The organism is Microcoleus sp. CAWBG640, assembly GCF_020883015.1.
In the GTDB taxonomy this organism is placed as follows: domain Bacteria; phylum Cyanobacteriota; class Cyanobacteriia; order Cyanobacteriales; family Microcoleaceae; genus Microcoleus; species Microcoleus anatoxicus.
This window is the reverse complement of record NZ_JAHRFC010000029.1, coordinates 1-57,671: the sequence shown is the minus strand read 5'-3', so window position 1 is coordinate 57,671 and position 57,671 is coordinate 1. Positions and strand designations below refer to the sequence as shown.

General features: G+C 44.0%; 53 protein-coding genes and 1 other RNA gene (1 of these 54 running past the window's edge). 34 read left to right on the top strand and 20 right to left on the bottom strand.

Annotated features, from left to right (window positions below; translation table 11 throughout):
* Together AAFP11_RS16080 and AAFP11_RS16075 are read left to right on the top strand one after the other, a co-directional pair.
* Window positions 1–426, top strand: the end of a protein-coding gene (locus tag AAFP11_RS16080; protein WP_341737979.1) for an HhoA/HhoB/HtrA family serine endopeptidase. The gene continues 867 nt to the left of window position 1, outside the view; only the last 426 of its 1,293 coding nucleotides appear in the window; the start codon falls outside the window, past its left edge; it ends in the stop codon at window positions 424–426.
* 217 nt (window positions 427–643) lie between these two features.
* Complete coding sequence (locus AAFP11_RS16075) at window positions 644–1,516, top strand: MBL fold metallo-hydrolase (RefSeq protein ID WP_341737978.1); 873 nt, start codon at window positions 644–646, stop codon at window positions 1,514–1,516.
* A gap of 134 nt (window positions 1,517–1,650) precedes the next feature.
* Here the strand turns inward: AAFP11_RS16075 and rlmD are convergent, their stop codons facing one another.
* Window positions 1,651–3,060 carry a 23S rRNA (uracil(1939)-C(5))-methyltransferase RlmD gene (rlmD, locus tag AAFP11_RS16070; protein ID WP_341737977.1) on the bottom strand — a complete coding sequence of 470 codons (1,410 nt, stop codon included), beginning with the start codon at window positions 3,058–3,060 and terminating at the stop codon, window positions 1,651–1,653.
* Between the two features lie 202 nt (window positions 3,061–3,262).
* Window positions 3,263–3,385: a hypothetical protein gene (locus AAFP11_RS16065; RefSeq protein WP_096830678.1), complete on the bottom strand. Its 123-nt coding sequence runs from the start codon at window positions 3,383–3,385 to the stop codon at window positions 3,263–3,265.
* Between the two features lie 20 nt (window positions 3,386–3,405).
* On the opposite strand from AAFP11_RS16065, the gene AAFP11_RS16060 reads away from it, so the two are divergent.
* The 4 genes from AAFP11_RS16060 (at window position 3,406) to AAFP11_RS16045 (ending at window position 5,739) form a co-directional block, all read left to right on the top strand.
* Window positions 3,406–3,729: a DNA-3-methyladenine glycosylase gene (locus AAFP11_RS16060; RefSeq protein ID WP_341737976.1), complete on the top strand. Its 324-nt coding sequence runs from the start codon at window positions 3,406–3,408 to the stop codon at window positions 3,727–3,729.
* A 63-nt stretch (window positions 3,730–3,792) separates the two neighbouring features.
* Window positions 3,793–4,977: a transposase gene (locus AAFP11_RS16055; protein WP_341737975.1), complete on the top strand. Its 1,185-nt coding sequence runs from the start codon at window positions 3,793–3,795 to the stop codon at window positions 4,975–4,977.
* A gap of 51 nt (window positions 4,978–5,028) precedes the next feature.
* A complete protein-coding gene (locus tag AAFP11_RS16050) occupies window positions 5,029–5,391 on the top strand; it encodes a DNA-3-methyladenine glycosylase (protein WP_341737974.1) in 363 nt (120 codons plus the stop codon).
* Window positions 5,392–5,439: 48 nt separating this feature from the next.
* Window positions 5,440–5,739 (top strand): hypothetical protein, encoded by a 300-nt coding sequence (locus AAFP11_RS16045; protein ID WP_340525708.1) that lies wholly within the window; start codon window positions 5,440–5,442, stop codon window positions 5,737–5,739.
* Between the two features lie 102 nt (window positions 5,740–5,841).
* Here AAFP11_RS16045 and AAFP11_RS16040 read toward each other — a convergent pair whose 3' ends face one another.
* The gene (locus tag AAFP11_RS16040; RefSeq protein ID WP_341737973.1) at window positions 5,842–7,182 is read right to left on the bottom strand and encodes a hypothetical protein; all 1,341 of its coding nucleotides are present in this window, start codon (window positions 7,180–7,182) and stop codon (window positions 5,842–5,844) included.
* Between the two features lie 117 nt (window positions 7,183–7,299).
* Between AAFP11_RS16040 and AAFP11_RS16035 the strand changes: the two genes are divergently transcribed.
* On the top strand, window positions 7,300–7,521 hold the full coding sequence (locus AAFP11_RS16035; RefSeq protein ID WP_333142643.1) for a hypothetical protein: 222 nt from the start codon (window positions 7,300–7,302) through the stop codon (window positions 7,519–7,521).
* A gap of 149 nt (window positions 7,522–7,670) precedes the next feature.
* Here AAFP11_RS16035 and AAFP11_RS16030 read toward each other — a convergent pair whose 3' ends face one another.
* Complete coding sequence (locus AAFP11_RS16030; protein WP_341737972.1) at window positions 7,671–9,167, bottom strand: glycosyl hydrolase family 57; 1,497 nt, start codon at window positions 9,165–9,167, stop codon at window positions 7,671–7,673.
* Between the two features lie 259 nt (window positions 9,168–9,426).
* On the opposite strand from AAFP11_RS16030, the gene AAFP11_RS16025 reads away from it, so the two are divergent.
* Both AAFP11_RS16025 and AAFP11_RS16020 read left to right on the top strand, forming a co-directional pair.
* The gene (locus AAFP11_RS16025) at window positions 9,427–9,762 is read left to right on the top strand and encodes a XisI protein (protein WP_341737971.1); all 336 of its coding nucleotides are present in this window, start codon (window positions 9,427–9,429) and stop codon (window positions 9,760–9,762) included.
* A gap of 28 nt (window positions 9,763–9,790) precedes the next feature.
* Entirely contained in the window at window positions 9,791–10,669 is an 879-nt protein-coding gene (locus tag AAFP11_RS16020; protein WP_341737970.1) for a CPBP family glutamic-type intramembrane protease, read from the top strand.
* A gap of 148 nt (window positions 10,670–10,817) precedes the next feature.
* Here the strand turns inward: AAFP11_RS16020 and cbiE are convergent, their stop codons facing one another.
* Entirely contained in the window at window positions 10,818–12,125 is a 1,308-nt protein-coding gene (gene cbiE, locus AAFP11_RS16015; protein ID WP_341737969.1) for a precorrin-6y C5,15-methyltransferase (decarboxylating) subunit CbiE, read from the bottom strand.
* 162 nt (window positions 12,126–12,287) lie between these two features.
* On the bottom strand, window positions 12,288–13,073 hold the full coding sequence (locus AAFP11_RS16010) for a DUF1868 domain-containing protein (protein ID WP_341737968.1): 786 nt from the start codon (window positions 13,071–13,073) through the stop codon (window positions 12,288–12,290).
* Window positions 13,074–13,341: 268 nt separating this feature from the next.
* Between AAFP11_RS16010 and holA the strand changes: the two genes are divergently transcribed.
* The 20 genes from holA (at window position 13,342) to AAFP11_RS15910 (ending at window position 37,757) form a co-directional block, all read left to right on the top strand.
* Window positions 13,342–14,319 (top strand): DNA polymerase III subunit delta, encoded by a 978-nt coding sequence (gene holA / locus AAFP11_RS16005; protein ID WP_341737991.1) that lies wholly within the window; start codon window positions 13,342–13,344, stop codon window positions 14,317–14,319.
* 180 nt (window positions 14,320–14,499) lie between these two features.
* Window positions 14,500–15,720 carry a hypothetical protein gene (locus tag AAFP11_RS16000; RefSeq protein ID WP_341737967.1) on the top strand — a complete coding sequence of 407 codons (1,221 nt, stop codon included), beginning with the start codon at window positions 14,500–14,502 and terminating at the stop codon, window positions 15,718–15,720.
* A gap of 233 nt (window positions 15,721–15,953) precedes the next feature.
* Complete coding sequence (locus AAFP11_RS15995; protein WP_341737966.1) at window positions 15,954–17,147, top strand: transposase; 1,194 nt, start codon at window positions 15,954–15,956, stop codon at window positions 17,145–17,147.
* Between the two features lie 138 nt (window positions 17,148–17,285).
* Entirely contained in the window at window positions 17,286–18,365 is a 1,080-nt protein-coding gene (locus AAFP11_RS15990; RefSeq protein ID WP_341737965.1) for a phage tail sheath C-terminal domain-containing protein, read from the top strand.
* A 67-nt stretch (window positions 18,366–18,432) separates the two neighbouring features.
* Window positions 18,433–18,939, top strand: coding sequence for a hypothetical protein (locus AAFP11_RS15985; protein WP_341737964.1), 507 nt, complete (start codon window positions 18,433–18,435; stop codon window positions 18,937–18,939).
* Window positions 18,940–19,142: 203 nt separating this feature from the next.
* Complete coding sequence (locus tag AAFP11_RS15980; RefSeq protein WP_340520148.1) at window positions 19,143–19,484, top strand: hypothetical protein; 342 nt, start codon at window positions 19,143–19,145, stop codon at window positions 19,482–19,484.
* A 561-nt stretch (window positions 19,485–20,045) separates the two neighbouring features.
* On the top strand, window positions 20,046–21,206 hold the full coding sequence (locus AAFP11_RS15975; protein ID WP_341737963.1) for a hypothetical protein: 1,161 nt from the start codon (window positions 20,046–20,048) through the stop codon (window positions 21,204–21,206).
* A 2-nt stretch (window positions 21,207–21,208) separates the two neighbouring features.
* The gene (locus tag AAFP11_RS15970; protein WP_341737962.1) at window positions 21,209–21,793 is read left to right on the top strand and encodes a DNA circularization N-terminal domain-containing protein; all 585 of its coding nucleotides are present in this window, start codon (window positions 21,209–21,211) and stop codon (window positions 21,791–21,793) included.
* 124 nt (window positions 21,794–21,917) lie between these two features.
* Window positions 21,918–25,481 carry a hypothetical protein gene (locus tag AAFP11_RS15965; protein WP_341737961.1) on the top strand — a complete coding sequence of 1,188 codons (3,564 nt, stop codon included), beginning with the start codon at window positions 21,918–21,920 and terminating at the stop codon, window positions 25,479–25,481.
* Between the two features lie 334 nt (window positions 25,482–25,815).
* The gene (locus tag AAFP11_RS15960; RefSeq protein ID WP_341737960.1) at window positions 25,816–26,784 is read left to right on the top strand and encodes a hypothetical protein; all 969 of its coding nucleotides are present in this window, start codon (window positions 25,816–25,818) and stop codon (window positions 26,782–26,784) included.
* A complete protein-coding gene (locus AAFP11_RS15955; RefSeq protein WP_341737959.1) occupies window positions 26,784–27,635 on the top strand; it encodes a phage baseplate assembly protein V in 852 nt (283 codons plus the stop codon). Before AAFP11_RS15960 ends, AAFP11_RS15955 begins: the two co-directional genes overlap by 1 nt.
* 153 nt (window positions 27,636–27,788) lie before the next feature.
* Window positions 27,789–28,313 (top strand): hypothetical protein, encoded by a 525-nt coding sequence (locus AAFP11_RS15950; RefSeq protein WP_341737958.1) that lies wholly within the window; start codon window positions 27,789–27,791, stop codon window positions 28,311–28,313.
* 6 nt (window positions 28,314–28,319) lie between these two features.
* Window positions 28,320–28,784 carry a DUF2634 domain-containing protein gene (locus AAFP11_RS15945; protein ID WP_340520163.1) on the top strand — a complete coding sequence of 155 codons (465 nt, stop codon included), beginning with the start codon at window positions 28,320–28,322 and terminating at the stop codon, window positions 28,782–28,784.
* Between the two features lie 11 nt (window positions 28,785–28,795).
* Complete coding sequence (locus tag AAFP11_RS15940; RefSeq protein ID WP_341737957.1) at window positions 28,796–31,297, top strand: baseplate J/gp47 family protein; 2,502 nt, start codon at window positions 28,796–28,798, stop codon at window positions 31,295–31,297.
* A gap of 5 nt (window positions 31,298–31,302) precedes the next feature.
* Complete coding sequence (locus AAFP11_RS15935) at window positions 31,303–33,339, top strand: hypothetical protein (protein ID WP_341737956.1); 2,037 nt, start codon at window positions 31,303–31,305, stop codon at window positions 33,337–33,339.
* A gap of 24 nt (window positions 33,340–33,363) precedes the next feature.
* A complete protein-coding gene (locus AAFP11_RS15930) occupies window positions 33,364–33,879 on the top strand; it encodes a hypothetical protein (protein WP_340520170.1) in 516 nt (171 codons plus the stop codon).
* A 35-nt stretch (window positions 33,880–33,914) separates the two neighbouring features.
* Window positions 33,915–34,892 carry a hypothetical protein gene (locus AAFP11_RS15925; protein ID WP_341737955.1) on the top strand — a complete coding sequence of 326 codons (978 nt, stop codon included), beginning with the start codon at window positions 33,915–33,917 and terminating at the stop codon, window positions 34,890–34,892.
* Between the two features lie 51 nt (window positions 34,893–34,943).
* On the top strand, window positions 34,944–36,878 hold the full coding sequence (locus tag AAFP11_RS15920) for a hypothetical protein (RefSeq protein ID WP_341737954.1): 1,935 nt from the start codon (window positions 34,944–34,946) through the stop codon (window positions 36,876–36,878).
* A gap of 30 nt (window positions 36,879–36,908) precedes the next feature.
* A complete protein-coding gene (locus AAFP11_RS15915) occupies window positions 36,909–37,166 on the top strand; it encodes a hypothetical protein (RefSeq protein WP_341737953.1) in 258 nt (85 codons plus the stop codon).
* A gap of 12 nt (window positions 37,167–37,178) precedes the next feature.
* Window positions 37,179–37,757: a hypothetical protein gene (locus tag AAFP11_RS15910; RefSeq protein WP_341737952.1), complete on the top strand. Its 579-nt coding sequence runs from the start codon at window positions 37,179–37,181 to the stop codon at window positions 37,755–37,757.
* Window positions 37,758–37,939: 182 nt separating this feature from the next.
* On the opposite strand, the gene AAFP11_RS15905 is transcribed toward AAFP11_RS15910, so the two are convergent.
* The 6 genes from AAFP11_RS15905 to rpmI all read right to left on the bottom strand — a co-directional run bounded on the left by AAFP11_RS15905 (window position 37,940) and on the right by rpmI (window position 43,210).
* Entirely contained in the window at window positions 37,940–40,135 is a 2,196-nt protein-coding gene (locus AAFP11_RS15905) for a diguanylate cyclase (RefSeq protein ID WP_341737951.1), read from the bottom strand.
* Window positions 40,132–40,740 (bottom strand): chemotaxis protein CheC, encoded by a 609-nt coding sequence (locus AAFP11_RS15900; protein WP_340520180.1) that lies wholly within the window; start codon window positions 40,738–40,740, stop codon window positions 40,132–40,134. Before AAFP11_RS15900 ends, AAFP11_RS15905 begins: the two co-directional genes overlap by 4 nt.
* Entirely contained in the window at window positions 40,737–41,114 is a 378-nt protein-coding gene (locus AAFP11_RS15895; RefSeq protein ID WP_341737950.1) for a response regulator, read from the bottom strand. The genes AAFP11_RS15900 and AAFP11_RS15895 overlap by 4 nt, the downstream gene beginning before the upstream one ends.
* A gap of 719 nt (window positions 41,115–41,833) precedes the next feature.
* Entirely contained in the window at window positions 41,834–42,364 is a 531-nt protein-coding gene (locus AAFP11_RS15890) for a tetratricopeptide repeat protein (protein ID WP_341737949.1), read from the bottom strand.
* 272 nt (window positions 42,365–42,636) lie between these two features.
* A complete protein-coding gene (rplT, locus tag AAFP11_RS15885; RefSeq protein WP_340520188.1) occupies window positions 42,637–42,993 on the bottom strand; it encodes a 50S ribosomal protein L20 in 357 nt (118 codons plus the stop codon).
* A 19-nt stretch (window positions 42,994–43,012) separates the two neighbouring features.
* Window positions 43,013–43,210, bottom strand: a complete 198-nt coding sequence (rpmI, locus tag AAFP11_RS15880; RefSeq protein ID WP_293245916.1) for a 50S ribosomal protein L35 — start codon at window positions 43,208–43,210, stop codon at window positions 43,013–43,015.
* A 414-nt stretch (window positions 43,211–43,624) separates the two neighbouring features.
* Here rpmI and AAFP11_RS15875 point away from each other — a divergent pair, with 414 nt between their 5' ends.
* Both AAFP11_RS15875 and AAFP11_RS15870 read left to right on the top strand, forming a co-directional pair.
* On the top strand, window positions 43,625–44,014 hold the full coding sequence (locus tag AAFP11_RS15875) for a DUF433 domain-containing protein (RefSeq protein ID WP_340550273.1): 390 nt from the start codon (window positions 43,625–43,627) through the stop codon (window positions 44,012–44,014).
* Window positions 44,011–44,406, top strand: coding sequence for an ACP S-malonyltransferase (locus AAFP11_RS15870; protein WP_340550274.1), 396 nt, complete (start codon window positions 44,011–44,013; stop codon window positions 44,404–44,406). The genes AAFP11_RS15875 and AAFP11_RS15870 overlap by 4 nt, the downstream gene beginning before the upstream one ends.
* A gap of 9 nt (window positions 44,407–44,415) precedes the next feature.
* Here the strand turns inward: AAFP11_RS15870 and AAFP11_RS15865 are convergent, their stop codons facing one another.
* The 5 genes from AAFP11_RS15865 to AAFP11_RS15845 form a co-directional block, all read right to left on the bottom strand.
* The gene (locus tag AAFP11_RS15865) at window positions 44,416–45,195 is read right to left on the bottom strand and encodes a glutathione S-transferase family protein (RefSeq protein ID WP_341737948.1); all 780 of its coding nucleotides are present in this window, start codon (window positions 45,193–45,195) and stop codon (window positions 44,416–44,418) included.
* 173 nt (window positions 45,196–45,368) lie between these two features.
* A complete protein-coding gene (locus AAFP11_RS15860; RefSeq protein WP_341737947.1) occupies window positions 45,369–45,956 on the bottom strand; it encodes a TetR/AcrR family transcriptional regulator in 588 nt (195 codons plus the stop codon).
* 191 nt (window positions 45,957–46,147) lie between these two features.
* A non-coding RNA gene (gene ssrS / locus AAFP11_RS15855) (6S RNA) lies at window positions 46,148–46,334 on the bottom strand.
* Window positions 46,335–46,385: 51 nt separating this feature from the next.
* A complete protein-coding gene (locus AAFP11_RS15850) occupies window positions 46,386–47,558 on the bottom strand; it encodes a 5-(carboxyamino)imidazole ribonucleotide synthase (protein WP_341737946.1) in 1,173 nt (390 codons plus the stop codon).
* Window positions 47,559–47,736: 178 nt separating this feature from the next.
* Complete coding sequence (locus tag AAFP11_RS15845) at window positions 47,737–47,931, bottom strand: hypothetical protein (protein ID WP_341737945.1); 195 nt, start codon at window positions 47,929–47,931, stop codon at window positions 47,737–47,739.
* Between the two features lie 22 nt (window positions 47,932–47,953).
* Here AAFP11_RS15845 and purD point away from each other — a divergent pair, with 22 nt between their 5' ends.
* Window positions 47,954–49,237 carry a phosphoribosylamine--glycine ligase gene (gene purD / locus AAFP11_RS15840; protein WP_341737944.1) on the top strand — a complete coding sequence of 428 codons (1,284 nt, stop codon included), beginning with the start codon at window positions 47,954–47,956 and terminating at the stop codon, window positions 49,235–49,237.
* 166 nt (window positions 49,238–49,403) lie between these two features.
* The gene (locus tag AAFP11_RS15835) at window positions 49,404–51,569 is read left to right on the top strand and encodes an ATP-binding protein (RefSeq protein WP_341737943.1); all 2,166 of its coding nucleotides are present in this window, start codon (window positions 49,404–49,406) and stop codon (window positions 51,567–51,569) included.
* A 250-nt stretch (window positions 51,570–51,819) separates the two neighbouring features.
* Here the strand turns inward: AAFP11_RS15835 and AAFP11_RS15830 are convergent, their stop codons facing one another.
* The 3 genes from AAFP11_RS15830 to AAFP11_RS15820 all read right to left on the bottom strand — a co-directional run bounded on the left by AAFP11_RS15830 (window position 51,820) and on the right by AAFP11_RS15820 (window position 56,203).
* Window positions 51,820–52,719 (bottom strand): S1 RNA-binding domain-containing protein, encoded by a 900-nt coding sequence (locus AAFP11_RS15830; protein WP_341737942.1) that lies wholly within the window; start codon window positions 52,717–52,719, stop codon window positions 51,820–51,822.
* Window positions 52,720–52,828: 109 nt separating this feature from the next.
* The gene (locus AAFP11_RS15825) at window positions 52,829–53,575 is read right to left on the bottom strand and encodes a dienelactone hydrolase family protein (protein ID WP_341737941.1); all 747 of its coding nucleotides are present in this window, start codon (window positions 53,573–53,575) and stop codon (window positions 52,829–52,831) included.
* 159 nt (window positions 53,576–53,734) lie between these two features.
* Window positions 53,735–56,203 carry an ATP-dependent helicase gene (locus AAFP11_RS15820; RefSeq protein WP_341737940.1) on the bottom strand — a complete coding sequence of 823 codons (2,469 nt, stop codon included), beginning with the start codon at window positions 56,201–56,203 and terminating at the stop codon, window positions 53,735–53,737.
* Between the two features lie 154 nt (window positions 56,204–56,357).
* On the opposite strand from AAFP11_RS15820, the gene AAFP11_RS15815 reads away from it, so the two are divergent.
* Window positions 56,358–57,353 carry a DUF4349 domain-containing protein gene (locus AAFP11_RS15815; protein WP_341737939.1) on the top strand — a complete coding sequence of 332 codons (996 nt, stop codon included), beginning with the start codon at window positions 56,358–56,360 and terminating at the stop codon, window positions 57,351–57,353.
* Window positions 57,354–57,671: the final 318 nt, after the last annotated feature.

Here is a 57,671-nt window from a genome sequence, read left to right as displayed (position 1 = left end):
ATTCAAGGTGCTCAGGGATTGGGTTTTGCTATTCCGATCGATCGAGCACAACAAATTGCCGAGGAGTTAGCAACAACAGGTAAAGCCGAACATCCTTATCTGGGCGTTCGGATGTTGAGTATTACTCCCGAAGTCAAGGCCGAATTTAATAAAAATCCCAACACTAAATTGAGGCTGACGGAAGATAAAGGTGTGTTAGTTTTGGGAATTGTGAAAGATTCTCCGGCGGCACAAGCTGGTGTTCGCGTTGCTGATGTGATCAAAAAAATTAATGGTCAAGAAGTCAGCGATGCTGGTAGCGTACAGCAAATTGTGGAGAAAAGTAAGGTTGGTAGCGATATGCAGCTTGAGTTGAGTCGTGGCGGACAAGCTGTGACTGTGGCTGTTAAATCTGGTGCTTTTCCAGCGAATCAGAAGCAGCAGTAGCATCTAAAAAATAGGACACCCAGAACCCCGACTTCTTGAAGAAGTCGGGGATCTAATCGTTCCACCCGTGCGTAAGTCTTCAAAGAAACCGGGTTTTTTACCACATCTGCGCGCCACAACGAAGTATTCTCAAAAAAACCCGGTTTCTGAACCCCCATGCGTAAGTCCTATTGGTATAATTGACAAGTATTTATATTTGTTATTAAGAGGTAGAAACATGGCTCATATTAATCGGCGGCGTCCTGAGAATATTAGTGGTAATTTTTATGTAGACAGTACCTGCATTAGCTGCGATACTTGTCGGTGGATGGCCCCGGAAGTATTTGTGGAAGTGGGAGAACAATCGGCGGTTTACCATCAGCCAACTAACGAGACTGAAGAAAGGCGATCGCTCGCAGCTCTTTTGTCTTGTCCCACAAGTTCGATCGGCACTGTTGACAAACCAAAAAATATCAAGGAAGTTCAGCAACATTTGCCAGCACTCGTAGCAGAAAATATCTACCACTGTGGCTACCATTCCGAGAAATCCTACGGTGCTGCTAGCTATTTAATTGTCCGCCCAGAGGGCAATATTTTGGTCGATTCTCCTCGTTTTGTGCCGCCGCTAGTTAAAAATATCGAAGCAATGGGGGGGATTCGCTATCTGTACTTGACTCACCGGGATGATGTGGCAGATCATCAACAATACCGAGACCATTTTGGGTGCGATCGCATTTTGCATAGTGACGAAGTTAATGCGGGTACTCGCAGTGTAGAAATTCAATTGTCTGGGAACGAACCGCATCAAATAGCAGATGATTTGTTGATTATTGCAGTACCTGGTCACACGAAAGGTCACACAGTTTTACTTTATAATAACAAGTTTTTGTTTAGTGGCGATCATCTCGCTTGGTCAGAAAGTTTGCAGCATTTGATTGGATTTCGCCAAGTCTGTTGGTATTCTTGGGAAGCACAAATCAAATCCATGCAGAATTTGGCTAATTATGACTTTGAATGGGTGTTACCTGGGCACGGTCGCAGGTATCATGCTGAGGTGGAAACTATGCGAGAGCAAATGCAGCAGTGTATTGCTTGGATGCTCGATGCTTGACAGGAGAAAGAATACATCATGACTAAACCTGACACACTAAGATCGAGTTGTAGAGTGCGTCAGGTGAATTTCGGGAAGTCTATTTCGCGACTGATTTTAGCCGATCGCCCAAACGGGATTTTTGGGTCCACATTTTAAGCTACTAAAAAAGCCGCACACTCCACATGAGAAGTCTGAGGAAAGAAATCAGCCGGCTGCACCCGCACCAATTTATAATCCCCATTTTCACACAAAATTTTCAAGTCGCGAGCCAAAGTAGCCGGCTTGCAGCTAATATAAACAATCCGACTCGGTTTAATTTGCTTAATAGTTTCTAAAACCGAGCGATCGCACCCCTTACGCGGCGGATCTAACAACACAATATCCGGCACAACATCCAACTGTGGCAGTAACTTTTCCACAGTTCCCACCTTAAATGTCACATTTGTCAAGCCATTTAATTCAGCATTTAAATCTGCTTGGGCGATCGCCTCAGCTTGCACTTCCAAACCTACAGCTTTTTGCACTTGTTTCGCCAGCGGCAAGGTAAAAGTACCAATCCCGCAATAAGCATCAACCAAAACCTCATTTCCCTGCAAATTTAATTCCGCTACAATCGCCTGCAACAAACCCTCAGCCGCCTCTGTATTCACCTGAAAAAAAGTATCCGCCCTTAACTGAAACTCCAAACCAGCAAACTCTTCTCGCAGATAAGCACGACCGGCAATACAGCGAGTTTCCGCACCAAAAATCACATTAGTTTTAGCAGAATTGATATTCAAACAAACACCAGTAAGTTCAGGATAGCGCTTCAACCAATCAGAGGCTTGGGCTTCCAATCCGGGCAAATCTCCTGTCCGAACGATTAAAGTTAGTAGCATCTCGCCGGTGCGTCGTCCAATTCGCAAAGATAAGTGACGCAATTCTCCTGTATGCTGCTTTTCATCATACACAGGCCAATCTCGCCAGTGTATGTCTTCTTTCACGTCTTTTAATAAAGGATTTAGCCTGGGGTCTTGGACTGGACACTGATTCAAATTAACTAATTTGTGAGTGTTTTTTTGATAGTAACCCGCTTGAACTTGACCTGTGACAGATATGCCTAAAGGATAGGTTGCTTTGTTGCGGTATCCCAAAAATTGGGGGAAATTATCTATTTTTCCGGCTAAAATTTCATCTACTCGCAAATCGCTAAAGCCGCCAATGCGTTCTAAAGCTTGAATGACTTGATTTTGTTTAGCTGTAAGCTGATAATCATAATCTACGTGCTGCCACTGACAGCCACCGCACTTGTCTGCGACAATACAGTTGGGTCGGATGCGGTGTTCCGATGCTTCCAGAAGCGTGTCCAGCTTACCTGTAGCATAGGTGGATTTGACTTGCATGAGGCGGACAAGAACTCGATCGCCCGGAACAGTGTCAGCCACAAACACCACAAGCTGACCAAAACGGCCAACTCCGTCGCCGGTATCTGCCAAGTCAGTAATCTCTATTTCAATCAGTTGACCTTGCTGGCAAGGGTTTACCGATTTCGATTTGGGTATGGGGAATTTAGATTGGTTCATTAATATTGTTCTGAATGCTTTAAGGTTGAAGCATTTTAAATCTATTATCCCATCAAAATAGGACTTAGGCAAAAAAAAGTTTTTGAGTAATAGGTAATAGGTAATTGGCAATTGGTAATTGATAATAAATATCTCCCATAATTAAAGCGCAACCTTTCAGTCAGGTTGCGCTTTTTTTTAAGAAACTAATAGTCCCCTCTAATTAGTGAGCAGAACCGTTACCATGATACTTGTCGCTGTCGTAGAATCCGTTTTTTGTGCCGAAGAATAAACAGCACACGGTGAAAACGGCTGTCAAGACTGCTAAAACTAACTTAACGTCCATAATTTACCTTCTTTGGTTCAGTGAGTGGAAATACTCAAATTGTAGAGTCTTTTTGGCTAGCGCGACCATCTACTAGGGTAGCGCCAGATTTACTTGGCTGTAGTCTGGTGCGAAAGTTTCCTGACGGGGAGACGATTCGGGCCATGATTGTGGAAACGGAAGCCTATGGGCCATTCGATCCTGCTTGTCACGCTTACACGGGCCGAACTCCTCGCAACGAGGCGATGTTCGGCCCTGCGGGGAGGATTTATGTTTACCGAAAAAAGGGGTCTAAAGCCCCGTCACTTCGGCGAAGCTCACTTCGGCGAAGCTCAGTGCATCGCCTTCGCTTGACGGCTTTGTAAAGCTTTGCAAACCTCAAGGAAATATTATATCAATTGAAGCAATATAAGTTAGGAGGTAAAACCATGCTAGTTTTTGAGTTTAAAGCCTACGGGAAATCCGATCAGTTCTCTGCGGTAGATGAAGCAATTCGGACAGCGCAATTTGTCCGAAATAGCTGTATTCGGCTGTGGATGGATAATCAAAAGATTGGGCAATACGACTTGCAGAAATACTGTGCCGTACTGGCTCATGAATTCCCGTTTGCATCAGAACTCAACTCAATGGCCAGACAAGCTAGTGCCGAAAGGGCATGGTCTGCCATCTCTCGATTTTACGACAACTGTAAAAAGAAAACTCCCGGCAAAAAAGGGTATCCGCAGTTTCAAAAAGACTGTCGTTCTGTCGAGTATAAAACTAGCGGATGGAAACTCGCTGAAAATAGAAAGTCTATCACCTTTAGCGACAAAAAAGGGATAGGCAAGCTTAGACTAAAAGGTACTCGCGACCTGCATTTTTATCAAATTAGCCAAATCAAACGGGTGAGATTGGTAAAAAGGGCTACGGGAGTATACGTTCAGTTTTGTATTGACGTTGACAGGAAGGAGAATACTGAACCAACAGGCAAGACTGTGGGTTTAGACATGGGATTGAAGGAATATTACACCGATTCAAACGGAGTAATGGTTGAAAATCCCAAGTTCCTCAGAGCAGGTGAAAAGGTTCTGAAGCGGTGTCAGCGTCGCTTATCAAGGAAGGTAAAAGGTTCAAAAAATAGAGGCAAGGCTAGGCAGATTTTAGGTAAACGCCATCTCAAAATAAGTAGGCAGCGTAAAGACCATGCTGTGAAATTAGCACGGTGCGTAGTTCAGTCTAACGACTTCATAGCCTACGAAAATTTGAGAATTAAAAATATGGTAAAAAATCAATGTCTAGCTAAGTCGATTAACGACGCTTCTTGGTATCAGTTCCGTGTCTGGCTTGAATATTTTGGTAAAGTATTTGAGAGAGTCACGGTGGCTGTCAACCCAGCATATACCAGCCAAGAATGCTATAGCTGCGGTGAAATTGTGAAAAAAACTCTATCCACAAGAACTCATATTTGTAAATGTGGTTGTGCGATGGATAGAGATGAAAACGCAGCTAGAAACATCCTAAGTCGAGGATTGGGTACGGTAGGGCATACCGGAACCTTTGCACTTGATGCAAGCAACGCTTTAGGAGAATTAACCTCTACTTTGGTTGGAGAAATCCAGTCGCAAGCAAGTTGACTCGTAGATTAAAGAATCAAGAGTGCGTTCACGCGCCCAGAGTGTCAAGGGATGTATCATTGCTTGAATGTCGTAACGGATGCAGACGGAGTTGCTAGCGCTGTGTTAATTAGAGCTTTACAGCTAGATGCAGTTCCCCAAAGATTCTCCCATCTCCCCGAAAAGGTGCGATCGCGCCTCGCCTCTGGGCCTGGCAAACTGTGTAAGGTACTTGAGATCGATCGAACTTGGAATGGTTTAGCTTTGGGTACGGGGGAAGCGCTGCGGCTGGAACACCGGAGTGAGGAATTTCAGCAGGCGATCGAGTCAGGTACGATTAATATCGTGCAAACTACGCGGATTGGGATTTCTCAAGGAATGGATTTACCTTGGCGTTGGTATCTAGGGAACTATCCGGCCGTGTCTAAATTCTAGTAATCTCAAAATGTCAGTGTAAATTTTGTCACTTATCTCAATCAAATTATGGCTTACTCTTCTGAAAATCCGATCGTACAACTCAAGAAATGCCTAACGCTAGCCCAGGATGTTAGCAGTCACGCCGAAGCAAACCGAGCCTTCGAGCAATTATGTGGGATTATCGATGCTGAAAACCCAATGGCGGCGCAACTTTTGGAGATGTTATGGCAAGAGGCGATTATAGCTAGGCGATCGGCTTTATTTTGGCAACAAATGAGCGATGTTGAGAAAGATATGGCGAATAAAATGATGGAAAATATGACGCAGATGCGGCAGAATTATTTGCGGTTGATGCAGGAAATGTAAGATTGGGGAATGGGGCATCGGGCATGGGGCATGGGGAAATCGAGACTCAACTCTGACGGAGTGAAAATCCCGTCAGCTTGAGCACCTTTTCCCCTATTTTTTCTAGCTGAGCGAGGAATCAAGGGGTAAAAATAGATTGTCTTCGATGTGCGATCGGACTTCAGGTGAGACGTTACAACCACTGTTTAGGCATTCCATCAAAAACTTATTAGCCTGATAATACTTAACAAGCAATTCTTTTTGCGATTCTGTGAACTGCCAATCCTGACCGATATCACGATACTGAATTATCACATCTCTTAAGTTTTTAGTCCACTCTAAACCATTGTTTAGCCACCATTCCCTAAATATCTCTATATTTGAAATAGGTAAGTAATTTTTAAACTCTTCAATTGCTTCATTAAACTCAGAATTAGTATTTTGTTTTAGGAACTCATCGAGAGTTTTAGTGATAGCATTGAGAATAAGATCGGAATTGATAATATTAATGGCTGTATTGGTAGCAATCGCTCTACTAATAGCAATAGCACTTATATAGTCGATAGCAATGTCTAGGTCAGTTCTAGTGTTGATATCAATATCCAAGCCAGTGGCAATAGTGTTAGTGGTAGTAACCTCAATAAGGCTACCAATAGCGCCGCCAACAGCACAGTCTGGGTCGCTGGCCATAGCAATAGCGCGAGCGCGGGTAAGGTAAAAAAGACGAACGGCTGCTGGTTTGTAAGAAACATTCACTGAATTCGATTTTTTACTTACCCACCTGAGAAATGCCTGGAGTTTTTTATCAGTAGTGATGAGCATATCAACTTGTTGCTTCATTAATTGAAATAAACTATCTGCTGCAGACAATTTATTAGAAGCCTCCAAAAATACTTGTCGCCACCGTGGTTCAGTTATATGAAGGACGAGTTGCTGACAACCCTGTTGAGAGCTTACCAATTCTTCGGCACTCAAATACTCTTGAAAGATTTGATGAGAAAAAGAGGATTTTTTCCAGGTTCTTTTTACCAATAAGTCAGAGACAAGTTCAATATCAGTTAAATCATCTGAAGGAGAGAATGCGATCAATTTCTTACCATCAACGGCATCAAATACCTGTATTTTGTATCCAATTTGTTCTAACCATTCAGGAATATCCCGCCAATTTTTTAGCGTCTTGGGTTGTCGTTTTGTCAGTTGTTCTACATACCGATATATTGTCTTGCAGAGGTCAGCTTCCACTCCTCTAGAATTTTTATATAGCTTTTCAGATATTTCAGCAGGACTATAACCACACAGTAATCCACGCAGATGTTTCTTTTCTATCTCTGTGAGTTCCCGTCTCATGTGAGGCGCAAACTCTCGCTTGGCAACAGCTAAGTCTTTGTATAACTTTTGCAGATCCCAATTAGTTGCGGCTTCGGCAAATAAGTCTTCGGATGAATCTGGAGTGCGTACCATCATTACCACACGATCGAGTCCCTAACAGATAATCCTAACAAATTTCCTAACCTTTGTTTGGAAGCAACTAGGTATGGGAGTGTAAAGCTATATATGTAGTGATTCAAAAGTCTAAAAGATATGACCAGACAGCAATCCAACCATCAGCAACTATCTCTTTGCATAGACAAGCCAATCTCCACTTTGATCAAAGACCTCAAAGTGTCTCGTCATCCACTCGTTATGGATGCTACCAACAAACTTGAAGAAGCCCTACGCCTCTTGCAATATATCCAGGATGCTGGAGTAGTCAAATCGACGACAACAAAAACAGCTATTTACGAACTCCTGACCAAAGTTTAACGAAACTCACGTCATCTAGTGGGTGTGCATCTTGCTAGCCTCACTTTACACATGACTTATGCAGGAACACTATATATAGTGTTCCTGCATAAATACGAACGCTAATAATTGATCCAAGCTATTTGCCCGATCGCAATTACCAACTTTTCCTACTTCATTAAAGCAGCGCCCCGATTATAAAGTTCCCGCGCGTAATCAGTCCAAGTTCCCTGTCCCCAATAGCGGAAACAGCTTGTTTGCACCAACAAGTTGTAAAGCAAAGCTTGTTGGTATTCAAACTGCTTGGTAACGGCCGCATCTTGCTGCACCAGCGCGTCGTACTTTTGGTGAAATGCGGCGCTGAGTTGATTCATCGGTTCCAAGACGTTTTCGTAGCCTTTCACCCAACTCAAATCGTTAGTCCAAGAAGCACCATCCATGTGAAAATTATGGTCTGTTTGCTTGATTTGGTCGATCGCACTTTCCACCTTTTCCGGTGTCGCACTATCAGCATCGACTAATTGCCAGATTTTGTGCTGGTTAACCCCTTGACAAATCGGATAATCATCAGGATTAACCCCCGCCGCCTCAATTATCTCCAAATATTCAGTACCGTTTAAACCGACAACACCAGATTTTCCGCCACCTTGTTCCCGGTTTTCGTACCAAGCTTTCATAAAAGCACTGGGGAATTCATTCATCATCACGCCGCCATTTTCGCCATCAGCAATCTGAGTGACTAAAGAAGGAATTGTAATATTGCCAATTTGCTGTTTGTTGCGTCCTTTTGCTTCGTAATAAGGCTGCATTTGACCGACCAATTTTGTATCAGAACCTTGAGTTTTAATCAAAGCTGTAATACTGATGGTTTCGCCGCGAGAATTGCGCGCCATCAAACGATTAGGAATGTATTTTTGGTCTTGGGACAATCCCGAACCATCAATGTTTTCGACAGAATGTTCCTGCACCATCAGCCAGCGGTAGCCGCATTCTTTCAAAGCTTTGATGTATTCATAAAGCGTGTCAGGATGATTTGGAAAGTGCATTTCTGGAGGCGAAAAACCTTTGACGCGCTTGAGGGCATCTATGCCAAAAATAGATGCAAAATGATGTTGCCATGCTTGAATTTGGAGTTTGATGTCGGGAATTGGAGTTGAAGGAATGACGGCATGACTCCACATTGTCCCCAGCCATTCTACGTGAGGTTGATATTGAGGTTCGCAGGTAATTCGCTTGAGATTGTCGAAGATATCGTCGCGTCCCATTTGGCGCAATCCCCACAACAAATTGCCGGAATAGTCCAGCATAATTCGCGGATTGCAACCTTCAGCAATCAGTTGGGGAATGAATTCTCCCATGCGGGAATAGCACCAAGCAAAGACTCCGGCGTTGTGATTATCTCCTTGGTTGGGATTTTCAAACATATTCTGGAGATTGCAGATTAGTTCGCCGTTTGCACCAGCCGGAATGGTGGGTTGGTGCATATGGAGGGCGCAGGCGAATCCGGCTTGAATGTTTTCGAGGCGGAGGTTTGTCGTAGGTAGAAAGACTGGTTCATTGCTATTGACTGCGGCGCTAATTTCTGCTTCGGAGCCGCAAATATTCGGTAATCCTGAGTTGATTTCGTTTAAAATGGGTGAATTGAGAGATTGTGCGATCGCAGGCATAAAACTTTCCTCAATAATTGTGGAGCGGTACTGTCTGCTATTGCTAATACCAATTTAATGTGAAGTTGCATATATCTCGATCCCCCTAAATCCCCACCCCCCCCTAGCCCCCCCCAAGGGGGGAAGGGGGGGGACTTTGAGAAGAATCTTGTCCCCCCCTTATTAAGGGGGGCTAGGGGGGATCTGATTCTATGCAGCCTCATAAAAAAATGGTATAAAATAGCTGTAAAATTTAAGAGTAGCAGAATATGTGTACAAAATGGCAGACTTAAATAAGTATCGAAACTGTATTAGGCAATTGCTTACAGAACACGCCAAATTTGTTTCATCAAATGATGAGATTGAAGCTCAAATTATTGCTGATGTGGAGGGCGATCATTATCAATTGCTTTACATTGGATGGCAAAACAAGCAGCGAATTTTTGGGCCTGTGATGCACTTTGATATTAAAGATAACAAGATTTGGATTCAGTGGAACAGCACGGAGGACGAGGTTGGCGAACAGTTATCCGCAATGGGTATACCAAAGGATGATATTGTTGTTGGGTTTCATCCACCTTATATTCGGAAGTTGACTGACTATGCAGTAAGTTAGAAGTTTGTCTTGTAGGATTAATGTTTAAATGTGGAACAGTCTAACTAACCTGCGACTGCTGTCGCCGTCCATACCAGCCCTTGTCAAAGTAATGGTTTTTTTCTTAACTTGGACTTGTCTATGGTTGCCGATCGCCATTATGGTCGCGATCGCCCTGAAATGGCAACCACCCCAACCCTTGGGAAACAAAAAACTACCATTAGTAGCCTCCCTCTACCTCCTAGTCCCCTTCATTTTATGGGCGACAACCTGGATAGAAAGCGTGTCCTTTGCCGAGTGGGGTTTGTTTTGGCAACCCACCACCTTAATCTCTGCACTCCTAGGATTAGGATTAGGAGTAGTCAGCTTAGCCATTTTATTTGGGTTACAATTAACCTGGGGTTGGCTCGAACTAAAAAGTAGCGAAGTTGAAAGCAAAACCAGCGAAAAAATCCTTAATCCTTGGGCTTCTATCCTCAATCCTTCTACTCTCCTGATTTTGTTGTTAGCACTGTGGATTAGTGCCACAGAAGAGTTAATATTTCGTGGCTGTTTGCCAAATTTACTGCAACAAGATTACTCAATAATCATAGCAGCAGCGATCGCCAGTTTCATTTTCGCGATCGCCCACCTGATCTGGGCTCCTAAAGAAACCGTACCCCAACTTCCTGGGTTGTGGCTGATGGGGATGGTTTTAGCCCTAGCCCGCGCCGTAGATAATGGTAGTTTAGGTATGGCGATCGGACTCCATGCAGGCTGGATTTGGGGGATAACCATCGTCGATACAGCTCAACTAATTAAGCCTAGCCAAAGGGTTCCTGAATGGATTACAGGAATAGCCGAAAAACCCCTAGCTGGTGCGGCCGGAATTATGTTATTACTAACAACAGGAACTGTACTATTTCTGATGGAAAAAGGAATCGGCTAGGATTTATGGCAAATTTGGTTGGATCGGAATGATTTAACCACAGAGGGCGACCCCCCCCTGCCCCCCCCCAAGGGGGGAAAGAGGAAGATAAGAGGGAGAAACTGGGTTTTTGTAAATCTGCTGAAATCTGCGGTTAAATCATTCCAGATTAATCTAAAAGGCGATCGATGGTAACTATCGAAACTGGCCGCAAGGAATCGAAACGAGTCAAATTTACTCCCTGCAAAGAACGCGATAACTGCACTTGCACAATGCGATAACTCCAGTGGGGTTCCCGACGCACTCGATCGCCCATCCAGCTCAACACAGTAGCAATATCTTCCAAAACATCCAAAACTAGCACGATGGAACCCCCAGGGAGCAGCCGCAGGGCGCAAACACCCAAAATTTTAGTCAATCCTGGGCCACTACAGCCAATAAAAATTCGGTGCGGAGGACGTAAGCGGTGCAAGATTTCCGGGGCGGTACCGTGAATCGAGAGCAGATTTTGCAGCCGAAAACGGGTGCAGTTGAATTCGATCGCAGAGGTACCAGAAACTGTTTGTTCGATCGCATAAACCTGAGACTGGGGGAATAAGCGAGCAATTTCGATCGACACAGCACCATTCCCAGCACCCACATCCCAAACCACTTGTTCTCGTTGCAAAGCCAATTGCGCCAATACTAACACCCGCACTTCCCGTTCTACCGTTAAACCAGGGCGATCGCCACAACCAATAAAAGCCCCATCCGGTATACCCAACAAAGGCAACTTTTCCAAATCCAAAGATGCCGCCTCCATCTGGCACTCCCGCAGCATCACCACCACACTCAGGGGTGCAAAAGACTCTTCCAGCAAAGCTGACAGAGGTCTCGGCCCCACCCGCTCGTCCGCAGACCCCAAATTTTCACAAACCCAAAATTCGTAGCGTGTAGGCAAATCTAGAGCTTGCACCAAATTTGCGAGTGCAGCCGGAGTGTGAATTTCATCCACTAGCGCCGCAATCTTCTCGACACCGAGTTTAAGTTTTGCCGTCAATTCCTCAAAATAAAGTCCCTGGGAACCCACAAAGTGTGCATCTTGCCAAGGAATTTTCAAGCGATTAAAAGCCAACTGCACGCAACTGACGTGGGGGTGAAAAATCAATTTTGCTGCTGGTAATTGAGCAATTAACAACTTTCCCCAGCCGTAAAACAGGGGGTCGCCCGCTACCAAAATTACAATGACTTGAGGCGAGGGGGGCGAAAAAGTCTCTGCATTTGGCTCTAAATTCGTATTTAATGCCAGCCAACGCCTAATTTCTAGAATTACGGTGTTTAAATCTTGTAACACCCAGCGCTCGCAGGATTCCTGGGGAAAATAACTTAAATGGCGATCGCTCCCTACTAGCAGAGCGGCCATTTCTATAACCTGCCGTGCCGATGCACTAAGCCCAGCAGCTCCATCTAAACCGATACCAACTACGTGTACTGTCACTTTTTCAGCAAAAATCAAAAAACTAGACTAGCTAATTTTTCCTGATTAATTATATTTTTGTACTGCAATTTGTTACCAAGCCCAAATAATTAAACCATTTAAGGGGCAATGGGGAGAATGGGAGAGGGGGAAAATCAACCCTCTCCCTTCCTTCCCCGTTGGTTAAAACTCAAAAACAGGCCAGTCTGGTTCCCGATAATAGCGATTCATGTCGTCAAACTTCCGCAGTTCGGCTCGGTGTACGGATAGTTCTTGCGGCGTATCCAGCCATTGATCGTTTAACTCCGACAGCAAAGCACACAGGCGATCGCGGTCTAGGTTGGGCCCGGTGTCCCCGAAATAGCCCAGGGTAATGTGTGCTGTAAAGTGATATTGCTGTTCAATTCCCAAACCAATTAAATCGGGATTTTGATAGATCGATCGACGCAACTCTAGAATTTGCTTGTAAGAGTTTTCGTCCGTCGGTGCCACACACACACCTACAGCTCTCGTCATCACCATAAAACCCAGCACTATCCAGCGAAGGGGAGTACCGCCAGCCCGGACTGGTTTTGAGGTTGCAAAACCATCGGCCATGCGCGATCGTAGTTGCGCCTCAAATTCAGGATTTTTATCGGAGGCATCTTGAAAAGCACTGCTCCAAATCAAATCTGCCACCGTTACATGGAAGCTATCGGGAGGTAGTGGGATCAAGGAACCCGGATGAAGTTCCTGCAATAGCCGTTGTTGACAAGAGTGCAAGTTCTCATAGAGTGCTGCATTTTCTGCATCTTCTCCGGCTGGTGGCGTAATCAGCGAATAGCCGGGAAAAGGCACTGCAACTTTGACACCAGTTTCGTCCAATTTAAACTTGGGAGATTCCTGGATGTGCTCTACTTGGGACTTGTAGGAGTCCAGCAGCGTCAATCGCGCTACCCTATTTACATAAGCTTGATAAGTATCGTCCAATCTCCATTTCCTCGTGCTAATTAATAGCTTTGGGCACTTACCCGACTTGAAAACTGTTAGGACTTGCGCGCCCAGAGCGAAAAATCTATGTTTGAGATTCCTTCGTACTGTTGAGTGTGACAGAATTTGTCACGATCGCACAAATCCTAACTTTTAAATTCTAGATTTTCGACAATAGTGCAAGATGTAAAAATTATCGAATAGAATCTTTAACTATTCCCAACAAAGTTTATATAATACACCATTCTGGGGTGGCTTTATGCTAGAAATGCAAATTTACCTTTTTTGGGGAGAAGACGAGTTTGCGATGGGGCAAGCTGTGACCAGTTTACGCCAAAGTGCCGTCGATCCCAACTGGGCTAGTTTTAACTATGACAAGATTATGGCCGATCGCGCCGAGGCTGTCCTTGAAGGACTCGATCGAGCTTTGACCCCACCCTTTGGTACCGGTAGCCGTTTTGTCTGGCTGGCCAATACCACTGTCACCCAACAATGTTCTCCAGAACTTTTAGCCCAATTGGAACGGACTCTCCCAGTGATTCCCGACTCCAGTGTACTGCTGCTGACATCGGTCAAAAAACCCGACAGTAGGCTCAAGTCTACCAAGTTACTGGTCAAGTCTGCCCAAGTGCGAGAATTTTCACCGATTCCGCCTTGGAATGACAAAGAATTAGCCCAGCGGGTGCGTCAAGTCGCCGCCGAAATGAAGGTGAAGTTGACCACCACGGCGATCGAATTTTTGGCAGAATCGATCGGTAGCGACACTCGACAGTTATACAGCGAACTCGAAAAATTGCGACTATTTGCCGGGAACCGCAGTCAACCTTTGACCCCGGAAGATGTGGGCAAATTGGTCAACTCTCACGCCCAGAATACTTTCCAGCTAGCCGATGCAATTCGCCAAGGACATACGGAGGAAGCTTTAGATTTATTGGCGGGTTTAACCGGGCGCAACGAGTCTGGATTAAGGATTGTGGCGGGATTGACCAGTAAGTTTCGCCTGTGGCTGTGGGTCAAGGCGATGATTGCATCGGGCGATCGGGATGATAAAATTGCTCAAGCTCTAGACCTCGGAAATCCCAAACGAGTATACTATTTTCGCCAAGAAGTCAAGAACGCCAGCTTAGAAAAACTACAAAAAACTTTACCTTTATTGCTAGAGTTGGAAGCATCTTTAAAGCGAGGGCGAGAAGAAAAATCCACCCTGCAAACCAAAGTTATAGAAATTTCCAGCTTGTTTCGCTAATTCCCCTTCCCGATTCGATGGCCGTGTAGCGCGCCGAATTTGATAGTAGAGTTAAAATTGCTCAATAAATGGTATCAAACAACCAGAGTAGAGCTAATGTGGTAAATAAATATTGTCGGCAGCCATAGCCGATAAATTAATATTACTTATTTGCTCTCCATCCCCAAAAGAGCGCCAGCCATGACACAACAGAACCCGCGGGAACTTCTCAAGCAGGGCGATCCACAAGCCATCGCATCTAGCATCAACCGTACACTCAAACCCAAAGGCATCAACGCCGAAGTGACGCGGGACAACGGCTGCCTCCACATAACTCTGGAGTCAGGCAAAGTACCGGATCAAATGGTATTGGTGGATTTCATCCGCACTGGGATGACCAAGTTGGGACTAGAATCTATTCACACTGTACAAGTTTACGGGCGTCGAATCGGTGACAGCTCGCCAACATGGGAAGAGGAAATAGAGCTAATGCCGGCATCGCCCATGCTTTATGAACATGAGACTTCTATGCCTCACGACTCCGTAGGTTTGGATGATGTCGAACGCGAAAGTGAAGACTATTATCAAGACGAAGAGTTCGATCGAGACGAAGACGACGAGGTAGAAGACGAGGTAGAGGAAACTCCGCCTCCCAAAAAGCAATTCCCCAAATGGGCAATACCTGTAGGGATATTAGTACCCGTGATGGCCCTGGCTGGGCTGTTCTTTACAGGAAATCTACCATTTTTGAGCGGTTCTACCTCCGAACCAACCTCCCCAGAAGTTGCTTCGCCATCCCCAACAGCTACCTCTAGTACACCCAAACCAGCCTCACCCTCTCCCAGCGCCTCTGACGGTGAGAAACCAGCAGCATCTCCAGCCCCCACAGCCATTCCCAATGCTGCTGCGAAGCCAGCAAGCCCAGCTCCGCTAGGAGCATCTCCTGCGCCCACAGCAGCCTCTGGTACCCCCAAGGCATCTCCTGCGCCCACAGCAGCCTCTGGTACCCCCAAGGCATCTCCTGCACCCGCAGCAGCCTCTGGTACACCCAAGGCATCTCCTGCACCCACAGCAGCCTCTGGTACACCCAAGGCATCTCCTGCACCCACAGCAGCCTCTGGTACACCCAAGGCATCTCCTGCACCCACAGCAGCCTCTGGTACACCCAAGGCAGCCTCTGGCACGCCTAAGTCTGACCCTTGGAGGGAAGCGGTTAATCAGGCTCAGAGTGCAGCAATTCTCGCGCAAACCGCTCAGTCTCAAACTGAGTGGATCGCCGTAGCCAACCAGTGGCAGAAAGCTGTCGATCTAATGAATGTGGTGCCCACAACTAGCCCCAATCATCAAAAGGCTCAGCAAAAAGCAGCAGAGTACAAGTCAAATCTGGTAGTTGCTAACCGCAGGGCTGCGGCAGCGCCTTAGAAGCTTGGAGTTTTGAGTTTTGAACTGCCTTGGACTAATTTCGGTTAATAATAATTCCGATGCTACCGGATTTGATATCACATCATCTTCGGTAGCTTAGTTGTTAGATTTACCAAAAAGTTGGGTCTAAAGCCCCGTCCTTATAGGACGGCTTTAATTATAAAAAGTGTAGAGACTTGTTAAGTATACAGACTTATGGGTAAAAATTTTAGCAAAAGTGATAAACTATTCTAATGATAGTTTTAGAGTTTAAGTTGAAGGGCAAAGCGAAACAGTATCGAATCATCGACGACATGATTCGGACGGCTCAATTTGTCCGAAACAAAACTCTAAGGTATTGGATAGACAATCAGGGAATTAAGTTAGTAGACCTGTACAAACAATGCGCCGTTGTGGCGAAAGAATTTGAATGGGCGGGCAAACTTAACTCAACAGCACGCCAAGCTTCGGCGGAACGTGCTATTTTTGCTATCCAACGTTTCTTCGCCAATTGCAAAGCCAAGAAGCCCGGAAAAAAGGGCTACCCGCAGTTCAAAAAGCACAGTCGTTCTGTAGAATACAAGACATCAGGATGGAAGCTTTCTGTCGACAAAAGATGCCTGACTTTCACAGACGGCTTTGCCGCTGGAACCTTTAGATTGCTCGGCAGTAGAGATTTGCATTTCTATGCGCCCGATGAGATTAAGCGAATCAGGGTAGTTCGTCGTGCTGACGGCTACTATGCCCAATTCTGCATCAATGTGGAACGTACAGAGAAGGTTGTGCTCACGGGTAAAGCTATTGGTATAGATGTGGGATTAAACCACTTCTATACTAACAGCGACGGTGAAACAGTTCCTAATCCTCGGTATCTCCGTAAAAGCGAAAAATCTCTGAAGAGATTGCAGAAGCGAGTTTCTCGGAAAAAGAAAGGCTCCAAAAGCCGGAAAAAGGCAATCAACAAGTTAGGAAGAAAGCACCTAAAGGTTAGTCGGCAGCGCAAAGACTTCGCCATTAAGACGGCGTTGTGTGTAGTGAAATCTAACGATTTTGTAGCCTACGAAGACCTTCAAGTGCGTAACATGGTTAAGAATCATAAACTCGCCAAGTCGATTAGTGATGCTGCGTGGTCACAATTTGCTCAATGGTTGGAGTATTTTGGAAAAGTGTACAGCAAAACAGTTATCGCTGTTCCACCACAATACACATCACAGAAATGTTCAAACTGTGGCGATATTGTTAAGAAAACTTTGTCAACCCGAACACATATTTGTGGTTGCGGAACGATACTAGATCGTGACCACAACGCCGCTTTGAATGTTTTAGCGAAGGGGCTAAAGCAAACAGGAATTATTTTAAATACGGTGGGACACACCGGAATTCACGCTGGGGGACAGACCGATCTCTACTCGCTGATGGCGACATCAACGAGCAAATCAACTGGATGATCCAAGAATCCCCTCGCCTTAAGGCAGGGGAGTGTCAATTTGAAAGCATAACCAAACTAAAAAAAATAAGTTTTATTACATTGTTTATTCAAATAAAATAGAGGTGATATATTTCGTGAGAAATACAAAAGATCTTTTATGGCTCAAACAATGATTTTACCGGGCACTTACGTTGAAGTGCGCCCCGAAGGCTTAATTGCGCCCAGTGGAGTTGCTACAGGGAATATTGGTATTGTTGGTACTGCCAGTAAGGGTACTGAGAATGAAGTAACATTACTCAGTAGTCTTTCGGAAGCTAAAGAAATTTTTGGTGAGAGCAATGAATGGCAAGGGGGAGATCGAGACGAACTAACTTTAGTTCGCGCCTTGGAATTGATTTATAAAAATGGCGGACAGACGGTTTATGCAGTGCGAACTTCGGGAGCAACCACTGATGCTTATCAAGAAAGTTTAGCACTATTAGAAAACAAAATTGTCAATATAGTTGTCCTAGCGGGGCAAGATGCTAACCAAGCTGGGATGGTAGATGCCCTCAAAGGACATTTGAACACTACTGCCGAAATTAAACGCGAAAGAATTGGAATTATTGGTAGTGGGTTTAAAAACGGTAAAGACGATTTAGAGCAAATTAGTGGCCACAATCTCAGCGACGATCAAGGTCGGCTGATCTTTACAGCACCCGGAATTTTGTTAACGGCTAAAGGCAAGCAACACAAACTTCCTGGGGGTTATTTAGCGGCTGCTATAGCTGGCTTAATTGCTTCTTTGAACGTGCAAGCTAGCCCCACTAATAAAACTCTGAGTATTGAAGGGATCACCACTGAGTTTAACAATGCTCAGCTAAAAGAACTGGTGCAAAAAAAAGTCTTGACGGTGGAAGCCCGCAGTGGATATCGAATCGTCAAAGGCATCACCACAGCCGATAGTCCTTGGAATCAAATCACCACGCGCCGCATTGTTGACTATGCAATTTATGGAGTGCGCTCCTCTTGCGATCCTTATATTGGCAAGCTGAATAACGATCGCGTGCGAGGAGCAATGAAAGCTACCTTGGATGCGTTTCTTACCAGTATGGTAGACAGCGAATCTCTGGTAAGTTATCAACTGGAAGTTTCGGCTACTCGCCGACAAGAAATTGCTGGGGAAGTTGCCGTGAAAATGATTCTGCAACCGACGTTCAGTATTGATTTTATTCAAGTGACAATGTATCTAGGATAAATCAAGGATACATCGATCGCAAAAACGGGAATTTCAAGAATTTTTGCCCTGAATAGAAGAGAAAATTATGCCTAATGTCAATGTTTTTCGCGGCTCGGATGCTTCGCTGGTTTTAGCGGTCGATAATCAAGAATCTGTTGAGGGGAAATTAGCAGAAGCTTTGATCGGTCAGTACGAATTATCTAGCGTAGTGGGACGTTTGCAAAATGTCCAGGTAAAGGTAGAAAACGAATTACGACCATATCACGAATTAGGAAAACGCTTTGCTACAGAATTACGTCCGGGTAATATTAGCGTTTCGGGTTTTATCGATCGCGCGCACATCAATGGAGCCCTGTTACACTTACTCCTAGGTGATGGGGCGACGAGTCCTCCTCCTACTGGCGCAATTCCTCAGCCTTCTTTTAATATTGTCATCTCGCTGAAAAATCCAGCTTTACCAGATAACAGCAGTACGCTGACAGTCTTTGGGGTCAAGTTTGAAAGCTGGAGTTTTACTTTACCTGAAGATGATTTTGTGATGGAAGGAGTGACGTTTAAAGCTTTACGCATTAGTTCTGAGGAGACAGGTTGATAGTTTACCTATCAACAACAGAAACCAGGTTTTTTACCTTGGGTGCAGGTTCGATCGCATATTTTCGTAAAAAACCCGGTTTCTGAGTCCCCATGCGTCCAGGACTAATATAGTGACAACTATCACCTCGGTAAAAAAAACAGAACCCTTGACTTTTTCTGCGTAATTCCTGACTTAAACTTTTCCTAAATCCTCACCCTCAAATGCAATTTTTAACGCCGGAAGAACTGCTAGGTGGTTCAGAAATTATTTTTGATGTCGCGATTCCCCCAGAGGTATTGGAACATAGCACAAGTAGCACTAATAAAGAGCGGGAATTAGTGGTGCAATTGCGTCCGCTGACGATTGGGGCTTTTGGGCTGATTATGAAAGCAGCGAAAAGTGATCCCGCCCTGATTCCTTTGTTGATGATTAAAGAATCCTTAGTACAACCTAGTCTCTCCTTGGAACAAGTTAAAAGCATGAATCTAGGATTAGTTAACTTTCTGATCGCTGAGATTCGGCAAATTAGCGGATTGACGGAAAAAAAAATGAGTTCGAGTTAAGTAATTCGCCACTGGTGTTAGCTAGCTTTCGATTAGCGCGTGCTTTTGGTTGGACTCCTCAACAAGTGGGATCGATGACAATGGCGCAGGTGTCAATGTATCTACAACTGTTAGATGAGGAAAATCGCTCGGAAAAATGAGGGGATGTGGCGATGTGGGGATGGCTTTTTTGATAGGAATAAGGCCAAAAAAACCCGGTTTCTTTGAAAATCGTGGCTTGAGCCGAGAGATATTGATGTAGAAACCGGGTTTTTGGCGCCGCGTGCGTAAGTCCTGTTTTTTATGAGGCTGCATAGAATTTCGATCCCCCCTAACCCCCCTTAATAAGGGGGGGACAAGATTCTTCTCAAAGTCCCCCTTCGATCGGGGGATGCGAGGGGGATCGAGATATATGCAACGACCCATTAAATTGGTATAACCCCCCTTAATAAGGGGGGGACAAGATTCTTCTCAAAGTCCCCCTTCGATCGGGGGATTTAGGGGGATCGAGATATGTGCAACGACCCATTAAATTGGTATAAGTCCTGTTTTAGTTAAGTACAGAGGATAAGCAAAGTGAAGATGGGTGATGAAAGTTTAAAAGATCTTGGCATCAATCTGAGCAATGAATTTCAAGCTTTATTGTGTAACTATACGAGTGGATGGTTAACTGACAATCTTTTGAGTAGCGAAGATTGGGCGGAAATCGCGCTTTTGTATCAGGAAACTGAGCGATTCGAGGGAGTCATCAATGAATCTCAAGTTTGGGAAAAATTGCTGACTACAGGGTTTATTCCGCCAGATTTGGGAAGTTCAAATAATATCAATGTAGGGGAGGGAACTACATCGGACGATCGCCCAAAAATTCATCCTTACTTAGAAACTTGGAGAAGATACGAGTCTTTGGTTAATCCCGATCGACCAATCCCTACTGCTAATAGCCAATCTAGTTATGCAAAAAGGCGATCGGCATCTTTATCTCTGGGGGATACTTCGTCAAAACCTCAAGTGATATCCCAGAGAGTTGTGGCGCCGGGAGAAGGGCAAAAAAATCATCCTGCGCTGGGGAATTATTCAGATTCTGTGGCAGAAATTCCCCTGGTAGATACAAGGATTAATCCTAGGGATTTAGGTTTTGATGAATCTGATGCTGAGGGAGGTGAGGAAGTTTTATCTCAGGAATTAGCCTTCTATAAATCTGATTCAGACCCAACTTCAGAAGTTTTGTCTGTAGTGGATGAACCAAGGGAAATAAAAACACAATTTGCCCAGAATGTCAATCTACCAAAATTGGAGAATGCGACAGAACAAACAGAGCACATTCAGAGGGATTTTGCCCAAAATTCACTGGGAATGAAAGGCTTAAAAGATTTGTCGGCTTTTTTGGTATCGCAGCCCAATCAAGAACATATAATTGAGGCGGATTTACTCAAACATGATTCTTCAGAAAATCTCCTGTTTTCCGAAAGTGAATTAGCCGATTATCAGATGGAAACATCGGAAAAAATGAGTTATTTTTCGGATGTTTCCGAAGAATTTGTAGCAGCCAAGGGTGGATGGCTGGAACCACAAGAGAGTGAGGTGGAAAATAGGAATAAAATAGCTGATGATAGTAGAAATAGGTACGCTATGGTAGAACCATCTTTGCATAGCGATCGCCATCCCGAACTAGAGATGGAGACAATTTTAGAGGCGATCGCCCAAGAAATTAATCGAGAATATCGCCGATTTTATGGGGAGTAATTATGGCCATCAAATTAGGAAAAGTTGAACTCAATAAAGTGCATAAAATTGTCACCTTAGAACAAGCGGATTGGGTGACTCATCGGATTCCTGGTAAATTGGGAAATCTGGTGCAAGATTTGGGAAGGGATTCGGTACAATTGGAAATTAGCGGAATTTTTTACGGACAAAAAGCAGGGGATGATTTAGATTTTCTGCGAAAAATCCACAAACAGCGAAAAGCCGTTGACTTTGTGGCGGAAATAGTCGGTCAAGCCTATTTTAGCCAAGTTGTATTAGAAAAAATGGAAGTGTGGCAACTTGCGCGATCGCCCGATGAATTTAGCTATCGGCTGATTGTTCAAGAGTATGTTGAACCTCCCAAACCCATTGCATCCCCAGGAGTTTCTAATCTAGATCAAAAAATTAAGCTTGATGCTGCTAAACTGATGGATGTTGTGAGTCTGACTGATGCTTTGCAAATGGGGAATTTGCCAGAAATTACTAACCCGATCGCACCTTTGAAAACAGGTTTAGAACCTGTGAAAGAAGCCACTAAAAACTTTGGCCAAGCGACGGCTGGATTGAAAGCACTTTTTAAAATTTAGTGCTGAAATATTCAAGTAGACCTAGGAGTAAATACCAGCCACCTGTTTGATTTCAATTGTTCCCCGAAATTCTGGAAATCTGCTCAAAAAAAAACAGTTCATCTTTACCTTGGGAATTAAATTTATGGCACTTTCTCTATTAGAAGATTTAAATTCCATTAACCCTGAAGCGGCCTTGGCTGATTTCACAAATCAACTTAGTCACCCGGAAACTATGCTGGGTAAAGTAACACCGCACCTCCCAGATTTTGAGGAATTCAAAAAGGGCATAAATCTGCCAAAATTAGATTTAAGCAATATAGAAAAGACCATTTCATCAGTTCCTTTGTCAGCCAATGAACTGAAAGCAGAAGTAACTACTAAATTCCATCAACTCACTACGCTGAATTTGGCAAGTTTATCCGCAGCTATTCCGCTTCCTAGTGCTGATACTTTTCAAAATATAGATTTGGTGGGTGAAGTTAAATCAACAATTGTCAGTTTGACTCAAGATTTGAGCTTCAGTATCAGCCTTGGCGATTTGCCACCTGTTGCTAACTCGATATTTAGTGAGTTTAACGAATTCCTGAGTAAGGCTCAAATGTTGCCAGTGCGGACATTTAATGCTTTGTTAAAGGTGTTTCAGAAATTACTCGATCAACTATCTAATCCTGATGAATTACTCAGTCAACTGGGTTCGGCTAGTTTAACCAGCCTTTTTACAGCTCAAGTTTTATCCTTAAGCCAACAACTTCCTTCCCAGGCGATTAAGAGTATTGAAAGGAATATTCATCAGCGTCGTGAATATTTGGGTGAATATCAAGCTATTCTGAACCTGTTGGAAAATCCCAACAAACTCGACAAATTATCGATGGCAGAGTTGCGTCAAAAAACCAGGAAACTTTCTCGAAATATTGAGGAAAATGAAGCGAGAATTAAAAGGGCGATCGCTAATTTAAATAATTTTACCATCGAGAGTTTCAATACTGCTTTAGTTCAACTTTCGCAAGTCGCAGCAAGCGATGAAAATACGCTCTCCTTAGTGCCGCTATTTAATCAGCTTCAAGGTTATATCGACACGATTAATCAAAAAGTTGCAGAGATTACGGCTAAACTGCGACAGTTTACCCAAAAAATTCCCCAACTGATTGATACTGCTATTAGCAAGGCGGAGGAATTGGCCAGACAAGCGACTACAGCCATTGCTCAGGCGATCGACAAAGGTAAGGACGTTTTAAGTCAAATCAAAAGTTTTCTGTCTGATGCAATCCGGGAAATTAAAGATTTCATTGACAAAATTTGCGCGGAATCAACGGAGTTGGTTAAACCTCTAAAGCGGAGTTGCAATGAAGCCTCAACATTTGTGGTCAATAATATTAATAAAATTTCGGTGGAAATTCACAAAACAACGGAGGAAGTAAGAAGCAGTATCGGGGGATTAAACACCAAAATTGAAACTAATCTTAACAGGAAAGCTTTAGAGGATAAAATCAATCAATTACTCGATCGAGTTACGCAAGTCTTAGATAATCCCCTGGTAGAACACAGTCTCAAAGAGGCAGAAAGTGGGATTAAATTGATTACTGATAACTTAGGAAAAGTATCACTTAAACCTGCATTTAAGGCGGTAGTTGATAAAACTGGCGATCTAGAAACTAAGTTGCGCGGGATTGATGCGGCTAAGCTTAGTACCCCAACTAAAGTTGCTCTGAAAGTGGGGACGACAATTATTAAAGAGGTGGATGTACCGGGGATTGTCAATCCAGAATTGAACTTGGCTTTTGCAGAAATTCTGGAGCCGATAGAAGACTTGGTAGGATTGATTCAGGGAGAAGTTGATAACATTGATGCAAAAATTCAATCTTTTCAACCGGGAAGTTTAATTGAAAAAGTTGTCAAGCCTTCTCTAGATACGGTGGTAGCGAAAATTGATGAGTACAAACCTTCGATTTTGCTGAAACCAGTTAAGGATTTTTATGATGAAATGCTTGGGAAGCTGGATGCGATCGATCCTCAACAGTTAGTTGATAAGTTAGATGAGCTTTATCAAAAACTGGTGCAAATTATTGAATCTTTGTCTCCAGATAGGATTACTGATTTCCTGAACGAGCAGTTGGCAATTGTGACTAAAAATTTGGATGAGATTCCGGTAGAAGCTTTAGTAGCAAAAGTGAATGAGGGATTGAATCAAGTTGATAAGTTGATGGCGAGTGTGGGTTTGGCAGATGTGGTGCAATCGGATTTTTGGCTAACTTTAGAAAGTATTTTGAGCTATAGTTTTGCTGACAAAATTAAGCAAATTGAATCTCTGCGCGATCGCGTGGTGGAGCGAGTTAATGCGATGGGTACAGAGCAGTTAACGGTATCTGTAGGAGGATTGAAACAGGCAATTACAGATTATGTGAAAATTCAGAAAAACCCGAATGTTGGTTTTGATTTGAGCAGTTTGCAAGCGGCTGTCAGCGAATATGCTCCGGTGATGGTTGAAGTGCAGATGTTGTGGGAAGCAAAGCAATTGACTTTGGCTCAATTTAGTCCCCAAGCAGAATTGGCGGTGGATTATCAAGATTTGCGCGATCGCCTACAAAGACTTTATGATGGCATCAACACCACCAATCCGCAGTCGGTTTATGAACGAGTGGAGCAATTGCTGACAACAAATGGCGATCGCCTCAAACCAAATAAACCCGAAAGTATTGAAGTGATTCAAAACTTTAATACCGAGCAGATGCTTACCAGTTTCAAACAATTCTTACCAAACGAATTGGATCGACAACTGATTAATCCGATCAAAAACCTGCTCAATTCCCTAGATAATTTACTAGCACAACCTCGTTCCGTGCTTGGTGATATCAAACTGGTGATTCAAAAATTGTCAGAAGCACCAGGAAGATTAGCAAATATTTTGAGCAATATTGCCACGAATTTAGGCGCTCAAATCCGCGATGCTATTAATGCAGTGAAAGCTGTAATTAATAGTCTAGTTAGCGAAGTGGTGACGGCATTGCAAGGAACCTATAACAATGTTTTGGAGACTGTAAAATCCCTCAGCCCGCACCGAATCCTTAATAGTTTTGAAGACAGCGATTTTATCAATTTTGATAAGTTTCTGGAAAAACTGCGGGAATCTCAAGACAGTCTGACTGTTTATATCAAATCTCAATTGACTGCGAATACTCAGTCTTTGCTTGCTGTCAACTCCCCCGGCACAAAAGTAGCATTAATTAGAGATTTAAATCGCTTACTGTTGGATGAAAACCTCTATAAACCAGAGCAATTACAGGGAGTACAACTCTCCCCAGAAGCGCAAAAGTTATCTCAAGGTGACTATAGAAATAATATTGTTCACTTCAACCGGGTGTTGATAGAATCGAATTATACCGGGGAATTGGTGATGAATGTTGAGTCAATTTTTCCCTATCTCCAGCAGCAATTAGCAGAAATTTATCCGCAAAATATTGTCGATGAATTGGATAAATTGTACGCTAAGATTATTCAATTGTTCCACGATCTTCTGGGTGCTGTCGCCAGTAGCCTCGACGGTCAGTATCAGAAAGTTGTCAAGAAAACTGAAGCCCTACGGGAGGCAATTAATAAGTTGTTTAAAGACTTAAGGGCGAGGCTGGAACAGCTAAAAAGTGAACTAAATATCGGGTTAGAAGATGTGGAGGAAGCTTTCGATCGCCTGTTAAATGCTTTACCAGTATAGGGGTGATTTTGATGTTAAAGTAGGGACAAAGGCTTTCGCCCATTAGTGTCAACTTAAGCATGAAACCCTTGATAAATATCGCTTTTACCTGAGTCTAGATCCCCCTAAATCCCCCTTAAGAAGGGGGACTTTGATCGGACTCTTGTCCCCCCCTTCTTAAGGGGGGCTAGGGGGGATCTAGGCTTAATAGTCAAACAGCCGTTTCTGACAGGGTTTGACGTTAAGTTGATACCAATGAGCATTGCCGTTTCCCTACGGGGATCGCTCGCTCTGGGATGTACTTCATAAACCTGCAATCTGCTGTAAATGCTTTACCAGTATAGGGGTGATTTTGATGTTAAAGATTAGTTACAAAATCAAACTCGGCAGAACTACCTACACGGCGAACGATGGAACACTGTTACTCGATTTGCGATCGCACGCTTCTTTGCATATTCCCGTCAACACTTGTCGGATTGTGTTAGGTATCCCGAAAAATGTGGAGGTTTCTCCCAAAGATCCGGTATCTATAGAAATCGGTTACGAAAAACAAACTACCTTAGTATTTACAGGTAGGGTGACTTGTGTAGATTGGGAAATCGATCGCGTTCAGATTGAGGCGGCTAGTGCTTTTACTGATTTAACTTTGCTGCGATTGAATCGGGTTTATGAAAAATCTCATGGGGGGGATATTGTTAAAGATATTCTCAGACAAGCGAAGTTGACTATTGGCAAAGTTGAGAATGGGATTAAATTTTCGGTTTATACAGTGGGCGATCGCCAAAATGCGGCCGATTGCTTGTATAACTTAGCTAAACAGTGCGGTTTTGATGTTTATGCTAACGATCGCGATCGGGCAGTTTTTTCCCAGTACAGTCCGGCTATAACTCATACTTTTACTTACGGTGAAGATTTGCTCAAATACTGCTCAAAACAACCCCAAAAAGGCATCGAAAAAGTAGAAATTTATGGAGAAAGTCCAGCCAGTCAAGGACAAGGAGAACAGGCTTATTCTTGGTTGACTAAAAACGAAGTGAAAGCCACGGCGGGTGCGGGTGGAAACCTTCTGCGAATGGCCGATCCCACCGCACGCAGCCAAGCTGTTGCTCAAAGTATTGCACGGGGGGTGCTAAGTCATCTGAAACAAAAGCAACGGGGACAGATTATGGCGATCGGTGCAGCCAATGTCAAATTAGGCGATGGTATCCAAATCACAAAAATGCCCATTAGCAAGCAAAATGGCAGTTTTAAAGTAACTGGAATTAAGCATATCCTGAACCGCCATCAGGGTTTTTTAACCACGATTGATTGGGAGGAAAAATAATGGATTCAATTATTGGGGTAATGCAAAAAGTTGCCCAGCAAGAAGCACAAAAAATTTATACTACCGAACTTGGCATCGTGACGGCAATATTTCCCCATGCTTCGGATAGCGATAAAGATAACTACCAATGTTCCGTAAGATTGAAGAATAAAAAGCAGCCCGATGGCAAAGATTTTGAATTGCGGAAAGTGCCAACTGTTACGCCCCATATTGGACTGGCGAATATTCCCAATGTGGGGGATTTAGTCTTGGTGACTTTTATTGGAGGCGATATTAATGCTCCGATAATTATTGGGCGGTTGTATAATGATGAAGACCAACCTCCAGTCAATAAAGAAAAGGAATTTTTGCTGCAACACGATCGAGAAAAAGGGGGGAGTTTAAAAATTGATCGAGAGGGAGCAATTACCGTCACTAGCAAAAATGAAAAGCACGTAATTACGGTTAATGATGATAAAATTGATCTGACGAATGAGAAATGTCATTTAACTTTAGAGGGGGGAGATGCTACGCTCAAAAATGAACAATGTAAAGTAGTTTTGAGTGGTGGCAACATTACCATTGATAATGGTACTTGCAAAATTAAAATCGAAGCTGGGGGCATTACTATTGACGCTGCTAGTAACAATGTCACTGTCAAAAGTATGGGTAGCATTAAAATTGGTGATGCTGCGACCGGTTCGATCCAAGTTGGCGGCCGATTATTAGCTAATGCAGTGGGCGATGGTGATGATATTATTCTCAGTATGCACACTCACATGGGGAATTTAGGTGCGCCTTGTCCGGTGATGGTCCCAACTGAAAAGATTAATTCTATTCAAGCCAAAGCTAGAAATACTCAAGTCGGTTAATTGCTCCATTCCTGGACGCAGGCGGGGCCAAAAACCCGGTTTCTGCCTGGATATCTCTGGTGGAGATCTACTATTTTTCTAAGAAACCGGGTTTTTTTGCCTTAGTCCTATGCTCGTTTGTTCAGTCAACTTTCCACCCGAAATATTAAGAATATGGTCAGAATTAAAGGTGCTAATAGCGATTATGTTTATGATACAGGGAGTCAAACGATTCAGGAAAAGCCCAATGCCGATCCGTTATATTTAGAGATTTTTATCTGTCCCAACGATATGCCGAGTCGGGTAGAAAAACCCCATGCTAAGGGTTTTTGTCAGGGGACTGATGAAACTTGTCCAGATCCCCAAAAGTCCGGTCATGCTAAGATTTGCTTAGATCAAAAAGATGGGATTTCTTTTGTGACTAAGAATCGGATTGTGGCTCAAGGTAATTTTGCTGTTGAACATGATGGCAAAAGAGCGATCGAGGTGACAGAGCGATCGATTACAGTTAGCTTTGGTGGTACTATTATCAAAATTGCCGATGGTGACATTCAGTTATCTAGTCAGAATGAGAAACCTATTCAAATTTCTGGTAATTTAGCGATCGCTGGGAATGTTAAAATCACCGGAAAAGTTGACTTGAGTCAAGCCGATGTAACGTTTTCTCAAGCAACTATAGAACAAATCAAAAAATCGTGATAAATTATGGATGAGGATTTACAAAAGTTCGATTTAAAACTAACTCTCTACTCCAGAGATTTAGAATCGCAGAATCGTCAATTGCTCAGAATTGCCGATTGGAACAACGTAGATTTAGAAGCCGAGAATCGCGACTTAGCAACGGTAACAAAAATAGATAATTTAAGTCAAGCGATTTTAAATCGACTTTATACCCGCAAAGGAGAACTAGCTAGTTTAGGACATCCCGATTATGGTTCGCGCTTATATCTGTTAGTCGGCGAACTAAACAACATAAAAACCCAAGGTTTAGCCAATATTTACATCCGGGAATGTTTGCATCAAGAAAGCAGAATAGATGAGATAATTGATATTGTTTTTGAACCGCCATCTCGATTGAAAGACCCTAACACTTTAAAAGCTAAAATCATCGTAAAAGTGGTAGATTTAGATACACCGCTGACTCTGAATATATCGATAGTTGGAAATTAAGAAGTTTGATTATGGTTTTTGAACAGAAGAATTTTACCCAAATATTTGAGGCGATGCGCGATCGCACCGTCTCCACCGTCAGCGACTTTCAAACCGGAAGTGTGGTTCGCACCCTGTACGAATCCTTCGCTTATGAAATGGCGATTTTGTACGAACAAATGCAGCGGGTTTACCTATCTGCTTATGTGGATACCGCCGCCGAAGTTGATCTAGATAAAGTAGTCGCGATTTTAGGGATTAAACGCGGCGAACCAGATTATGCTACCGGAATAGTTACTTTCGATCGCGATTTGGGACTGGATGAAAATATCACGATTCCCATCGGAACATTAGTCACCACAGAAGATACGGAAGAATCACCGAAAAAAGCTTACAAAACCATTGAAGCGCAAATTATTCCCCCCACGGAAACATCGATCAAAGTGCGGGTACAAGCCATACAGCCAGGAGAAACAGAAGTTACAAAAGCCGGAACTGTAAAAATCATGCCCCAACCGATACCGGGGGTAAAAACAGTTGATAATCCCGAAGCAATTGTCTTTACTGGTAAGCTGCGGGAGACAGACGAACAACTGCGGGAACGGGCTAAAAAAGCTTTGATTGCTGCTAGTAATGCCAATACGACATCGATTGAAAATGCCCTGTTGAGTTTACCGGGAGTTAGGGAAGTTAAGGTTAGAGAAAACTTTCATAATGCGAAAGGAAAAGTCAGTCTGTATAGTACGCCAGTATCAGCGGAAAAATTGCCCCTTCGCATTCCCAGAGGGACAGAATTAACTATTGTTCTGGAAACCACTACTAGAAAACAATTTATCACAACGGAAAGCATCAATTTTACCGGTGAAACGGTAGAAGTGAGTGTTCAAGCATTGATACCGGGAAAAGCCGGAGAATTAAACCAAAGTTATACTACGCAGTGGGAACCATTACGCAAGGATCTTAGTTTTAATCTCAGTAATAGTGAACCGATCGAGTTGCGGGAGTTTGGTGTTATTGAAGTATTCGTCGATGGCATAGATTTTGAAGATACCAATAAAGTTAGCCAAATTAAACAGGAGATTGAACGGGTAAGGGCTGCGGGAATTTATGCGATTTTAAAGCCAGCGAATGCCATTGAAATTGATGGTGTTTTCCGCATTGAATTAAATTCAAATTTGCGGATATCTGCTGCGGAAAGGATACAAATTGAGGAACAGGTAGAAAAGGCGATCGCCACCCACCTCAAAACTCAGAAAATGGGACAACCGCTGTTGATATCCCAACTTACTCGCAAAATTTTAGACTGTCAAAACGTCAGCGATTTATTAGATTTTGCTCTGAAAACGACGCGCCAAGTAGGGAAAAAACCAGAAGTCGATTCCTATGCTTCCACTGTGAAGCGATTGGAAGCAGATATTCTGGAAAAATTCACTGTTAAATCCATCCGCGTTGCTTCGGAAATTAAATCTTTAACTGTAGATGTGCAAGTAAAAGCCACAAGTTTAACCCAGGAAACTCACAATACTTTCCTCGAAACACTGCAAACCTATTTCCAGCGTCTATTAGTGGGTGAAAGTATTAGTGTCAGTGCGATTAAAGCTCAACTAAATGCCGAAGTCGAAGTGTGGCTGAATCCCCATTTATGGAATCCCAAAATGAGTTTTGATGACCAAAAAGTAGAGGTGAGTTTTGTTGAAAAAGGCAAGCTAGGAAAAACTTTTATATTCTCTCATTTCCTGAGAATTAGTGGTGCGATTAAACTGATATTGCCGCTTACCATCACTGCTTTGGAAAAACAGACAGTATTAACCAAAGTCAGACAAGAATTGAGCGATTATCTGGAACAGCTAAAGCCGGAAGAAAATATCGAAATTGACAAATTTGTCAATCGGGCGCTTGACGTTGAATCGGTGCTTGATGTTAATTGGAAATTAGGAGATTTTCAGGTATTAGATTTAGAAAATGCTCGCGATCGCCTAGATGTTCAGAAAAAAGAAATTCGGGTGGAACCATTTGAAAAAACCCAGTTGGCGGCTGATTTTGCGATCGATAGTGATGTCCAGGTAGTACCGATCGCCATTAGCAAGTTAAAACTGAGACTGAATACCACCGGATTACCACCGGAAAATATCAATCCAGAACAGCTAAAAACCGCCATGAAAGAGACTTTAACCAGTCTGTTTACCCCCAGTTTTACCCAACAGTTGCCGAGTTTGAATCTGGGCGAAAATCTCGACTACGAGCAATTGCGAACTAACTTGCTATCATTAATTCGCGATCGGGCTAACAATCTTTCCCTAGCCACCTTGCAAACCTTGATTCCTGACGGTGACAACAAAGCACAACTCATTGATGTTACCCGGATTTTTCTGCGGGGGGCAGATTATACCCTAGATACTTTAGAACTTACGGCGCGGGAAAGCATTTTCACCCAGCAGGATATCCCCATGCGGATTATGGAACGCGCCCAACTGCAATCCCTCAATCTCAGCGGGGATAACCTACAAATTATCGTGGAAATTACCGGAGGTTAATTGTCATGGAAAAACTCGGTAAAACCCTCAACATCGCCAGTCGCTTACCCCACTTTTACGACACCCAAAATGTCGAAAGTGTGCTATATCAATTTATCGATGTTTTTGGCTACATCATCGAACAAGCAGAAACTGACTTATTGGATGTGATGCACGCCCATCACGTAGATACCGCTACTAATGAAGGTTCTCAAGGTTTTATTGGTCAGCGAAAAGGCGATTTAGATAAATTACTTACCATCTATTTAGAAGCCTTGGGTGGTACATCTCAACTGATTCAGGTTAGCGATCGCTTTAGCATCGGTTCCATCAAAAATGTTGATAGTTTCGTCGCGAAACTGCAAACAAATACCGACATAGTATCCCAAGAGTTACGCAAAAAGCTGACTATTGAAACTAACCAAATACTCGATCGCTACCAAGTAACTCAGCCCAAATTTCACGAAGATTCATTTAAAAATCTACCCCAATTAGCAATTTCAATTCTCGTCGCCCAACATCCAGTCAGTAAGTATCTCCACTCTCAACTAAATTCTGAAAGCCAACAACTTTTAAGCCTATATGACGGTAGCGAATCCGTACCCCAACCCCTACAAGAAATACTCTTAACACTACTAAACCAGCAACTCACAAAACCAGATTTTTATGCCAAAAATAAGGCATACTTTAAGAGTATACTACTGCTGGAAAGCGTTAAAAAACTGATAGCAGCCCCCACTAATCAAGACGATCGCCAACGACTGCACCGACTCCTATTAGAAGCAGCTTATCCCGAATATATTGAGTCTAGCAACATTCCATCAAAAGGTGAAGTTGAACAAGCCTTAATTGCCGAACTAAATCGCTTTTTAGAATCCTACAAACCCGAAAATGATCCCCTAGATACTACCAATCGCATCAAACAAAATCGCCTGCTGTTAGAAGCCACTTATCCCAGGGAACTAGAAAAAAGTTATGCCCCTTATCGGGAAAGACTGAAAGGAATCATCGCTATTTTGCGGCAAGGTGCAGCCACTCGTCAAGGGATTCTTGATTTAGTCGCAGCTAACTTGGGAATTTTAGGCGATTCAGAGGCTGCTTTAGCGGCCAAAAAGCAAATTCGGATCGAAGAATTTGACCCGGAAAAAACCTGGATACGTCCTCCGAATACTTCCTTCGGTATAGTCGCCTATCACTATCCTTTAAGGTTGTTTGAAGAGTTTGTCGCCGCCAGCCTCAACCCCCAACCATCGGAAATCGAAATTTTCTTGGAAGTTCCACCAACTTTACCTGTGGAAGGGTTGTATAATCCCCGAATAGTTCATCTCGATACGGGACATTTTATCTGCTACCAAGGCAGGATAAAATCCGGTGATAAGTTATTATTTCGAGGGAATACCGTCTTAGTCAATGGACAACCTTTTCACACTCAAGAAAACACGCCATTACTACCAATCAGTAACTCTCGGTGGCGCTTTGAAGCCCAAATTATCGGGGATTATCCTGTCGGCTTATTCGATCGGCAAAAGTTTGATTCCAGTACCCTAGGTTTTGCTGAAGTCGCCATCCATTTAGAGATGCGAATTTACAAACTTAATCCAGGGATGTTTGAAGTGACAATTCCTTGGGATATTCCGGGATATTCTGATAAGTTTGGTGAAGCGTCAGATCACCCGCGACACCAAATTGCTAATATCATTGATCATGTGAAAGGTGCCGGTGTTTTGGCCCTGATTAATTATGAAAAAGTTTTCCGAGAAACCCATGATTTACAACTCAGGTTAACCGTCGTGCGATCGCCTTTTCTGGAAACTCACATAGCCGAAGAAAAATTTAATCTTCTGGGCTTAAAAGTTCCCTATCCCGACGGCATTAAACACGAAATGAGTGAGAAATTGTTAACTACTGGAGTGTTTGATTATGCTATATTTGACTATGGCGATCGCTTTCCCTCTATCCCACCTCCCGCCCCTGACGAAAATTACCATGAAATGACCGATAATTTCTTAATCTCCGGTGTATTTGATTATACCGATTTCGACTCAGGTAACGGCTTTGAATAACTACCAATTGAGGAAACTAAAACTATGAAAATGGCTGATGCAATGGACATGAAAGGACGATTGATTATCCAACAATTTAATCCCGCAGGTGAACTTGTCGATGAAGTTAAAGCCAATAATTTCATCGTCTATAGCGGACGAGATTTAGTTGCGAAAATGTTTTTAAATCAAAAAATCGAGCCGATCCGTTATTTGGCGATCGGTACTGGGAGTAATCCGGTGAATCCAGTTGAAGATACCGCATTGCAAAAAGAAGTATTTCGCAAAGAAGTCAAACCCCTGGATCTTGCCAGAGATTTAAGCGATGCCGATGAAATCCCGATTAAAGTTGAAAGCGGAACCGTCAGACAAAAAAATCGCAAGGTGAGATTGTGCGTTGACTTAGACTTTGCCGAACCCCCCAATCAACCGCTAGCTTTGACTGAAGCCGGACTATTTAATAGCGCCCAAGGGGGAATTATGTACAATCGAGTCGTATTTCCTAACATTACTAAAACGGCTGATTTCAAGCTGACTTTAGTTTGGGAAATCATTTTTTAAATTGGCGATTAAAAAATTCAGCATAGGTAAAAATAATGACTACCAATAACGGCAAATTTGCTCCCCAACATAAAAAACCAGGCGATTTAATTTTGTCTGATGAATGGAATGCGGGAATGCAGGAAACAGTCCGCTTAGAGAGTGCGAAAGTTAACCGCAAGGGCGGGGATTCTTTAGAGGGGCCGCTGACGATTGAATCAGCATTAGCAGTTACTAGCGTGCAATTAGAAGTTAAAGGCGCGTTGAAATTGGCCGATGGAGTGGCTGTCAATCAGTTTTCTAATGATGAGAGTCTCAGCAATAATAGAGATACTATTGTTCCCACTCAAAAAGCTGTAAAAACTTATGTAGATAGGGCTGTTCAAGGGAGTGAAAATCAAGATTTTAAAGCCAAAGATGTGCGGGTTTATGGCAAACTTACCGTGGACGGAGAGGTGATATCGAAAGATATCCAAAAAATGGAGGGTAATGTCGAACTCGGTAATGAAGATAGAGATATTATTACTGTTTTTGGCACAATCAGTTCAAGACATTCCACAAAAAACTTGGTTGTCAATGATCCGATCAAAGCGCCAGCTTTTATTGGTGACGGTGCGATTGTCAAAGGAATAATTGTGATGTGGTCCGGGCCTGTCGAGCAAATTCCTACAGGATGGGCGCTTTGTAATGGTCAAAATGGCACACCAGATTTAAGAGATAGATTTATTGTAGGTGCTGGTAATAGTTATGCAGTAGCATCTACAGGTGGTGCTGCTACTGTAACTCTTACCATTGCACAAATGCCCGCCCACAGTCATGGAGTTAATGATCCCGGTCACAGTCACTCAAAAGGTGCTAGTTGGCCTGGATCGGGACCAGAACAAGATCAAAGTGGTTCGCCGGAAAATCGCACAGATTTTAATATAAACACAGGTTTTTCTGGGACTGGCATCTCTCTTCAAAACACTGGATCGGGTCAACCACACGAAAACAGACCTCCATATTATGCCCTTGCTTTGATTATGAAGCTATAAATAATGACCAACAATAAGTTAAATAATTAACAATTTTGGGAAAATCCAACAATGACCAACAACGGCACTAAATTCACACCCGAAGTCAAAAAAACAGGCGATCCAGTTCGATCGGCAGACTGGAATGCAGCCATGCAGGAAATCGTCCGACTAGAAACGTCCAAAATCAACCGAGAAGGACCAGAATCTTTACAAGGCCCCCTCACCATAGCCCAAGCTTTGACTGTAAGCACGATCGCCCCAACCACCAGCACTCCCTTAGAAATCAAAGGAGCTCTCAAACTAGCAGAAGGAGTAGCCGTCAATCAGTTTTCTGCTGATGATAGTCTGAGCAATAATAGCGATAGTATTGTTTCTACCCAAAAAGCGATCAAAAGTTATGTAGATACGGCTGTAACAAAATTAGATACAACTGTCAAAACCTATGTGGAAACAACTGTAACTACCTTAGACACAGCTACAAAAAACTATGTCAATAGTGTAGTGCAAGGCAGTGAAACCAAAGATTTTCAAGCCAAAGATTTGCGAGTTTACGGCAATCTTACCGTAGTTGGAAATGTAATTTCCAAAAGCACCGAAAAAATGGAAGGAAACGTCGAACTCGGTAATGATGATGGAGATACTGTTACCGTTTTTGGTACAATCAGATCGGGACATTCCTCCGGTTCTCTTCAGGTGCAAACTGCTTTAAAAGTCACCGAAAATTTGATTGTGGATGGTAAGATAGGTCTGGGTACGACATCTCCCAGTGACAAGCTGCACATTCAAAATGGAGATTTCCGCATTGATTCAGGGCAAATTAAAAGTTGGGGAACCCTAACTTTCCGCTCGGATATCGATCGAAGTGGTGATGCTACTTTAGTTAATTTTCTCGATCGAGACAGTCGGAGCGTTCTCTGTATTAATCATGACGGTAAACTTGGCATTGGCACAACAAATCCAGGGGCGACATTAGAGGTTGACGGCAGCATTCGAGCCAAAAATGTTGAGTCTAGTAACCCACTCCGACACCGGATGTATCCGAGTGAACCAATTGTTTATCAAGATATTTTTGCGGCCAGAAATGCAGGGGCGATCGCGAAACTAGGAAACCCATCATACTACGATGATACCACCTTTACCGCAAAAAACCTGTGGAACGATCGTCCCATTATCGCCTACGGGGGTAACAATGAGACGGACGGAAACGGTGCTGTTGTCAACATTCCCGATGGCTACAATACCGTCTGGGTAAGGGTATTAGGCGAACGATGGAACGTTATCAAGGCCTACTTACTAGATAAAGACAACAAAAAAACCGAAGAAATCGGAGTGTGGACTGGTGGATACAGATCCACAAATTGCTACTCTCCCGACGGCTCCCTCAGTGATAGTTACTCCAATTTTCATCAATGGCTGCCGATCGCGATCGGGACAAATCTCGCCCCACTGCCCGCTGGAGAAACTCGGAAACTCGCGCTGATTTCTAAGCCTAATACTAATAGTAATTTTTGGCTTTCTGGGTTAGCATTCAGCAAAAACCCTTGGAGTCATGCAACTCAATCAGCAGTCGGATACCACTGGGCAGTTAATGGCGGTAATGCCACAACCTGGAACTCAGAGAATTGGAAAAGTGATGTACTCGCCATGATTCCGCCCAAGACGAATTTGGAATTGAAAGTTCCAGTCGTACCGTCTGGACGTGACAAGTTGCTCTATCTTGTCGAACATAACAATGACTGGAATGGTTGTATGCACTCTGGCATTACTGTCAACGGAAATCCCATTGAAAGGTTCCTGGGAACTTACGATAACCCATTCGCCCGCCATTGGAACAGCAAATTTTATCAGCGATATATTGCCGCTCGTATCCCGGCAGATCTGATTCCGAAAACCAGTAATCTCACGACCTATCTTAGTGTCAAAATTGATATGAGCAAGCAAAATAGCATTATTCATTTCCGCGAAATTGGCACTCACGATCTAGAAATTCCCTGGAATTACTGATAGTCATTAGGTAATTGATGTAAAACTGTGATGAAACAACAACTCCAACAACGTCTGCAAGAACTCAAAGCTGAATACGAATCGGGTAAAAAAGTCCTAGCGGATTTAGAAGCTAAACAAGCCAACGTGAGAGATACTTTACTCCGCATGGCTGGTGCAATTCAAGTGTTGGAAGAAGAACTGGTCAAAGCTGACAGCAATACAATCCACACTCCCTCGGAAAATACTTATGCTCTCGATTCTGAAATCCCCGCTAGAGAAGTCTCTCCCCCAAGTAGTCAAAGCTAATTTTGATTGATTATGATTTATAAGCTACTGACGGCGATCGCCAACCTGCTGAAAACCGAACTGAGTGCAGACATTCCTCAGTCCGACCAACATTTTACCACTAAACAGTTAAGGGAATCTCCTTCAGAACCCTTTCCCCAAATTAGTGTTTATTTAGGTAAGTTTACCCTAGATCAAAGCATGAGAAACTTAAAATCTCTCAAGCAGTACCCAGAGGAAAGCCGCCAAGAAATAACTGTAATGCGGGAATTTGAGCAAGAGTTTTTTATTGAGGTGTACGACACTAATTTAGAAAATCTTGAAAAATTCGCCTCTCTCATCTTTGGGATTATCTTAACTAACTCCGAAGACTTGCTGCAAGAGTATAACGTTACTGCCTCTACTAGCTATCAAAGCCAAGAAATCACAACGGTTCACATAATTAATCAGATTAACGTGCTAGAAAGCATTTATAAAACGACCGTAGACACCCAGAATTTTGAATTAAAATTGCAAGCAAAAGGTCAATTAAAACTGTTAAGAAATATTCACGGTGAGCTGAGTACGATTCAAAACATTAACATTCAATCCCGCCTTCCGCTTGAGATTTGAGAATTTCAAGTTGAGAATTACTCCCGTATTGAGTCTGCGAAGGAATCAGATCAATTCCGTTGACATCGGAATCATTGATCTCTCTGTTCTCTTCCTCTGTGTCCTCTGTGTCCTCTGCGGTTTAATCATTCCGGTTCAACCGGATGTGATATAACTCCTGATTCACAAATAGCTGGTAAAAGTCAAGCGCTGGTGGGAGAAGGTAAATTATTATTGGATATAGAAAAATCTACAGGGATGATGGGAGTGGTTGTCCCGTTCGGCTTGCCAGGAGCAGGGTCTGATTGGTAGAGTTGGATGCGATCGCGCCCAAGTCTTTTTGCTTGGTAGAGGGCTTGATCCGAGGCGGCAATCAAAATTTCCGCTCCCGCTTCCGATGCCGGAACCATACTTGCTACGCCCAAACTGACGGTGACGTACTCACTCACGGGGGAACCAGCGTGAGGAAGCTTTAGGGCTGCGATTTTAACCCTGATGTGTTCGGCGACTTTCACAGCGCCTTGGATGTGGGTATTGGGCAAAATAACGGCAAATTCTTCGCCACCATAGCGAGCCACTAAATCGGCGGGGCGATCGACTGCATGGCTAATGGCACTAGCTACTTGTCGCAAACATTCGTCTCCCCCTGGATGACCATAGGTGTCGTTATAACTTTTAAAAGAATCAATATCACACAGAATTAGGGACAGGGGCGTCTGTTCCCGCGACTGTCTGCGCCACTCCATTGCCAGATATTGATCGAACCGGCGACGGTTTGCTAGCTGGGTGAGTGCGTCCAAAGTGGCTAAGCGTTCTAACTTTTGGTTGGCCTCTTGCAACTGCTGATAAAGTTCTGCTTGCTTGATGGCGATCGCCAACTGGGCCGCCAGAGAAGACAGTAATTCCACTTCCAACTGCATCCACTGTCGGGGGCTGCACTGGTGGGCCATCAGCAGCCCCCACAAATCCTCCCCTTGCACCAGTGGCACGACTAAATAAGCTCTGACATTAAATGGTGCGAGCAAATCAATTTGATATTGTGGTAAATCGGCGGCGCAGATATCGGCGATTGGTCGGATCGCCCGATGTTGGTACGCTTCCAAATAAAATTCGTCAAAACAAAAATTTTCCAGGGTTTCTCCCAGCATCGGCTGGCAGTTAGCAGCTACAGATTCCACTGTCACCGCGCCCGTTGCCGGCGTGGCGCAGGCATTGCCAGTACAGGGATTAAACCGGACGATCATCACTCGATCGGCCTGTAGAAACTGGCGCACTTCGTTCACAGTCGTGTGCAGCACTTCGTCCAAATCCAAAGACTGGCGAATGTGTTGAGTAATTGTTGCCATCAACAGTTCCCGTTCGTTCTGCTGTCGCAGCGCTTCTTCTGCCCGCTTGTACTCCGTGATATCTTGAGCAGTACCAAAAATTTGTTTGGGTTGACCCTCGGTGGTGCGCGCAAAAACTTGGTCGCGACAGCGAAACCAGCGCCATTGGCCCGATCGATGTTGAAGCCGATACTCCAATTCCAAAATGCTGCCATCCTGGGCCGAGGGAAATTGTTCCAGGTGCTCTTCCAGTGTCCGCAAATCCTCTGGGTAGACGAGACAGAAACAGAAAGCCGTTTCCATCTCTAAAATTTCTTGGGGAGTGTAGCCCAGCAATTTCAAGGCCTGACCGTTGACGTAAACGTTGCGCTGTTCGGTCAGGTCGTAGATATATAGTAAATAAGGTGCCACGTCAGCAATCTGCTGGATGAAGTGCTGGCTCGATCGCAATTCTTCCTCCACCCGCTGACGTACTTTCACTTCTTCCAAAGCCTGATCCCGCATCGCCCGATAACCTTGAATCCGGTGAGTGAGCTCCGTGACGTCCTGAATCACCAACAAGGCGTAGAATGATTGGGAATTGGTCGGTGGCCATGTCAGTGAAGCCCGATGGGACGGAGAGTTATCTAACAAAACATTGTTTCCAGCGGCTTGGAGTTCGATCGTACCTTCTGCTTCCCACTCAACATTTTGGACAACCAACTTTCCAATCTCCAATTCTGCGATGTCATCCTCTTGGGCCGGCACAGCCGTCACAGTAGTTTGCTGGATGCGCTGCTGCCCGTCTTGCCAAGTTGCCGGAATCAGGTGTTTGTGAATTTGAGAAGAAAAAATTGTTGGTGGACCTCCTGCAAAGATTTGCTGAAAGCGAGTTGCGTACTTTAGCTGGTTTAAATGAGGAAAATGCGTTGTGATTTTTGTACCCAACATTTGACTGCGGGGAATTTTCGTCCAGTCTTCCAAACAGGTATTCCAAAACAGAACCACAAAATCATCTCGCAGCAGGCAAGCGCCGACTGGTACGCTGTCTAGAACCCCAAACTTTTGCTCAATAGTTTTGCTCTCCTGGCTCATAGACCCCCGGCAAGTTGATTGATAGCAGCCAACAAGGTATCAAAAGAACTGACATTGAAAATGAGGATAATATCTCCTTCAATGTGAAGCTTTTCAATAATGAAACGAGTCTGGGCCAATAAAACTACTGTATCGGCAGTCAAGCCGCCAGATACTAGCAAAGTGGCGATCGTCCCTTCCGTGTAATTGGGAATTGAGTAGTTCAAGCGCTGCTGAAGTACATTGCTGATAGCACCCATAACCCCGTTGATTACAATATTTCCCACTTCACTTAGCGTACCAATTTTCACCGAATCTAGGTCATGAGTTCCGGCTTCTTCCCCAGTTAGCATCGTCACGAGGGTGGCGGCGCTGTTGGTAGGAAATACTAGCTGAGCAATACCTCCAAAAGAGCCTGTGAATTTTAGCTGCACGGCGGCGATTTGCTCGCCGTTGAGGTGTTGCTCTAACTGTACTTGTACATCGTTGGGAGTCAGGATTTGGAGGTAGGGGATTTGCAAGCGAATGGGGGAGTCAATCATGTCGTTCAAGATCCCTGCTGCTTGACCAATCCCGATGTTGACGAGTTCCTGCAAAGCATCGAGCTGTCGAGCGGTCAATTTCATGGGGCGCTCTCCTCGCTGGCACTGAGAGCTTTTTTGATCCACCCAACCAGTTCGTCGGAGTTGGGCATTTTGTGAATGACTGTGAGGGCTCCGAGTTCCATACACTCTTCGCGGGTGGTGGATTGGATGTCTGCGGTAATTACGATCACAGGAACTTTAATTCCTTTCTCCCGCATAGCTTGCAAGACTTCCCTACCTTCCATGTCTGGCATGAGGAGATCCAAAAGCATACAGTTTGGGGTCTGAGTATCTAGCAGTTCCAGAGCTTCTGGGCCACTCGATGCTTCCCAAGTCTCGTATCCTTCTGCTCGCAAGATTTTGCAGATTACCCTGCGAGTCAACCACGAATCTTCGACAACGAGAATTGATGTCACTACGTTTTCCTCCTTCAATTGTTGATGACTAACCAGCTTGGCAGGTACTGCTTTTATTTTGACAGTATTTTATGCAGGGGCGTCGCGATCGCGACGCCCCTGCATAGCTCAAAAACTCTCTCTACATTAGTAGACCAGGCAGGCTAACAGGAATAAATATATCCATCATATAGTGAGGGGTTCTCAACCAATCGAGCTATTGCGAAGCTTAGGCGTTGAGATGTGAGAACCGGATGAAGGCCGGCTCTGTTCTTGATATTTATCGCTGTATTACGATCGTGGCTTAGACTGAAACCACATCTACAATTATCTTGCTTAATTTGACAATCTCCCAAATTCCCTAGGCTAAATAGGGGAGATTCTTAAGAATCCAAAGACCGATTCTGAGGTTCCTATAGCAATCCTGAACCCATCATCACAGGACTTAGGCACAGGGGGTCAAAAACCCGGTTTCTCGGTCAATATCTCAGGCGAGAGAGCGACGATTTTTCACAGAAACCGGGTTTTTTGCAGTCCTGCATCAGTAAAGTTTAACCACTTTCTAGCAAATGACATGGTAAACATTCCCAAATTGCGGTATTTACGTACTTGTGCTATGTAAACCTTGTTCGATCGCTCCCAGTTTTAGGTATCGGCAATATTATCAAACAAATAGCAAAAAACCCGGTTTCTTGATGAAGCCCGGTTTACAGGATGTATGTTGCTGCTGAAAGCTTGGGTTAACTATAGCTTACCAACCGTTTGCGAAGAGATTCTACTCGTCGTTTTGCCGTCGCATTGTCTGGCTCGTGTTTTAGGACTTCTTCGTACATTTCTAAAGCTTGAGATTCTAATTTTTTACGCTCGTAGGAGTGGCCCAAATTATTGATCGATGTGACGTAGCCGGGCTGCAACTTAATGGCTTCTTTGTAATAACGGATTGCTATATCGTACTGTTCTTGACCGAAGTGTGCAAAACCGAGAGCGTTATAAATTATCGCTGCATTTTCTGCACCTTCTAAATCTTCGGATTTCAGGGCTTTTTGAAATAGCAATATCGCCTGGGAATAAAGACTTTTGTCTAGATAAATACTGCCCAATTGGTAGTATTCTTGGGCTGTTCCCTTCTCTTTCGTGAGCTTTGTTTCTAAGCGTTCCAGGGACATTTCCCGCTTGCGAGTTTTGAATATCTGGCTGACTATAAACCAGGAAGCACTGCCTAGTATGAGTAGCAAGACAGACAAGTAAATAATGAGTAAATTGCTATCCATGCTTTTAAAATTTGGTTGGTATTTGGATTTTTTTATGTATTTGAATGCAATGACAATCCTTGATATTTGACGAATAACTTGTACTAAAAACCGGGAAATGGCTGAGGTAATTACCCAGGATAGCGCTCTCAAAAAGCAAGAATCTAGAAGTAAGAACAAAGAAGGAAAAGCGGTCTCAATCTCCTAGATTTATCTAAGAAGTCTTCCTTCTCTGGCAGATAACTACATCCTTCTTACTTCTTATTTCTGCCTTCAGAAAACTATTCAAGCTTTCACGATGCGGCTGACTTGGCCATTTCCACGACTTTGCCAAATGTTGCGGGGTCAAGGATTGCCATTTGTGCCAACATTTTGCGATTGATTTCAATGTTTGCTTTCTTCATATTGCCGATGAGTTTGCTATAACTCATGCCGTGCAAGCGAGATGCTGCATTGATCCGAGCAATCCACAGGCGGCGGAAGTCGCGTTTGCGTTTTTTGCGATCGCGATAACCGTTACGCAGGGCTTGCATCACCCGTTGGTTAGCTGTGCGGAACTGTTTCGACTGTGCGCCTCGGAATCCCTTGGCTAGTTTGAGAATTTTTTTGCGGCGCGCTCTAGCGACATTACCGCGTTTTACCCGTGTCATCTTTGATTACCGTTAAACTTTACAAGTATGGAAGCATTAACCGCACGTTATCGTCGTTGGTCTCGTCGATGACGACCAATTTAGACAAGCGACTTTTGCGGGCTGAACTTTTGTGGGAGAGCAAGTGGCTTTTGTAAGCTTTGCGGCGCACAATTTTACCGGTGCCGGTCGCTCTAAAGCGCTTTGCGGCTGCTTTGCGAGTTTTGAGTTTTGGCATGGACTGGTGTTATTTGGACACAAGCTATAACCGTATCACGTTTGTGGTACTTTCTGCAAGCTGGATTTCTGGCAATATATTCAGGATGGGCGATCGGCAGGCTCTTGCGGTTGTTGGGCGCAGTTGACATCTAAAATTACAGAATTATGAACACATTTCACTTTTGCAGCCCTCAGCCTCCCGATTTACGGTCTCTGACTATTAAAGGTGAGCGGCTAAGATTAGTGGCCATCTCTGATGAATTTGAACAGGATATCTTTCAAGAGTTCACCAGTGAAATTACCTCTATATGTTTCCATCACCTGCTGAAGATATTGAGAGAACACGCAGCTTCATAGTCGAAGGAATTGAGTGGCTGCGGACGCAATTATGCCTGATGAGATATAATAAAAATAACTTATTGAGGGGGAATTCATGGTGACGGCAGCATCCAACAAACAGTCAGCAATCATTCGTACAGATCGGGGACTGACGATCGCAGAAACGCGCATCACGCTCTACGATGTGATGGATTACGTGACTGCCCAATACCCACTCAGGTTCATCCGTGGTCTTTTCAATCTAACCGATGAGCAAATTAACGCGGCTGTAGCCTATATTGAGACAAATCGCGCTGAAGTTCAAGCCGAGTATGAAATTGTGCTGAAGGAAGCTGAAGAACTTCGGCAGTATTACGAAGAGCGAAATCGCGAGCTGATTGCCCGACTTGCCACAAAGCCACCTAAACCAGGTATGGAGGCTGCTTGGGAAAAGCTTCAAGCACAGAAAGCAAAACATCAAGCTCAGTTGGAGCTCCACGCATGATTTTCCTGGTCGATCATAATCTTGAAGGACATACTCTACTTTTAGCAGGTAATATTGCTAGCCTTGGTTGGCTGGATCTGCTACCGATTCGCTTTATAACTTTTGAAGAAGTTGCATTATCCGTTACGAGTGATGACAGAGTAGTTTGGCGGTTTGCACAGACAAATCAAATGATCTTGCTAACAGCCAATCGGAGTATGAAAGGTAAGAATTCTCTAGAGAAAGTGATGCGTGAAGAAAATACATCAACTTCATTGCCCGTTGTCACTATTGGAGATGCCGATCGAGTCTTGACCGATCCTGATTATCGCAATCTTTGTATCGATCGGCTGATTGAGATTATCTTTGATATTGATGACTACAAAGGTTCAATGAGACTTTTCATTCCATGAGACTGTTTATTACTGAACTTGGCGCTGCTCTCGATACAAGCGGAGGGCGTAAACTCCGGCTGCAGTTAACTGCAATTCTTTAATTACCGCTGCCATTTCGATCGGCAATTCTGCAATTTTCGATACCATAACTGGATGTTCTGGTGGTAGCAAAACCGGAGCGGCCAGGGCTGCAAAAGTTATGTCTGCTGCGGATATTGTATCGCCCACTAAATAGGTTTTTCCGCCTGCTAATCTTCGATCGACAATCTCAAAAATTTCTTGGATTCCTTGCAGCGCCTTGGCTGCGGAATCTACTGTTATGTTGTAGCGTTGCCGTATTGTGCTGCTAAGGAACGGAAAGATTATTTCAAACCCAAGACGCTCAAGTTGAGGCGTACCGCTGCACCAACCAGTTCGCATTGTTTCGCGATCGCCCGATCGATAAAAATATCCCCAATTGCGAGTATCTGCTCCCAGTCTAGCATCAAATAACTCTTCAAGTTCTTCGACTTCTCGGCGCAATTCAGGCTCTTTTGGATACAAACCGTGGCTTTCTGGATTGAGAGTATCGAGGTAATGCAAAATATCTGTTGAATCAATAAAGTTCCCAGATTTGGCAACTAAAATGGGAACGCTGCTTCCTCCGTGTTTGCGGGTAGCCCAGAGGTGAAAAGCTGGTACGTGTCTTTCTTCTATGTAGGGGATTTTTAGCAAATCCAGGGCCCACCGCACTTTTTCGCAGTAGTGGCTGATAGGAATAGTAATGAGGCGGACGATTTCGGTATTGGCAACTGTTGAGTGATTCATAAAGTAATTGAGGTTTGTAAATGATTGAACAACTGCCTTGCTTGGGCAAGGAAAATTGGAGGCAGAGCCTCCGGATCTGCGTTACTAGGCAGAGCCGAGTAACGAGTAGAACGAGTAGAAAATGCTTTTTTAAGACCGAACGGTCTGTTTGAGACCAAAAAAATTATCCGGTTCTAAAGTTGACTGTCGAGATATTCGTGCAAGTGAGCAACTACTCTTTTGACGTGAATTGCATCCCCGTAAAGTTTGCTCATCATCACGGCTCCTTCCAGCGTTGAAATCACAATAGTTGCGACTGCATCAGCTTCGACATTTTCTCGCACCTCGCCTTTAGCAATTCCTTTGTTAATAATTTTGCAAATCAAAGCGCGCCAACCATCCATTGCTATTTGCACCCGCTGACGCAAAGCTGGATGAGCATCATCGCTTTCGACTGCGGTATTTAACAGGGGACAGCCACCTGGAATTGGAGGATTTTCGGCAAAAGTGCTAAATAAAGATATAACAGCTTTTAGCCGATCGACCGAATTGTGTTTTCCTTTCAAAGCTGTGAGGTATTGTTTTCGCATACATTCAGCAGCAAAGTCAAAAGCTTGCAGGGCTAACTCATCTTTACTCTTGAAATGGTTGTAAATTCCTCCTTTTTGCAAGCCTGTAACGCGCATAATGTCAGACATAGATGAACCTGAGTAGCCGTACTGGTTGAACAGTGCTGCGGCTTCCCTGAGAATTTTTTCTCTGGTTTCTTGAGCTTTTGACATTTTTATGGCGCTAACCGACTTATCGGTCTTTTTTAGAGAATAGCAGAGGCAACTGTGAATGGCAAGGGGCGATCGGCAATGAATTTAAAATTTAACTTAAAGCCGATAACAAATAACAAATTTAACAAATTCAACAAAAAAAATAGGCTAGCCATATTTCACAGCGCCTATCTCAATCAATAGTCTAATGTGGCTCCCCGCAACGCCGTCTTACCTCAGCTTTTGACCTGGTATTTTACCAGGTGGGCACCGTTGGCTCGGACTTAAAGTTTCTGGGTACAAGCCCAGTTTACTGCTGTCCAAACATCTTGATTCCCGAAAGTTAAGAGTTATAGATCAAAAAAACATTATTGGCAGTCACCAACGTCGCAGTAGAACCTGTATTTAATATATACCAACTAACTCGATTTTGGCAACTCTTCCATCGATCTAATTTGCATTCCAGATAGATTCAATGGTTTGAGCGATCGCCTCTGCTGGCGATCGCCCATGCTCCAACGCTTCCTCATCCAGCAAAACAGTAACGTGACCCAGTTTGCGGCCCGGACGCGATACTTTCTTACCATACCAATGTACAAAAGCACCCTCTATTTGTGCCAGTTGTTTTCGTTTTTCTGAATAATCGGACTCAGCCGATTCATAGCCTAGTAAATTTACCATCACAGCACCGGCAGAGTTTAAATCGCAATTGCCTAAAGGCAGTTGACAAACTGCACGCAAATGTTGTTCAAATTGTGAAGTTTTGCAAGCATCTATGGTAAAGTGTCCCGAATTGTGGGTGCGCGGTGCAATTTCATTGACCAATAGTTGATTGTCGGCGGTTAAAAATAGTTCAATGCCGAATACGCCCACAGCTTGTAAACTATTGAGGAGAGTACGGGCGATCGCAGAAGCTTGGGCTTCGATCTCCAAACTAATCCGGGCAGGTGCGATCGCCAGACGACAAACCTGATTTTCCTGTTGAGTTTCTACGATCGGGTAAATGGCAATTTCACCCTGAGCCGATCGAGCTGCAATTACAGCCAATTCGCGATCGAAAGGCACAAACTCTTCCACCAACAAAGCTACACCTTTGAGGTTAATACAAATCGACTCCAGACTCGCTGAATCTTTGACCACAAAAGTACCTTGACCATCATAACCGTGGCGGCGAACTTTGATAACCAAGGGAAAATCCAAGGGCAAATTCTGGCTACAATCCCATTGCCAAAACCTAGGAGTTGGCAAACCCAAATCTTGTAAATAACAGCGCTGCACGTACTTATCCAACAACGGATAGAGAGAGGACAAACTAGGCTGAAATAAAACACCTTGATTTTCTAGTGTCCGCAAATCATCCAAATCCACAAACTCATTTTCAAAAGTAATAACATCAGAGCGAGTGGCTAATTCAGCGGTAGCATTAACATCATCAATTGCCGCCAAAACAGTATCACTAGCAATAGAATTTGCCGGGTCAGTAGCCAGGGGAGTTTGCACCACCAATTCAATACCCAGCTTACTAGCAGCAGACCCCATCATCCAAGCTAGTTGACCGCCGCCGACAACACCCACACGCTTAACTTTGGGAGATGTAATGGCAGTGGATGGAGTAAATTTCATCGGACTAATTTTAATTATGTTAACCTGACTATTTTATAACAAAAAGTACCGCCATAAATATTTTGTACAGACTGGTACATCAACAATAGATAACAAGTAACAACAATTTCAATAAACCAGCCTCCAGCCAACATTAAATCGCCATCGACCTTTTAAGTAAAAGTATTGAATCAAAAAATCACCCCAGCATCCTGAATCTAGGAAAGTATTGAATTATGGCACTGGTTGACCCATTCTCCAACAGCAGCCAATCCCGGACGATCGAGAAAAGTGCCACATCTAGCAATTCCCTAGCGCCAAGCATGGCATAATTGAGAGCACTGCAAAAAGCAGATAGATAAGTACCAACACTGCAAAGTGGCCATTCAGGCACAAAAATTATAGGTGAGGATGCTGTGAAAGTTTTGGTTGTGGGGAACGGAGGTCGCGAACACGCGATCGCAAAAAAACTGCTCGAATCAACGCGGATTAAACAAGTCTTCTGCGTACCAGGCAACGGCGGCACAGCTACCACCAACGGCTGCCAAAATTTGTCACTCAACATCGACGACTTCCAAGGCATGGAACGCTTTGTGATGGTCAACAACATCGGACTTGTCATCGTCGGGCCCGAATTGCCCCTATCACTAGGGATCGTTGACTACTTCCAACAGAAAAAACTTATGGTTTTCGGCCCCACCAAAGCCGGGGCGCAAATTGAGTCGAGCAAATCCTGGGCGAAGGAATTAATGCTCGAAGCAGGAATCCCAACACCAAAAGCAGCCGTATTTACCAACCCAGAAGCAGCCAAAGCATACGTTGTTGAACAAGGAATCCCGATCGTCATCAAAGCAGATGGACTGGCATCAGGCAAAGGAGTCACCGTTGCCACCACTGTCAAAATGGCTCACACCGCCATCAACACCATTTTTCGCGGCGAATTTGGCACCGACAACATCCGAGTCGTAGTCGAAGAATATATAACAGGTCAAGAAGTATCGATTCTCGCCCTCACCGACGGCATTACAGTAGAACCCCTGGTCCCCGCCCAAGACCACAAAGCCATCGGCGAAGGTGACAAGGGAGCCAACACCGGGGGCATGGGAGCCTACGCACCAGCACCGATTGTCACCCCAGAGCTCATGGACAGGATTCAAACAGCAATTTTGGAACCCACCCTCGCAGCTTTGCAAAAACGCAAAATCGACTATCGCGGCGTACTCTACGCAGGTTTAATGATTACACCCGAAGGAGAACCCAAAGTCTTAGAATTTAACTGCCGCTTTGGAGATCCCGAAACCCAAGCCGTGTTGTCTCTACTGGAAACCCCTCTGGAAGACTTGCTGCTAGCCTGCTGCGTGCAGCGTTTAGGAGATTTTTCGGACATTCGCTGGAAGTCCGGGGCTTCGGTTTGCGTCGTTTTGGCATCTGGGGGTTATCCGGGAAATTTCCAAAAAGGCAAAACTATTACAGGCATTGAGGAAGCCGAAGCCAAAGGTGCAGAAGTCTTTCATGCCGGCACTCAGTTGAAGCAGCAGCAGTTAGTCAGCGACGGTGGTCGGGTTTTGGGTGTCACTGCTGTGGGAGAAACTTTGGAACAAGCTATTGCTAAAGCTTACGAGGCGGTAGATTGTATTCAGTTTGAAGGGGTCTACTGTCGGCGCGACATCGGCCGTCGAGCTTTGCCCGACAAAAATTAATTAGGAATTTCGACCTCGGCCACTTGCGGGAACTCAAGCAATCTCAAAGTAGAAGTGTCACAATAAATCTGGGTTCTTTTCAGTGGCGGCAGTGTACTCATTCAGTGTACAAAGGCTGAGGAAAAGCCTCTTTATTTAATTCTACTTTAAATTTTTAACTGGTAAAATGTTGGCCATACTAAACAAAATCGGAGAAATTATTGCTCGCTGGTGGTCGGAGTTTACCCTCCAGACTCGTCTGATGGCCGGTGCTACCCTCGTAGTTTCCTTAATTATGAGCGGTCTGACATTCTGGGCCGTCAATACTATCCAACAAGATGCCAGACTTAATGATACCCGCTACGGTCGTGACCTGGGTCTGCTGTTATCGGCTAATGTGGCTCCCCTGATTGCCAAAAACGACCGCTCTGAGGTTGCTCGTTTTTCCCGTCAATTTTATAGCAGTACCTCTAGCGTCCGCTATATGCTCTACGCTGACGAAGCAGGGGATATTTTTCTGGGGATACCTTTCTCGGAATCGGAGGTGCAAACTTCCTTGACTCTGCGACGTCAGATTAAACTTCCCCATAGTTTTATCGCTGACATTGAGGCGAGAAATTTAACTTCTGTACCTTTGGTGCGACAACACTTGACTCCTGATGGAGAAGTTACTGATGTCTTTGTTCCTCTAATTCATGAAGATAAATATTTGGGAGTTTTGGCGATCGGGATTAATCCCAATCCCGCTGCTGTCATCTCTTCCAATTTGACCAGAGATGTCACTTTAGCAGTATTTGTGACTATTTGGGTCATGGTAATTTTGGGTGCTGTATTTAATGCGCTGACGATTACTCAACCAATTAAACAATTAGTTTTGGGAGTCAAAAACATTGCCAGTGGAAACTTTAAGCAGCGAGTTGACTTGCCTTTGGGTGGAGAATTGGGCGAGTTGATTGGCAGTTTTAATGAGATGGCTCAGAAACTGGAAAGTTATGAAGAACAAAATATTGAAGAATTAACAGCGGAAAAAGCTAAGCTAGAAACTTTGGTCTCAACGATTGCTGATGGGGCGCTTTTGTTAGATGCAAATTTGCAGGTGATTTTAGTTAATCCGACGGGAAGGCGGATTTTTGGATGGGAAGGCAAAAATGCGATCGGAATTAATGTCCTGCACATTTTGCCTGCGGAAGTGCAGCAGGAATTGGCGAGACCCCTTCACCAAATAGCTGGGGGCGATCGCGAAGGTGGCGAATTTCGGATCTCGATGAGGGAACCCATAAACCGTACCATTCGGATTGTCTTAACTACTGTAATTCTCCACAAAGCACCAGGCACAGAATCTCTCTGCAAAAGCTGTATCCGCGACGATGAAAATACCTGTAATGAACCGGAGCGCCCGGAGGTTGTGGAATGTACTTTCTACGAACAAACTTTGAAATATCTAGGTTCTGGTCAATACCGGGACAGTCTCAAAGGCATTGCAATGACCGTGCAGGACATTACACGGGAAGTGGAACTAAATGAAGCTAAAAGCAATTTTATTAGCAATGTTTCTCACGAATTGAGAACGCCTTTGTTTAATATCAAGTCTTTTATTGAAACTCTCTACGAATACGGAGAAGACCTTCAAGAAAGTGAGCGGCGGGAGTTTCTGGAAATTGCTAATCGAGAAACCGATCGACTAACTCGGTTAGTTAACGATGTGCTAGACTTGTCGCGGCTGGAATCCTGTCGAGTTTATCAATTGGACGCAGTGGATTTGTCTCAAGCTGTCGAACAAACCCTACGCACTTATAAATTGAATGCGAAGGATAAAGGTATTGAACTGGAACAAGATGTTGACCCGAATTTGCCCTCGGCTTTAGGTCATTACGATTTGCTGCTACAAGTATTGGCAAATTTAGTGGGAAATGCTTTGAAATTTACTTCTGCGGGTGGTAGGGTTGCTATTCGAGCTTACCTGCTAGACCCTCAGAATGAAAACCACAATGATACTGCTTCGGGACACCACAACCTATCATCGGAATCACACAATTTTCCGGCGGTGCGCATCGAAATTTCTGATACTGGGATTGGCATAGATCCCGAAGACCAACAGGCAATTTTCGATCGCTTTTTTAGGGTAGAAAACAGAGTTCACACTTTAGAAGGAACGGGTTTAGGTCTTTCTATTGTCAGAAACATTATTGACAAGCACCACACTAAAATTAATTTAGTTAGTGAAGTTAATGTGGGTACTACTTTCTGGTTTGATTTGGCAGTTTATCAGCCGAAAAAAACCTTAGAAATTGAAAATTCTTGGCCACTTGATGTAAAAATTGAGAGTGAAATAAGTTCGAGTCATGTTATTTGAAAGAAGTCATTAGTCATTAGTTATATCAAATCCGTTGACATCGGAATTATGATTTCTCTCTTCTCTTTCTCTGTGTCCTCTGTGTTCTCTGTGGTTTAATCATTCCGATACAACCGGAAACGATATTATTGGTTAAATGAGGTACGCCTGGGCATCAGAATGCGATCGGAGCGTACCTCACTTGTTTTAGAACTGCTAGGCATTATGTAGTTATTGTAACAACAGTCAACAGTCAACTGTCAACTAACTACTAACTAAGGCTTTTTCTAGCACGTTCGGCTCTTTCTTCTGCGGTATCCATCACCTCCGCCATCTTTTCGACTATTTCCCCTGGATAATTTTCCAAAATCCGGGTAGAAAGTGAAATTCGGCCCCGGCTTTCATCGAGGTCAATCACTATTGCTTTCAAGATTTGACCTGGGGAAAACACCTGGGAAAGGTTTTCAATATATTTTTGGCTGACTTGCTTGATGTGCAGCAAACCGCTAATTCCTTCCATGTCTATAAACACGCCGAAAGGCTTAATGCTGCTGACTTTTCCTTCTACTAATTGACCGATTTGTAACTGACTGAAGGCAGAGGATTGAGTTGCTAGGCGCTGGGAAAGTACCAGTTTTTGTCGCTCTTGGTCTATTTCCAAGAAGCTGACAGTCAAAGCTTGACCGACGAGGGATTCTATGTTATCTCGATCGATTAAGTGCGATCGGGGAATAAAGCCACGCATTCCCTGAACATCCACCGTCACCCCGCCCTTATTTGCGCCCGAAACCCGCACCTGAAGGACTTTACCGCTTTCCTGCAATTCGATTAGCCCTTCCCACGCTTCCTGAATTTGTAGCTGTCGCAGAGACAAAGTAACTTGGCCATCTGCATCTTGTTCGCGGATAATTAAAAAATCCAGTTCCTCTTGCAAAGGCACGACTTCCGACAAATTCGCGATGGTTCTCAAAGCAGCTTCTTGGATGGGTAAAAACGCCGAAGACTTGCCACCGATATCAACATACGCACCATTTGAGTCGTGCTCCAAGACTTTGCCACGCACAACTTGTCCCTTCTGAAACTCGTAGTTGTGCTGTTCAAGGGCTTTTGCAAAATCGTCCATTGAAAAGGATGCTTTTGCGCTTTGAGAACCTGTAGATTTGGAATTCATGTAAGTTTAGTTGTCAGTTATCAGTTGTCAGTTGTCAGTTGTCAGTTGTCAGTTGTCAGTTGTTGGTAGAAAATTTTCCCCGTCTCCACATCTCCCATTCTCCTCATCTCTAAACAGGTTGAAGTTCCTGTTGAAATAGATGCTTGACTTGCTCCCACGATTCGGCTGCTGCGGTAGCGTCATAACTGCCGCGGTGGTTGCAGAAGAAACCGTGATCGGCATTGTAGCGGAAAATTCGGTGAGAAATATGATGTTTTTCCAATTCTGTGGCAATTCGATCGACTTGTTCTGAAGGAATGCTGGTGTCTTGAATGCCGTAAAAGCCGTAGAGAGTGCCTTTAATCTCTGCTGTGCGATGGATGGTGGGGGGGCCACCACCGGGGGTTTGGGTGGCGATGCCAGCACCGTAGAATGAGGCTGTAGCCTTGATTTCCGGTAAGGTGGCGGCGAGGTAGGCTACGTGTCCGCCAAAGCAGAAGCCGATGCAGCCAAAGTCTGGTTGGTTGACAAATGGCAAGGTTTTGAGGTAGTCGATGGTGGCTTGGATGTCGCTCAGGAGTTCGGATGCGGTAGTTTGTTCTTTGTATTTTCTCCCGATTTTGATGTCTTCGGGGGTGTAGCCTGTTTCAAAGCCGGGGGCGAGGCGTTGGTAAATGGCTGGGGCGATCGCCACATAGCCCTCTTTTGCTATTCTTTCGGTAACTTCGCGGATGTGCGAGTTGACACCAAAGATTTCTTGAATGACGATAACTGCGGGAAATTGTCCTGCTGCTGCTGGTTGGGCTAGGTAGGCGGCGATTTGCAAATCGCCGTTGGGGATTTTGACGTTAGCTGTATGAATTTCTGAGTTGGTCATTTGTGAAGGAGATTTTTGTTATTGAACCGCGAAGGCGCGAAGAACACGAAGGAAGAAAAGAGAAGTTTTGTATGAATATTATTTTTCCTATTATACCAAGATTTTGGGCTGAAGATTTTTTTGTTTTGGGACTCTGCGTGTCTTGGTGGTTGGTTAATTTTACGACATCACGTTATCAGGAAATTTTTGTTTCAAAACTGGCATGACTGGACAAGGCTTGAGTTCTTGCAAATTATCGGGTTTGTTCCAAGTGAAAGGGCCTTTTTTTTCGGCTGCCATCCACAGCAAGCTTTTGGCTCTTGTCATGGCTACATAGAGCAATCTAAACTCTTCTGCTGTTTTCAAATATCCAGCTTGTTCCCAGGCTTGAGTGAGAGTTGGAAAAGCCTCTTTTTTGTGTAAGCTAGCTCGGATTTGTGCTCTGGCTACTTCTGCTAAGGTAAAATCTCCTAAAAATTTAGCTTGTGGTAAGACTCGCAAACTTCCGGGTATAATTTGGTCGTGTAGAAATGGGATGAAAACGCAATCCCAATCTAATCCTTTTGCTTTGTGCATGGTAATGATTGTTAGTTGACATTTGCTGGTATAGCGTTCTTCTATTTTCTCTTCTGCTTCCACTGGTTCAAATCTTTCGGAAGTGACAATTTCACTGAGCACACCCAACATATTGCTCATTGAATTGTTGCCAATAGTTTGGATTGCGACTCGTTCAGCTAATTTGTCTGCTGTGGCTAATTCTGTTTGGTCGTATTGCAGGGCTAGGGCTAGAAATGAGATGATTTGATATGGTGGAAGTTCTAAGCGGGCTTGTAATAAACCGCAGCAAAAGTAGCGACATTTCTTAACTGGGTCTGATTGCTTTGGGTCGAGGGGGCCTGGGTACAGAAATTGCTCTGGGCTTGTGGTAAAGGCATTGTAGTCTTGTTTGGGGATCAGTTGCCGATCGCTCAAAATCTTGAGTGCTGCTTTTAGGTAGTCTGGTGAGTGGGGGCGATCGAGAAATTGCAGTAATGTTAAGATTTCCCAAGGTACTTGAGAATGTCGATCGCGTTCTCCCACATCTTCTATCTTAATCCCATATTTTTTTAAATCTACGCTTAATCCATATTTATGAGGATTTTCTAGCACCTCTTTGATTAACTTTCCTTGTTTGTTTTCTCTCACTAAAACAGCCATCGACTTGAGATGTTCTAAGGGCAATGTTTGCTGATTCTCTTCGTCTCTCATCTCCCCAGATTCTGGGATATCTTTTTCGGTACTTTTCCATTGAAAATCTGTTGGCAAAAATTCCTCTACCAACTGAATAACTCGCTTGCCAATTAATTCGATGCTCTGGTAGATATCGCGAGGAGTGTACAATTCTAAGCCGCGACCAAGGGGTTCGGGGTTGGCATTTATTTGCTGGTCATCGCTGCCAACAGCTTGAATATCTTGCTCGCGAAATGGCGGTTCTGTTCCCGCTAATTCGGACTCATTTACCCATTTCAAAATAAAGTTGGCTGCATCTATAATCACCTGACTACTGCGACCAGCTACATACATTTTGGCTAACTTATTTTGACGTTCGCATTCATCACAAAAGTCGTTAAAATAAATCGGGTCTGCGGGTGTGAAAGTAGAATTTATCGCTTGATTTGGGTCGCCAACTCTGATAAAATTTTCCGGTAATTCTGGATGTTCTGGATCTTGAGCTAATGTTTTTAAAAGCTTAGTCTGTAAAGGTGTAGAATCTTGGGCTTCGTCTTCAAAAACGGCAAATACTTGTTTTTGCTCGATCGCCCTTGCTCTCGGATTCTCTAACACTCGCAAGGCTGCTAAAATCATTTCGTCGTAATCGATAAAATCCCGACTCTTCAACACAGCCTGATATTTCTGATATAAACCTCCTGCTACAGCTAAAATTTCATAACTGTCTCCCGCAGACATAGCTCCCATTTCTAATAAATCTTCAGGAAATAAACCTGAAGATTTGGCTTCGTGAATTACAGTGGTAGCTAACTGTGGCAAAATCTCTGTTCGTAAAACAGACTGTCGTCGCATTCTCTCCGTTTCTTCACCATCAAATTGCTGTCCTTCTAACAAACTTTGATATCTGCGGGGATGTTCCGCTATCCAACTTTCTACACAGGCGCGAATTAAGCGGTGACTTTGAGTGGTGTTAACTAAAGTTGAATTTTCTAAATTTAAACCCGATAAATCAGGATGGCGCCTCGCAATATTTAATGCCAAACCGTGTAAAGTGTTGACAACAAAACCGCCTTGGGGTAAGGACAATTCTTTCAATCTGTCGCGGATTTTAAATTTAATATTAGCAGCAGCCGATCGCGTAAAAGTCACTACTACTAACTGACGGCGGCTGTGAAGTTGATGGCGGGCGATCGCAATTGCTGACGCAGCAGCCATTCCCGTAGACTTCCCAGCCCCAGGCACCGCCGAAACCGCAAGGGGGCCACCTTGCCAATTTGCCATGTCTTTCTGGGCGTCACGCAAGCTGTCGCGAATCTTCTGACAAGCTTGTTCTCGCAAAATGGATGCTAACTCCGATCCTGATTGTGAAGTAAACAGGCTTTCGGGGCTCTTGATACCAGTAATTGAGGAAGTAAAATTAGGCTCGAATTCGTCAGTCATGGGATTTTAGATAGGAGATTTTAGTCGATAAAAATATTTTTAACGCTCTACCGTTTCAATTTCTGTATCAGCTATCCTGAGACTATTGATTCCCGCTTAAGCTAAAACCACCATAACATTTAATACCCAAAGGTTTTTAGAGGACAAACTACCCATGCAAATTTACCTTAAAACCAATTCCCAGCCACCAGTAAAGCAAAGTCGGAACGGATTAAACAAAAGCACAACTCGCTTTGCCCTAGTCGCATTTTTAACTTTATCCTCTACCATTGCTTTGCCTAGTTGTGGTACTCAACCCACCAGCCAGGAAAACCAAGTGGCTGCTGGCGCTCCACAAGCTTCTCCGGCACCCCCAGCAACCACAGCAGAACCGGCAGCATCAAAAATGGCTGCTGCACCAAAAGATGCCAAAGATGTCAAAGCAGAAACTCCCACCACTCGTCCCCAACTGATTAAAAAAGCCGAACTTGGTCTAGTTGTCAAATCTATTGATGCTAGCACTAAATCTGTGACTAACATTGTCGAAAAACAGCAAGGTGATATCTTGGGTTTCCAAAGCGAAAAGCCACCCGATTCTAGTATCCGACAAATGGCAACTTTACAGATTCGCGTGCCTCAAGAACGATTGGAAACTACTTTAGATAGTTTAGCAAAACTCGGAACCGTACAGAATCGCGCTCTGACTGCGGAGGATGTGACTGCTCAGTTGGTGGACAATGAAGCTAGACTGCGGAATCTGCGTAAATCGGAGGAAGTGGTATTAAAAATTATGGACCGTTCTGGTTCTGTGGGTGATGTACTCAAAGCTGCTCAAGAATTGACCCATATTCGGGAGTCTATCGAACGAATTGATGCTCAGTTAAAGAGTTTGCGAAATCAAGTGGCTTATTCTATTATTAGTCTCACTTTAGAAGCAGCAGTATCTTCTCAACAAGTTCCAGAACCTTCTCTTGGTTTGCGGATTCAGGAAACTTGGGGGAAAGCCACTCATTCTGTAGGAGAATTAACTTTTGGTTTGTTTGATTTAGGTATTTGGTTGTTGGCTTACACTCCTTATTTTTTGGTGATTGGGGCTGCGGTTTATGGTTTTAAGAAGTTTAAGAAACCACAGTCTGTCCCCAAAATAGAGGAACAGAAATCCCTTGATTAGTCATTGGTTATTAATTTTAAGAACAGGCAAGATGCCTGTTCTACTCGTTACCAGGCTCTGCCTGGTAATGCAGATTCGGAGGCTCTGCCTCCAATTTCGATCGGCAGCTTTTCGAGGCAGAGCCTCTGGATCTCGGTTCCCAGGCAGAGCCGGGGAACCAGTTAAATTTTAAGAACACGCATTTTTAACTAATCTACTCGTTACCAGGCTCTGCCTGGTAATGCAGATTCGGAGGCTCTGCCTCCAATTTCGATCGGCAGCTTTTCGAGGCAGAGCCTCTGGATCTCGGTTCCCAGGCAGAGCCGGGGAACCAGTTAA

Bases quoted from the DNA above. Each gene is read 5' to 3' on its own strand.
- AAFP11_RS15870 (WP_340550274.1), top strand. From the start codon at position 44,011: ATGATTTTCCTGGTCGATCATAATCTTGAAGGACATACTCTACTTTTA.
- AAFP11_RS15890 (WP_341737949.1), bottom strand. From the start codon at position 42,364: ATGGATAGCAATTTACTCATTATTTACTTGTCTGTCTTGCTACTCATA.
- AAFP11_RS15985 (WP_341737964.1), top strand. From the start codon at position 18,433: ATGCCTAATGTCAATGTTTTTCGCGGCTCGGATGCTTCGCTGGTTTTA.
- AAFP11_RS15980 (WP_340520148.1), top strand. From the start codon at position 19,143: ATGCAATTTTTAACGCCGGAAGAACTGCTAGGTGGTTCAGAAATTATT.
- AAFP11_RS16025 (WP_341737971.1), top strand. From the start codon at position 9,427: ATGGCAGACTTAAATAAGTATCGAAACTGTATTAGGCAATTGCTTACA.
- rlmD (WP_341737977.1), bottom strand. From the start codon at position 3,060: ATGAACCAATCTAAATTCCCCATACCCAAATCGAAATCGGTAAACCCT.
- AAFP11_RS16000 (WP_341737967.1), top strand. From the start codon at position 14,500: ATGACACAACAGAACCCGCGGGAACTTCTCAAGCAGGGCGATCCACAA.
- AAFP11_RS15865 (WP_341737948.1), bottom strand. From the start codon at position 45,195: ATGAATCACTCAACAGTTGCCAATACCGAAATCGTCCGCCTCATTACT.
- AAFP11_RS15955 (WP_341737959.1), top strand. From the start codon at position 26,784: ATGGATTCAATTATTGGGGTAATGCAAAAAGTTGCCCAGCAAGAAGCA.
- AAFP11_RS15960 (WP_341737960.1), top strand. From the start codon at position 25,816: ATGTTAAAGATTAGTTACAAAATCAAACTCGGCAGAACTACCTACACG.
- AAFP11_RS15940 (WP_341737957.1), top strand. From the start codon at position 28,796: ATGGTTTTTGAACAGAAGAATTTTACCCAAATATTTGAGGCGATGCGC.
- AAFP11_RS16040 (WP_341737973.1), bottom strand. From the start codon at position 7,182: ATGATGGTACGCACTCCAGATTCATCCGAAGACTTATTTGCCGAAGCC.
- AAFP11_RS15995 (WP_341737966.1), top strand. From the start codon at position 15,954: ATGATAGTTTTAGAGTTTAAGTTGAAGGGCAAAGCGAAACAGTATCGA.
- AAFP11_RS15965 (WP_341737961.1), top strand. From the start codon at position 21,918: ATGGCACTTTCTCTATTAGAAGATTTAAATTCCATTAACCCTGAAGCG.
- AAFP11_RS16035 (WP_333142643.1), top strand. From the start codon at position 7,300: ATGACCAGACAGCAATCCAACCATCAGCAACTATCTCTTTGCATAGAC.
- AAFP11_RS15920 (WP_341737954.1), top strand. From the start codon at position 34,944: ATGACCAACAACGGCACTAAATTCACACCCGAAGTCAAAAAAACAGGC.
- AAFP11_RS16065 (WP_096830678.1), bottom strand. From the start codon at position 3,385: ATGGACGTTAAGTTAGTTTTAGCAGTCTTGACAGCCGTTTTCACCGTG.
- rplT (WP_340520188.1), bottom strand. From the start codon at position 42,993: ATGACACGGGTAAAACGCGGTAATGTCGCTAGAGCGCGCCGCAAAAAA.
- rpmI (WP_293245916.1), bottom strand. From the start codon at position 43,210: ATGCCAAAACTCAAAACTCGCAAAGCAGCCGCAAAGCGCTTTAGAGCG.
- AAFP11_RS15910 (WP_341737952.1), top strand. From the start codon at position 37,179: ATGATTTATAAGCTACTGACGGCGATCGCCAACCTGCTGAAAACCGAA.
- AAFP11_RS15820 (WP_341737940.1), bottom strand. From the start codon at position 56,203: ATGACTGACGAATTCGAGCCTAATTTTACTTCCTCAATTACTGGTATC.
- AAFP11_RS15945 (WP_340520163.1), top strand. From the start codon at position 28,320: ATGGATGAGGATTTACAAAAGTTCGATTTAAAACTAACTCTCTACTCC.
- holA (WP_341737991.1), top strand. From the start codon at position 13,342: ATGCAAATTTACCTTTTTTGGGGAGAAGACGAGTTTGCGATGGGGCAA.
- AAFP11_RS15970 (WP_341737962.1), top strand. From the start codon at position 21,209: ATGGCCATCAAATTAGGAAAAGTTGAACTCAATAAAGTGCATAAAATT.
- AAFP11_RS15935 (WP_341737956.1), top strand. From the start codon at position 31,303: ATGGAAAAACTCGGTAAAACCCTCAACATCGCCAGTCGCTTACCCCAC.
- AAFP11_RS15975 (WP_341737963.1), top strand. From the start codon at position 20,046: ATGGGTGATGAAAGTTTAAAAGATCTTGGCATCAATCTGAGCAATGAA.
- AAFP11_RS15950 (WP_341737958.1), top strand. From the start codon at position 27,789: ATGGTCAGAATTAAAGGTGCTAATAGCGATTATGTTTATGATACAGGG.
- AAFP11_RS15830 (WP_341737942.1), bottom strand. From the start codon at position 52,719: ATGAATTCCAAATCTACAGGTTCTCAAAGCGCAAAAGCATCCTTTTCA.
- AAFP11_RS15930 (WP_340520170.1), top strand. From the start codon at position 33,364: ATGAAAATGGCTGATGCAATGGACATGAAAGGACGATTGATTATCCAA.
- AAFP11_RS16020 (WP_341737970.1), top strand. From the start codon at position 9,791: ATGTGGAACAGTCTAACTAACCTGCGACTGCTGTCGCCGTCCATACCA.
- AAFP11_RS15850 (WP_341737946.1), bottom strand. From the start codon at position 47,558: ATGAAATTTACTCCATCCACTGCCATTACATCTCCCAAAGTTAAGCGT.
- AAFP11_RS15825 (WP_341737941.1), bottom strand. From the start codon at position 53,575: ATGACCAACTCAGAAATTCATACAGCTAACGTCAAAATCCCCAACGGC.
- AAFP11_RS16055 (WP_341737975.1), top strand. From the start codon at position 3,793: ATGCTAGTTTTTGAGTTTAAAGCCTACGGGAAATCCGATCAGTTCTCT.
- AAFP11_RS15905 (WP_341737951.1), bottom strand. From the start codon at position 40,135: ATGAGCCAGGAGAGCAAAACTATTGAGCAAAAGTTTGGGGTTCTAGAC.
- AAFP11_RS16050 (WP_341737974.1), top strand. From the start codon at position 5,029: ATGTATCATTGCTTGAATGTCGTAACGGATGCAGACGGAGTTGCTAGC.
- AAFP11_RS15860 (WP_341737947.1), bottom strand. From the start codon at position 45,956: ATGTCAAAAGCTCAAGAAACCAGAGAAAAAATTCTCAGGGAAGCCGCA.
- AAFP11_RS16075 (WP_341737978.1), top strand. From the start codon at position 644: ATGGCTCATATTAATCGGCGGCGTCCTGAGAATATTAGTGGTAATTTT.
- AAFP11_RS15900 (WP_340520180.1), bottom strand. From the start codon at position 40,740: ATGAAATTGACCGCTCGACAGCTCGATGCTTTGCAGGAACTCGTCAAC.
- AAFP11_RS15835 (WP_341737943.1), top strand. From the start codon at position 49,404: ATGTTGGCCATACTAAACAAAATCGGAGAAATTATTGCTCGCTGGTGG.
- AAFP11_RS15915 (WP_341737953.1), top strand. From the start codon at position 36,909: ATGAAACAACAACTCCAACAACGTCTGCAAGAACTCAAAGCTGAATAC.
- AAFP11_RS15925 (WP_341737955.1), top strand. From the start codon at position 33,915: ATGACTACCAATAACGGCAAATTTGCTCCCCAACATAAAAAACCAGGC.
- AAFP11_RS16045 (WP_340525708.1), top strand. From the start codon at position 5,440: ATGGCTTACTCTTCTGAAAATCCGATCGTACAACTCAAGAAATGCCTA.
- AAFP11_RS15815 (WP_341737939.1), top strand. From the start codon at position 56,358: ATGCAAATTTACCTTAAAACCAATTCCCAGCCACCAGTAAAGCAAAGT.
- AAFP11_RS16030 (WP_341737972.1), bottom strand. From the start codon at position 9,167: ATGCCTGCGATCGCACAATCTCTCAATTCACCCATTTTAAACGAAATC.
- AAFP11_RS15990 (WP_341737965.1), top strand. From the start codon at position 17,286: ATGGCTCAAACAATGATTTTACCGGGCACTTACGTTGAAGTGCGCCCC.
- AAFP11_RS15875 (WP_340550273.1), top strand. From the start codon at position 43,625: ATGGTGACGGCAGCATCCAACAAACAGTCAGCAATCATTCGTACAGAT.